The organism is Methylobacterium sp. ARG-1 (genome assembly GCF_001262595.1).
In the GTDB taxonomy this organism is placed as follows: Bacteria; Pseudomonadota; Alphaproteobacteria; order Rhizobiales; family Beijerinckiaceae; genus Methylobacterium; species Methylobacterium brachiatum.
This window is the reverse complement of the sequence record NZ_LHCD01000009.1, coordinates 1-57,320: the sequence shown is the minus strand read 5'-3', so window position 1 is coordinate 57,320 and position 57,320 is coordinate 1. Positions and strand designations below refer to the sequence as shown.

Below are 57,320 nucleotides of genomic sequence, written 5' to 3'. Positions count from 1 at the left end.
GCGTTCTTCATGATGTAGGCCGCGTCGTCGGCCGAGCCCTGCTTGACCGGACGCGTTTCGACCTGGCCCGGGCCGGCCGCGGCGGCATCGCCACCGAACCCGCCGAGGATGACCGAGACGAACGACCGGTTCATCGCGTGGCACATGATGTAGGACAGGATCGCGCCCGAGGAGCCGACCAGCGCGCCGGTGATGATCAGCGCGAGGTTGCCCAGGGTGAAGCCGATGCCGGCCGCGGCCCAACCCGAATACGAGTTCAGCATCGACACGACGACGGGCATGTCGGCGCCGCCGATCGGGATGATCAGCAGGCCGCCCAGCGCGAAGGACAGCAGCACGATCAGCCAGAAGATCGCCTTGCTCTCGTTGCCGATGAACAGGACGAGCAGCAGCACCAGGGCGACCGCGAGGCCGATATTGATGAGGTGCCGCTGCGGCAGCATGATCGGCTTGCCGGACATCCGCCCGTCGAGCTTGGCGAAGGCGATGACCGAACCGGTGAAGGTGATCGCGCCGATAGCCGCGCCGAGCGCCATCTCGAACAGCGACTGCTTGTGGATGTGGCCGTTCTCGAGGATGCCCACCGCCTGCGGGGCGTAGAGCGTCGCCGCGGCGCCGGCCACGGCCGCCAGGCCGACCAGCGAGTGGAAGGCGGCCACGAGCTGCGGCATCGCCGTCATCGGCACGCGCTTGGCGATGACGGCACCGGCGCCGCCGCCGATCCCGATCCCGAGGATCACCAGGATCCAGGCGCCGAACCCGGCGGGCGGATGGCCGACCAGGGTGGTGAGCACGGCCAAAGCCATGCCGATCATGCCGTAGAGGTTGCCCTGCCGCGATGTGGTCGGGTGCGACAGCCCCCGCAACGCCATGATGAACAGGACGCCGGCGACGATGTAGAGAAGGGCGGAGACGTTCTGGGACATCGTCTCAGGCCTTCTTCTTGTACATGCCGAGCATGCGCTGGGTGACGAGGAAGCCCCCGAAGATGTTCACGCTGGCAAGCACGATGCCGAGGAAGCCGAAGGCGCGGGCCCAGCCGGTGCCCTTCTCCAGCAGCGGCACGCCAGCCGCCAGGAGCGCGCCGACGATGATCACCGACGAGATCGCGTTGGTCACCGACATCAGCGGGGTGTGCAGCGCGGGGGTGACCGACCAGACCACATAGTAGCCGACGAAGATCGCCAGCACGAAGATCGCCAGCTGGAAGACGAACGGGTCGACGGCGCCGCCGGTGGCGGCGCTCAGCCCGTGGCCCATGCCGGCGGCGATCGCCTGGGCCTGGTCGGCGGCGTTGCGTGCGACCTCAGCCGCGGCACGCGCGGCATCGGCCAGCACGCGGGTCTGGTCAGCTGCCTGATCGGGAGGGACGACGACGTTTGCCATTCTGCTTCTCCTCTCGACCGATCTTCACTGCGCGCCCGACGGGGCCGGGGCGGCCTCGGCCTTGCCGGTCTCCGACTTCGCCAGGCCGACCGCTGCGGCCTCCGAGGCCGGGCCATCGGTCTTCGACTGGAAGGAGGCGTGCACCACGGAGCCGTCGCGGGTCAGGTTGGTCGCCCTCACCAGCTCGTCGTCCCAGTTGATCGCCAGCGCCTTGGTCTCCTTGTCGATCAGCGTCTCGACGAAGGCGTAGAGATTGCGCGCGTAAAGGCTCGACGCCGTGGCGGCGAGGCGCCCCGGGACGTTGGTGTGCCCGACGATCTTCACGCCGCGATCGGTCACGACGACCTCGCCCGGCTTGGCACCGGCGACGTTGCCGCCGCGCTCGACCGCGAGATCGACCAGGACCGAGCCCGGCTTCATTGAGGCGACCATCTCCTCGGAGACGAGCTTGGGCGCCGGGCGGCCGGGGATCAGGGCCGTCGTGATGACGATGTCCTGCTTGGCAATGTGGCCCTTCACCAGCTCGGCCTGCTTGGCCTGATAGCCGGCGGACATCTCCTTGGCGTAGCCGCCCGCGGTCTCGGCCTGCTTGAACTCGTCATCCTCGACGGCGACGAACTTGGCGCCGAGCGATTCGACCTGCTCCTTGGTGGCGGGGCGCACGTCCGTGGCAGTCACGACCGCGCCGAGGCGCCGGGCAGTGGCGATGGCCTGGAGGCCGGCGACGCCGACGCCCATGATGAACACGCGCGCGGCCGGCACGGTGCCGGCGGCAGTCATCATCATCGGCATGGCGCGGCCGTACTCGGCGGCACCGTCGACGACGGCCCGGTAGCCGGCCAGATTCGCCTGCGAGGACAGGACGTCCATCACCTGGGCGCGGGTGATGCGCGGCATCAGCTCCATGGCGAAGCCCGAAACCCCCGCATCGGCCATCGCCTTCAGTGCGGCCTCGTTGCCGTAGGGATCCATGATCGCGATCACGGTGGCGCCGCGCTTGAGCAGCGACAACTCCTCGCCCGCCGGGCGGCGGACCTTGAGGATGAGATCGGCATCGCGCGCCGCGTCGGCAACGCTGCCGGCGATCTCGGCCCCGGCCGCTTCGTACTCGCTATCGAGGATCCCGGCCTTCAGCCCGGCGCCCGCCTGCACGGTGATGTCGGCGCCGAGCGCCTTGAACTTCTTGACGGTCTCCGGAACGGCAGCGACCCGCGATTCCGCAGAGTCCGTCTCTGACAGCACAGCGATGCGCATGCGAGGCTTCCCCTGAATAAGCTTGGCCTCTCGAATGCGCGAACCGGCACGGCTTTTCGAGACGCGAATGAACGTTGCGCTGATGGAACCAGAGCGAATGTAACCCGTGGCCTGTCGCGCGGACTGCCACGCTTCAATGCGTCATGGGACCGTTCATCGGCCGAGCGCAGCGTGGCGCCCTGAAAGCCGGCAACCGCCTTTCAGGAGGATGGCCAGGGGCGAGCGATCGCTTCCGCGGTCTCAGGCGAAGGCGAGATAGAGGAAGAGCAGGATCCCGACGACGAGGGGGCCGCGCCAGCCGATGGCCGGGGCCAGGGCGCCGACGGCGCCGGCCGCACCCGATACGATCACGCTGAGAATCGCGAGCAGCCAAGCTTCGCGGATACCGCCCACGGCCAGCGCCAGGACCCAGCAAATAACGACGCCCGTACCGATCTCGACGAAGCGAACGAAGCCGCGGTAGGTCTGCTCGTGGGTGTTGGCGTCCATCGCCGGGCTGTAGGTGTGCCCGGCCACCGTCTCACTGTCGGCCATCGTGCGCTCGTTTCCCTTGGATGCGACTTCTTATGGTCACCCCGGGATGTAGCTCAAGCGTTTTCCTGCCGCAATCGGACGCACGCAAGTTGATCGCCCTCTCGATGGACTTCCGGGGGGCGATTACGCCGGTTTCGGCAGTCCGGCCTGGGCCAGGATCTGGCTTTGCCGCTCGCCGAGCGTCTCCAGCGAAAAGTGCTCGATCTCGGCTTCGAACAGGCGGTGGTAGTTCAGTTCCGAGCGCAGATGCAGGAACACGGCGCCGAGGCCGACGGCGGCGCGATCCATGAATACGAATTCCTGCGGCACCGTCACCGGGCCGCGTTCCTTGAGGGCTTGGTGCACCTGGAACGCCTGGCGCCGGCCATATTCGCCGGGCTTCACCCCGTCCGCCACGGTGCGGGTGCGATCCTCCAGGAGCGGCCCGTAGATGAAGCGCGCCCAGATGTTCAGGATCTCGATCTTCCCCTTGTCGAGATTCTTGAAGCCCCAGACCTCGTAGGCATGGACGATTCGGGCCGCGTCCTCCTCCAGCAGGCCGCGATACAGGTCGACCACGCCGCCGACGAAGCGGGGATGGAAGATCCGGACGCAGCCGTAATCCAGCAGGTTGATGCCGGCGGCCTCGCCACCCTCCGAGAAGACGGTGTAATTGCCGAGATGCGGGTCGCCGTGGATGACGGCGGCGCGGCTGAACGGGTGCCACCATGCCTTGAACATCGCCTGCGCGATGCGGTTGCGCACCTCAACCGGCTCCTCGGCGAAGCCCAAGATCTTGTCGCCGTCGAGCCAGCCCAGGGTCAGCAGGCGTTTGGTCGACAGATCGGGAAAGACCCGCGGCACGCGCACCGCGTCGATATCCTTGAGCACCTCTCCGTAGAGGCTCGCATGCTTGGCCTCGCGCTCGTAATCGAGTTCCTCGCGCACCCGCGCGCCGATCTCCTTGGCGATCTCACGGGTGTCGAGCCAGCTGTTCATCCGCCGATGAAGCGCGAAGGCGATCTCCAGCTGCTTGAGGTCGGCCTCCACGGCCGATTGCATGTCCGGGTACTGGAGTTTGCACGCCAGCCGCTCGCCCTCCTTGGTGGAAGCGCGATGCACCTGGCCGAGCGAGGCCGCGGCGGCGGGCTTCAGGTCGAAGCTGCCGAACCGCTCCTGCCAGCCCAGCCCCAGCTCGGATTGCATCCGCCGCTTGACGAAGGCCGCGCCCATGGGCGGCGCGTCGGCCTGCAGCTTCTGAAGCTCGGCGGCGTATTCGGGCGGCAGCAGGTCCGGGATCGTGGCGAGCAGCTGCGCCACCTTCATGATCGGCCCCTTCAGGCCGCCGAGCGCCTGCGCCAGGGCGGCGGCGCTGGTCGTCCCCTCTTTGCCGAACAGCCGGGACATGGCCATGCGGGCGGCGACGCCGCCGACATTGGCGCCCACGCTGGCGTAGCGCCCCGCGCGCGCGGAGAAGCGATTGGCTTCGCGATCGGTCTCGGCCATTGTCCAGGATCTTCCTCGATGCTGGTCCGGACATAAGCCTCTGCGGTCGGCGTACCAGACCGCCGGGTCGCTGCGCCGCGGCGGCTCAGCCGGCGGGCCAGTTGTCCCGGATCCACCGGGTCAGGCCGAATTCGTCGATCTCGCCGGCGGCGAGGCCCCGTATCATCACGACGGCTTCAGCCTCGTCGACCACGAAATCGATATCGTTGAGCCCAAGAAACGTCACGAGCGCCAAGAGGGCAGCCCGTTTGTTACTGTCGATGAACGGATGGTTTTTGGCGATGCCGAAGGCATAGGCAGCCGCGAGTTCGGCAAGGTCGATATCAGCACCGTCCTTGGCATAGGCTTCGCGATTGACGGGTCGGCCAAGCGCTGGTTCGAGGGCGCCTTCGTCGCGCAGGCCGGCCGGGCCGCCGAATTGCTTCGACTGCAGGGCATGAATCGCCGTCACGAGCTCGCTCGTGACCCAGACGATCTGACGATCGGCTGTCATTTGGCGAGTTCCGACAAGGCCTTTCGATAGGTCTTCATCGCCTTCTCGGCGACCTTCATCCCCTTCTCGAAGGTTGGGTCGTAGGGCGACAACCGCACGGACCCATCGGCTTTCTCGGTGACGTAGAGCCAATCGCCTTGCGCGAGATTGAGCTTCGCTAGGAAATCCTTCGGTAGGATCAGACCGGTCGAATTGCCGACGCGTTTGACCTCGAGCTTCATGATCGCCTCCGTGATGTTATACGTTGTACATAACATCACGGAGGCCAGCTCGGGCGTCGGTTAGCCCTGGCCTTCCATCCCCTCGAGTTCGACGATCATCCCCTCGATCATCCCCAGGCCAATCTGCCAGAAGCCCGGGTCCTTCGCGTCGAGCCCGAACGGGGCGAGCAATTCCCCGTAGGGCTTCGAGCCGCCTGCAGCGAGCAGGGCGAAGTAGCGATCGACGAAGCCCGGCTCCGCCTGCGCGTAGACTCCGTAGAGCGAGTTCACCAGGCAATCGCCGAACGCGTAGGCGTAGACGTAGAACGGCGAGTGGATGAAGTGCGGGATATAGGCCCAGAACGGCTCGTAACCCGCATCCAGCGTGATGGCCGGCCCGAGGGATTCGGCCTGGACCGAGAGCCATAGGGCGTTGATCTGATCGCTGGTCAATTCGCCTTTGGCGCGGGCCAGATGGACCTTCCGTTCGAATGAGTAGAACGCGATCTGGCGCACCACCGTGTTGATCATGTCCTCGACCTTGGCGGCGAGCATGGCCCGGCGCTGGGTGGTGTCCGTGGTCGCCGCGAGCAGCTTGCGGAAGGTCAGCATCTCGCCGAACACGCTGGCGGTCTCGGCCAGCGTCAGAGGCGTCGGCGCCATCAGGGCGCCGTTCGGACCGGCCAACACTTGGTGGACGCCGTGGCCCAGCTCGTGGGCGAGCGTCATCACGTCCCGCGGCTTGCCCTGGTAATTCACCAGCACGTAGGGATGGACCGACGGCACGGTCGGGTGCGCGAAGGCGCCCGGCGCCTTGCCGGGCCGAGTCGGCGCGTCGATCCAGCTCTCGTCGAAGAAGCGTTTCGCGATGCCGGCCATCTTTGGCGAGAAGGCATCGTAGGCCGACAGGACCGTATCGCGCGCCTCGGTCCAGGGAATGGTGCGCTGCTCGACCTTCGGCAGCGGCGCGTTCCGGTCCCAGTAGGGCAGCGCGTCCTGCCCGAACCATCTCGCCTTCAGCCGATAATAACGGTGCGAGAGCCGCGGATAGGCCTCCCGCACGGCATCGACCAGAGCCGCAACCACCTCCGGCTCGACGCGGTTGGCGAGATGGCGCGCGTCGGCGACATCCTTGAAGCCACGCCAGCGGTCCGAGATCTCCTTGTCCTTGGCCAGGGTGTTGGTGATCAGCGTGAACACGCGCAGATTGCTGCGCAGAACCTCGCTGATCGCCCCGGCCGCCTCCTTGCGGACCGCGCCGTCCGGGTCCTGCAGCTTGTTCAGAGTCGGTTCGAGGGGCATCTGCTCGCCCTGGACCGTGAAGCGCAGGGCCGCGATCGTCTCGTTGAACAGCCGGTCCCAGGCCGCATTCGCGGTAACGGATTTTTCGAGGAACAGCTTCTCGGTGCGGTCGTCGAGCTGATGGGGCTTCTCGCGGCGCAGGTCCTCGATCCAGGGCGCGTAATGGGCAAGCGGCCCCTGGGCCATCGCCACATCCATGACGGCGTCGTCGACCCGGTTCAGCTCGAGGGCGAAGAACAGCAGGTCGGCCGAGGCGTCGGTCAGCCGCTCGCGGGTGTCGCCGTAGAACTTGGCCCCGGCCTCGTCGGTGGTGTCTCCGGAATAGACCAGACCGGCAAACGACATCAGCTTGCCGAGCAGATCCTCGATCCCCTCATAGGCGCGGACCGCCTCGGCGAGACGCTCCGACGCGTCCGGCGCGGAGGCCAGCGCGGCGATGCGGCCGGCATAGGTCTCGGAGAAGCGCCGGCATTCCTCCTCGGCCCGGGTCATGTCGGCGGAAAATTCCGGCGCCTCGATGCCGGGATAGAGGTCGGACAGATCCCATTCCGGAAGATGCCCGAGGTCGACGGCCTTGGCGGCGGCGCGTGCGGCGCTCACGCCCTCCGGCAGACGGACGTTCACCGGCGAAGCGGTGGTGCTCGGCATCATGTCTCGCAATCCTTTTGGGGGGTGTCAGACCCGTACCCTGATATCGAGCGCGCGGCCACGCGTTCAACGTGGCCGGTCGCCCGGACGCATCCGGCACGGTGACGACACGGCGCAAACGTCGTTAAGCGCCACTTTACGTCTCTGGGTCACCCTACGGTTCGAAACGAAACACTCGCCGACTCAGGCGGTGCGGCGCGGGCCGGTCCCGCGCCGTATCCGGGCCTGACGCGCCGTGCAGGGAGCCGCCATGTCCACCACAATCCTCATCGTGGACGACGATCCGGTTCAGCGTCGCCTCGCCGAGGCGGCGGTGCGCCGGTTCGGCTTCAACGCGCGGGTTGTGGAGACCGGAGCGGACGCCCTGACGGTGCTGAAGACCGAGGGCGTGGACGTGGTGCTTCTCGATCTGGTGATGCCGGGCCTCGACGGGCTCGGGGTGCTGGCCGAGATGCGCAGCAGCGGCCTCGACACGCCGGTGATCGTCCAGACCTCGAACGGCTCGATCGACGCCGTGGTCACCGCCATGCGTGCGGGTGCCGTCGATTTCGTGGTCAAGCCGGCCGGCGCCGAGCGCCTGCAGGTCTCGATCAAGAATGCGCTGCGGGTCGACGTGCTGGAGGAGGAGGTGCGCCGCATGCGCCGCCGCGCCTCCGGGGCGCTGACCTTCAAGGACCTGACCTCCAAGAGCCCGGACATGGAGCGGGTCATCCGCCTCGCCGAGCGGGCGGCCAAATCCAACATCCCGGTGCTGATCGAGGGCGAATCCGGCGTCGGCAAGGAGGTGCTGGCGCGCGCGATCCAGGGCTCGGGCGACCGGCGCGGCAAGCCGTTCGTCACAGTCAATTGCGGGGCGATCCCCGAGAACCTCGTGGAGTCCACCCTGTTCGGCCACGAGAAGGGGGCGTTCACCGGCGCCACCGAGAAACACGCCGGCAAGTTCGTGGAGGCCTCGGGCGGCACCCTGTTTCTCGACGAGATCGGCGAGCTGCCCCTCGACGCCCAGGTGAAGCTGCTGCGTGCGCTCCAGGAGGGCGAGGTCGATCCCGTCGGCGGCAAGCGCTCGGTCCGGGTCGATATCCGGCTGATCTCGGCAACGAACCGCTCGCTCCTCGACCTCGTGAAGGAAGGCAAGTTCCGCGAGGACCTGTATTATCGCCTCAACGTCTTCCCCATGACCCTGCCGCCCCTGCGCGCCCGCCGGGAGGACATCCCGGATCTGGTGCGCTCCTTCTGCGCCCGGTTTTCCGCCGAGGAAGGCAAGCGGGTGCGGGCGATCGCCCCGGAGGCGATGGCCCTGCTGACGCGCTATCCCTGGCCCGGCAATGTCCGCCAGCTGGAGAACGCGCTGTTCCGCGCCGTCGTGCTCGCCGATTGCGACGAGCTGACCGTGGCCGAGTTTCCGCAGATTGCCGCCCAGGTCGAAGGCTTCGATGTCCGCATTCCGGCGGCGCCGACCCAACCGCAGATGCCGGCCTACGCGCCGGAGCCGGTGCGCGAGATCGTCCGCATCGAGGTTCGGGATCCCCATGCCATGTCGCTGGTCACCGAGGAGACCGGCGAGATGAAGACCATGGATGTGCTGGAAGCGGAGATCATCCGCTTCGCGCTTCAATTCTATCGGCAACGCATGTCGGAGGTGTCGCGCCGCCTCGGAATCGGCCGATCCACCCTCTACCGCAAGCTGAAGGACCTCGGTCTGGAGGGCGACGAGAAGACCGAGGACGCCGCCTGAGCGGCCGGGTGTGCTAGCGCACCGTGCCGTTCCGGACCCGACGGCGTTCGGAAGACCTCCGCGGACCTGTGGATCTCGCGGATCCGACCAATCCATTACGCTTCCTGTGACATTTCCATCAGATGTCACATCATCAGAACTAAATTTTACCTGACGAAGACTGCAGTTGCTCAACGCCACGCTTGAGCGGATAATCACAATCTGAGCGTGCGGCTCTGCCGCCGCGTCCCGGGAGATCACGATGCGCGTCCCGCGCTCCAGCCTCGTCGCGCTGGCCGCCCTTATGACCGGAACGCTGGCCTCGGCAGGCGCGCTCAGCGCCGAAACGGCGGCGCTCGATCCGGCGACCCTCGGCACCCCGGCGAGCCCGCCCGAGCCCGCGCCCGTACCGGCCCCGCAACCGGCTCCGCAGCCGGAGCCGGCCGGGGCCGATCCGGTCTCGACCGCGCTGCCCGACTACAAGCCCGAGGCGCCGAAGGCCGAGCCGGCCCCGGCCCCGGTGGCGACGACACCCGTCGTTCCCACCGACTCGCTCGCCGTGGCCGTCTTGGCGCGGTTCGGCGAGTCCGCGCCGCTGCTGCTGCGGCTCACCGGCAAGGACCGCGATGGGATCCGGGCCTTCTATGAGGCCCGCGCCTACAAGCCGCTCTGGATCGCCGACGGGGCCTGGACGGAAGCCGCCAAATCGGTTTCGGCCCGCCTGGCCGCCGCCGACGAGGATGGGCTCGATGCCCGGGCCTACGCGGTCCCGAACCTCACCGAGAAACCCGACGACAAGGCCGTGGCCGATGCCGATCTCCGCTTCTCGGCGGCGGCCCTGGTCTACGCCCGGGACGCCCGCGGCGGCCGGGTCAACCTCGCGTCGATCTCCCGTCTCATCACCCCGCAGCTCGACCTGCCGACCGCCGATGCGGTTCTGACCAAGCTCTCCGATGCCGGCGTGAAGGCGGGCGACGCCTTGCAGGGCTATAACCCGGCTACGGCCGGCTATCTGGCGCTCAAGGCGCGGCTCGCGAGCTTGCGCGGGCCGGCGCCTGCCGCCGCCGTGAAGCCCCTACGCCTGCCCCCTGGTCCCGCGCTGCGGGTGGGCATGCGCGATTCGCGTGTGCCGCTGCTGCGCGCGCATTTCGGCCTTGAGACGCGCCCGGCCGGCACCCTCGACCGCCCGCCAGGCGAGCCGGAGGAATACGATTCCGTCGTGTCCGACGCGGTCGCCAAGTTCCAGCGCGGCCGCGGGCTGCCTGGAAACGGCGTGCTCAACGTCCAGACCGTCCTGGCGCTCGCCGATGCCGGCCGCCCGGCGCGGGCGAGCGGCAGCGAGGCCGAGCTGATCGTCAACATGGAACGCTGGCGCTGGCTGCCGGGGGACCTCGGATCGGACTACATCCTGGTCAACGTCCCGGAATACCGCCTGCGCGCCTATCGCGGCGGCAGCCTGCGCGACGAGGCCCGGGTGATCGTCGGCAAGCCGGAATCGCGCACGCCGCTCTTCTCAGGGCTGATGGAATACGCGGTGGTCAACCCGTCCTGGTACGTGCCGCCCTCCATCCTCAAGACCATGGCGCCGAAGCTCGCGGGCTACGGCGGCAAAACCTGGGGCGGCTACGAGGTGGTGCGCCGCGGCGGCCACGTCTCGCTGCGCCAGCCGCCGGGGGAGCGCAACGCGCTCGGCTTCATCAAGTTCATGTTCCCGAACCAGCACGCGGTCTATCTGCACGATACGCCGAACCGCTCGCTGTTCTCGGCGGCCAAGCGCGACTTCAGCCATGGCTGCGTCCGCGTGGACGATCCGTTCCGCCTGGCCGACGCAGTCCTGCCGGACTGGTCCGAGGCGCGGCTGAAGAAGTTGATCGGCAAGGGCGAGCGCACGATCCGGCTGCCGGCTAAGCTGCCGGTCCACCTCGCTTATTTCACCGCCTACGTGGACGACGGCGGCACGTTCCGCACCCTGCCGGACCTCTACGGCTACGATGCCCCGATGCGCGCGGCACTCGGCCTGCCCGGCGGCGGCGGACCGGCGATCGCCAAGCTCCCGGAGGAGAAGGCGCGCCGGAAGCCCGACGCCGCACCGGTTGCCCAGGCTCGTCCGGCGCCCCGCCGCGAGGCTGCGCGTCCCCGCCGTTACGCCGAACCGGAGCCGAGCGCGCGCTACGACAATTACGACTCGCCGCGCCGTCACGTCCGCCGTGCCGCCCGCGCCGACAGCGCACCGGAATACGGCGAGCCCGGCCTGTGGACGCCCGCGCCGGCGCCGGTCTCGCGGGGCTGGTGGTAGGTTCACTCCAAGCCTGCGCCCTTAACTCTCGGGTGCGCAGGCGCACAGCCGGGCACGATTTCGCCACGGTCCAGCCTTAGCCGTTTCCCTCGCACACTCGGCGAAGGGACATGGCTTCGGCCCCGCGGGCCGACCGCCTCGACCGCATATCCGCCGAATGCCCTTCGCGGGTTCGGGAGAGGATCAGGACCATCGTGCCGAGCCTGCGCAGAACCGCCCGCCATCTCGTCCTCGCTTTGTGCGGCGCGACGCTCGGCCTGATCGCCGGCGCGGCCGAGACAGAGAACGCCGTCGCCAACGGCGATACACGCTCGCTCACGATCTTCCACACCCACACCAAGGAGAGCGCGACCATCACGTTCAAGCGCGATGGCCGCTACGACCGTACGGCGCTCGAGCAGCTGAACTGGCTGCTGCGCGATTGGCGGGTGAACGAGCCGATCAAGATGGATCCGCGCCTGTTCGACACGGTCTGGGAGGCCTACCGGCAGGTCGGCGCGACCCAGCCGATCCACGTGGTCTCGGCCTATCGCTCGCCCGGCACCAACGCGATGCTGCGGCGGCGGTCGCGGATGGTCGCCGAGTTCAGCCAGCACATGCTCGGCAAGGCGATGGACTTCTATCTGCCGGAGGTCTCGATCGATCGGATCCGCGAGGTCGGGCTCCAGATGCAGCGTGGCGGCGTGGGCTGGTACCCGTATGCCGGCACGCCCTTCGTCCATCTCGACGTCGGCTCGGTGCGGATGTGGCCGCGCATGACCCACGACCAGCTCGCCCGCCTGTTCCCGGACGGCAAGACGGTCCACCTGGCGAGCGACAACCGCCCCTTCCCCCGCTACGAGGAGGCGAAGGCCGAGATCCTGGCCCGGGGCGGCACCGTGGCGGGCCTGACCACCCAGATGGCGAGCGGCGAGGAAGAGGACGGGCCCGGCCTGTTCGGGTTCCTGGCGAGCCTGTTCGGCGGCAGCTCCTCAGCACCCGAGCCGGCAGCAGCACCGCCGCCCGCACCCGTGGCGAAGCGCGGCCGGCAGGCCCCGGTGGTCGCCGTGGCGAGCGCCGATCCGCAGGATCCGGTCGGCACCCGCGCCGCCCTGGCCTACGCGGCGCCGACGGCCGACGACGCGCTGCGCAACACCCTCGCCCGCCCCGATCAGGCCAATGCCGGTGCGAGCCAGCCGGTCGACGCGCGCGCCCTGCTCACCGTCGAGAAGCCAGCCTCGGACGAGGTCGCATCCGCCGTCCTGGCGCCCCTGCCGCCTCGCCGGCCATACGATTTCGGCGCGGTCGCAGCCGCCGCCATCACCATGCCGCTGCCTCCACCGCGTCCGGTCCATTTCGCCGCGCTTGATGGTGGTATGGCCAACCTGGCCGCGCCGAGCGCAGGCCGCGCCCTTATCCGCGACGTGCCTGCCGAGCCCGCGCCGCGGCGTCCGCTGGTGGCCGCCGATGCCGACGCGAAAGCACAATTGCGCTCACTGTTCGAGGCCGCGTCCGCCGGTCCTGTGGCGGCTCCGGCCGGCCGGGGCGTGCCGGTTCGGGTCGCGGCCACCCGCATCCGCGAAGCGGCACCGGACGCGGTCGTGGCGGCGAAGCCCGGACCGGTCGCGACCAGGTTCAGCGCGAAGAGCCCCGGCGACGAGCTCACCGCCGCACGTTTCACCGGCTCGGCGACGCGCGGGACGCGCTGATGCGTCAGACGTTGGAGAAGGCCGCGCTTACCGAAGCGGCTTGGACAGGTTGATCGCCAGGGCGGAGACCAGAGTCGCGGCGTAGCCGTCATCCTGCGTGTCGGCGATGCGCTCGGCCTCGCCACCGCTATTGGCCGCCACCGACATCATCAGCATCACGGCGGTCACGATCGCGCCGAGGCCCGCGACCGTTGCGAGATAGGCCCGCACGGCGGCGCGTGGAACGGGGGCCGCGTTGGCGGTGCCGGCATAGAGCGGAGCGGAGCTGCGTGGAATCATGGGCGGTGATTCTGGCGCCTGACGCGGGGTCCGGGACAGAGCGATGGGCACCGCACGCCGCCTGTCGGCTCAATCATTAAACGTGCAGCTGTGGACTGAGTTCAACCGTCGACAGCGATTATCAACGGTCATTCGTCTGTGCTTGGTTGATTGTCGGTATCGGGAGCGGAAGACCGCCCCCGATACCTGTGCATTCGGTCGGCTCAGCCTTCCTTGCCGAGCACCTTTCCGAGGGCGGCCTGGGCCGCGGCGAGGCGGGCGATCGGCACCCGGTAGGGCGAGCAAGACACGTAATCGAGCCCGACCTCCTGACAGAACCCGATCGAGGCCGGGTCGCCGCCATGCTCGCCGCAGATGCCGAGCTTGATGTCCGGACGGGTGGCCCGGCCGCGCTCGACACCGATGCGGACCAGCTCACCCACGCCCTCCTGGTCGATGGTGATGAACGGGTCGGCCGCCAGGATGCCCTTCTGGGTGTAGGGACCCAGGAAGGTCGCCGCGTCGTCGCGGGAGATGCCGAGCGCCGTCTGCGTCAGGTCGTTGGTGCCGAACGAAAAGAACTCGGCGGTCTGCGCGATCTCGCCGGCCTTCAGCGCCGCCCGCGGCAGCTCGATCATGGTGCCGACCTGGTAATTCAGGGTGGCGCCCTTCTCCTCGGACACCGCCTTGGCCATGGCGTCGATCCGCGCCTTCACGATGTCGAACTCGGTGCGGGTGAAGACCAGCGGCACCATCACCTCGGGGGTGACCGGGCTCCCGGTATCGGCGGCTGCCTGGACCGCGGCCTCGAAGATCGCCCGGGCCTGCATCTCGGCGATTTCCGGGAAGGCGATCGCCAGGCGGCAGCCGCGGAAGCCGAGCATCGGGTTGTGCTCGGACAATTCCCGCATCCGGTGGCGGATCTTGTCCTCCGAGACGCCAGTCGCCTTCACGACTTCGGCCACTTCGGCATCCGTGTGCGGCAGGAACTCGTGCAACGGCGGATCGAGCAGGCGGATCGTCACCGGCAGGCCGGACATGATCGTGAACAGCTCGACGAAATCCTGCCGCTGATAGGGCAGGATCTTCGCCAGCGCCGCGCGCCGGCCCTCGGTATCGTCGGCCAGGATCATCTCGCGGACCGCGATGATGCGGTCACCCTCGAAGAACATGTGCTCGGTGCGGCACAGGCCGATGCCCTCGGCGCCGAAATTCCGCGCGGTGCGGGCATCGGTCGGGGTGTCGGCGTTGGCCCGCACCTTCATGCCGCGGAACTGGTCGGCCCATTCCATCAGGGTCGCGAAGTCGCCCGACAGCTCGGGCTCGAGCATCTTCACCTCGCCCTGGATCACCTGCCCGGTCGAACCGTCGATGGTGATCCGGTCGCCCGCCTTCAGGGTGGCGTCGCCGACCTTCAGGGTCTGCGCCTTGTAGTCGATCCGGATCGAGCCGACGCCTGAGACGCAGGGCTTGCCCATGCCGCGGGCAACCACGGCCGCGTGGCTGGTCATGCCGCCGCGGGTGGTGAGGATGCCCTCGGCGGCGTGCATGCCGTGGATGTCCTCGGGCGAGGTCTCGATCCGCACCAGGATGCACTTGCGCTCGGCCTTGCGCAGCGCCTCGGCGTCCTCAGAATTGAACACGATCTCACCGGTCGCCGCCCCAGGGGAAGCCGGGAGGCCGGAGGCGATGACCTTGCGGTCCGCCTTCGGGTCGATCGTCGGGTGCAGGAGCTGGTCGAGGGCCGAGGGCTCGACCCGGCCGATCGCCTCCTCGCGGGAAATCAGCCCCTCGCCGGCCAGATCCACGGCGATGCGCAGGGCCGCCTTGGCGGTGCGCTTGCCGTTGCGGGTCTGGAGCATCCAGAGCTTACCCTTCTCAATGGTGAATTCCATGTCCTGCATGTCGCGGTAATGCGCTTCCAGGATCTCGTAGATCCGGGTCAGCTCCGCGTAGCTCTCGGGCATGGCCTTCTCCATGGAAGGCTTGTCGCTCTCGGCCTCGATCCGGGCCTTCTCGGTGATGTTTTGCGGCGTGCGGATGCCCGCCACCACGTCCTCGCCCTGAGCGTTGATCAGGAACTCGCCGTAGAGCGCCTTCTCGCCGGTGGAGGGGTTGCGGGTGAAGGCGACGCCGGTCGCCGACGTATCGCCCATGTTGCCGAACACCATGGCCTGGACGTTGACGGCCGTGCCCCAGCTCTCCGGGATGCTATTCAGCTCGCGGTACTTCTTCGCCCGCGGGATCATCCAGGAATTGAACACCGCGCTGATCGCGCCCCAGAGCTGGTCCTCGGCGACCTGTGGGAAATCGGAGCCGTGCTCGTCGCGGACGATCTTCTTGTAGGTCTGGATCAGGGTCTTCCAATCCTCAGCACCGAGCTCGGTATCGAGATCGTAGCCCTTGCCTTCCTTGTAGTGCTCCAGCGCCTCCTCGAAGGCGTGGTGCTCAACGCCCAGCACCACGTTCGAGTACATTGTGATGAAGCGGCGGTAGGAATCGTAGGCGAAGCGCTCGTCGTCGGCCTCCTTGGCCAGCGCCAGAACGGTGTGGTCGTTGAGGCCAAGATTCAGAACCGTATCCATCATGCCCGGCATCGACGCCCGGGCGCCCGAGCGGACCGAGACCAGCAGCGGGTTCGACGCATCGCCGAACTTGCGGCCGGTGAGGGTGCCGATCTGGGTCAGCGCGGCGGCGACCTGGTCCTTCAGCTCCGGCGGGTAGGCCTTCCCGTGATCGTAATAGTAGGTGCAGACCTCGGTGGTGATGGTGAAGCCGGGCGGTACCGGAAGGCCGAGGTTGCACATCTCGGCCAGGTTGGCCCCCTTGCCGCCGAGGAGGTCGCGCATCTGCGACTTGCCCTCCGCTTTGCCGTCGCCGAAGGCATAGACCCACTTCGCGCTGCCGGTCGCCATATCGAACCCGTCCGTATCTGATGCTCGGCACAGGCCGAGCTGATGGGCGCGGGTTGGACCATCCCGCAACGCAACGCAAGATGAACGCATTGCGGGCTTGTGCGCACGCACCTGACGCGCAGCGGAGTCTGTCAGGATTCGCGCCGGCGAATCGACTTTAGGTAAGGCCGCGCAGCAGCCCAAGACCAATCACGCCAACCACGATCAGGTAGATCGCCACGATGTAGTTGAGCAGACGAGGCGCGATCAGGATCAGGATCCCGGCCAGGATCGCGATGAGCGGCTGCAGGTTCGAGATGGTAATGGTCACGGGCGCCTCCAGGGCCGAGCTCGGCCGTTGATGGTCGACGTCCGTAGCGTATCGCGGTTCCCTGTAGCTGCCGCATGACGAAGCGCCGGATCGCTCCGGCGCTTCGCAGAATCACCTTACGGCTTCGACGGTTTGACGGCCGGCATGTTGGTACCGGGTATCGGATCCTTCGCCTCGCCGGTGGGCAGGCTCGCTTCGATGGTCGGGTGGGCGAGCTCCGGATAGGGGCCGATCACGCTGGCGCCGTTGAGCGGCTTGTTCGCGCCGTTGTGGCAGGTGGCGCAGTTGATCTTCGGCACGTCGCCCATCGTTCCGAGCCGGTTGCGCGGGAAGGTCGAGGTGAGCGGCTCCATGAAGTCCTGGTTCAGGTCGCGCACCAGGCGGATGCCGTACCAGGCATGGACCCGGTTGGGCGTGCTGGTGTCCCATTGCGCCACCGACCGGGTGTTGTGGCAGAAGGTGCAGTTCACCCCGAGCGATTGCGACATGCTGATCATGATCGCGAAGGTCTTCTCCGCATCCTGGATCGGCTTGCCCTTGGTCTCGGGCAGCACCGTGGTCGCGTTGACCCGCACCGCATCCTCCGGCGTGTCCTTGTGCTGGTAGAAGGCCTGGTAGACATCGTAGGGCAGCGAGGTGTTGCCGACCTCCGCGGACGCCACGTTCTGGCTGTTGTTGCGCGGGATGAACCGGCCCTCGCCCTGGATGGGCCGGTCGAACCAAATGTTGGCCGGCACCGGATTGCCCCGGTGGCAGGTGTAGCAGGTCACGCCCGCCTCGTGGACGTGGTTCTCCTTCCAGGACGCGTTGATCGTCTGAGTCATCTGCAGCATCCGCCGGGCGACCCGCTTCTGGTACAGCTCGTCGGAGGCCATGTTCTCGGTGCTGTGGCAGTAGGTGCAGCCCTGCTGGGGCGCCACCCATTCGGTGATCGACACCATCAGCCGGTTGAACTGCTCGGCCGAGAGGTCTCCCACAACCTGCACGTTCTCGTAGACCGCCGAGGCCTTCTCGCCGCCGGCCTCGGCCGGGTCGGCGGGGGCTGGGGCGACGTTGGCCGCCGCCAGCGCCGCGTTGCCGGACCGGGTCCGGATCAGGTCCATGCCGGTGCCGCGGAAGCCGGTCTGCTTGGCCGCCATGGGGGGATGGGTCCAGCCCGCGCCCCCGACCATCGCGATGGTGAGGAACAGGGCGAGCGCCCCGCCGACCACCGCCAGAATCGTCTTCATGACGGCCTCCTCACGGCTTCATGCCGGGTGCGAGATGGGCGGGGTCGACGATCGGGCCGTAGACCTGCGGATACGACGGGGCGACGCCGTGCTTGACCGCCCAGAGGTACCAGTTGTCGACCACGGTGCCGGTGAGCAGGATGCCGATGCCGCCGGTCAGCGTCGTGAGCACCGCGAACCACCAGGCCCAGCGGTGGATGGATTCCATCGTGGCGTTGAAGCCCATGGTCCAGCGCCAGAACAGGGCGGCGCGCTCGGTGGCCGTGCCGCGGTCGACGATCTGGTCGATCTCGCGGTCGGCGCCGTAGCGGGAGCAGGCCAGGATGGTGCCCCCGTGCATCGCGAAGAGCAGCGTCGATCCGTACAGGAACGTGATCGAGAGCATGTGGAACGGGTTGTAGAACAGGTTGCCGTAGCGGAGCGAGAACGCCGCGGTCCAATCGAGATGCGGGAAGATGCCGAACGGCACCGCCTCCGACCACGAACCCATCATCAGCGGCCGGATGAAGCCGAGGACGAGGTAGAGCCAGATCGCCGACGCGAAGGCCCACGGCACGTGGGTGCCCAGCCCGAGCGCCCGGGCCCGGCGGTAGAGGTGAACCCACCAGAGCAGGATCGACGCGGTCAGGAAGAAGCCGGCGATCAGCCACCAGCCGCCCTCATTGAGCGGCGGCAGGACCTTCAGCCCGTATCTCGGCAGGGGCGGCTCCAGGGCGAGCCAGGGCAATTGCCGGGCGAACTGAACCGGATCCCAGTTCACCGAGGCCCACATGTTGAGCCCGATGATCTCGAAGGCGATTAGGCCGCAGACCATCGACAGGGCGGCGACGTAGCCGATGTAGATCGGGCCGACCTGGCTGTTGCCCAGCAGGCCGAACAGGTAGCTGTTGAACGGCCGGCCGACCCGGTCGTCCGCGCTCACCGGGATGCCGTGCTCCGGCTCCAGCGGGCGGACCTGAACCTGGGTGAAGATGTTCTGGTAATAGGCCATCGCCCGCCCTCCCCGCGGCGTGCCGCACGCGTCGTGCAGCGCCGGCTTGGATCATTGGTGTCGCTTCGCCCGATTCTCGGCGGGCGACGGGTGTCTCAGCGCCAGACCGGCAGGTTCAGCCACCAGCCCCACCATTGCGGCCAGCCCTGCGTCCAGAACGGCCCGCTGATCACGATGCAGACGGCGCTCCAGAAGCCCGCCGACAGGGCCAGGAACAGGCCGAGCCGGTGGATGCCGAGCGTGCCGATCGAGTAGCCGATCGTATCGCGGAAGAAGGTGTCCTCGTGCTCGGGGGTCTTCACCGTCTCGCCCGGCTTCGGGTTGGTCGCCGAGAGGATCAGGCCGCCGTGCATCGCCAGCGCCAGGGTCGTCGTGAAGAAGAACGTCACGGCCAGCATGTGCGCCGGGTTGTAGTGGAAGTGGAGGTATTGGTATCCAGTGTTCGACACCCAATCGAGGTGGCTGAGGATGCCGTACGGGAACCCGTAACCCCAGGCGCCCATCAGGAACGGCCGGATCACCACCAGGGTGAAATAGGCGAAGATCGCCACCCCGAAGGCGAAGGGCACGTGGTAGCCGATGCCGAGCTTCCGGCAGATCTCGACCTCGCGCATCATCCACGACAGGAACGAGCCGAGCGCGCACATCGTGATGATCTGCCAGAGCCCGCCCTCCTTGAGCGGCGCGAGCTTCAGCCCGTAGGTGATGTCGGGGGGCGCGATGTTGATCTGCCAGATGTTCCAGGTCGGCCCGATCGCGGCCCCGTAGATCACCAGCGCGGTGCCGAGCACGGTGAAGAACAGTCCGGTGACGCCGAAGAATCCGACGAAGAACGGTCCGACCCAGAAGTCGAACAGGTCGCCGCCGAGCAGCGTGCCGCCGCGGATCCTGTACTTTCGCTCGAAGCTCAGCATCGCCATGGCGGACACTCCTCAGCCCGGCCGGAACGGTTTGTGATCTTGGGACCGCGGCCGTCGCGTGCCGCGGTCCCGGCCGGCCTGGATCAGGCGGGCATGCTCGGCAGCGCGAGCGTGATGTTGCTTGCGGCCTTGTTCTGCCGCGGACCTTCCAGCCAGTTGAACCGGTCGGTCGAGAGCAGGATGAAGTGGATCAGCAGCGCCAGGATGAAGAGGAAGGTGAACAGAGTCACCAGGGTGCGCCGCGGATCGAACAGTAACCAGACCTTGTGCATCCGATCCTCCTCAGCCGATCAGCGTGACGACGGCGCGGGCCGCATCGCTGACGCCCTCGAGGGAGGCGTAGCCCTGCGGTCCGGGGAGCCACGGACGCCACAGCCAGACGAGGATGTGGGCGACCACGGCAATCGCCGTGAAGATCAGAAAGCTCGTCAGGAAGATCGCGTGGAACTCCTTGGCTTCCGGTTCCGTCAGCCCGGACAGGCTGCTCGGTCTTTCTGTTGCAACGGGTCCACCGGCCATCGTTCAGACCTCCGTGTGTTGGCCGCGCCCCCGGAGGAAGCGCGACGGGTACTGCCGTGGCGCGCGCGGCGGTCACGGCTTGACTTCCCCCGCGTCACCGGACGGAAGCGTCTCGATCAGGGCGTTCAGCCCATGAAGGCGAAAGGGATCGCCTGGACCGCCATGGCCCGAGCCTCGCCGAACACCGAGCGGCGCGCCGGCGCCAGGCCGGAGCGGGACGCATCCCGGGCCGGCTTGAACCGGGCGAAGGCGGCGGCCGCCAGGAAGCACGGGTAGGTCGCAGCCAGGATCAGACGGAACTGAAGGGCTTCCTGGTGCAGGCGGGCGGTCGGGACCATCGTGCGCATCGGCAGGTCTCCTCTGGGGGGAACGGAAAGACGGCTCATGCGGGGATCCCCCCGGCGAGACCGGCGCGGGCGCGGGCTACATGGGCGGGGGCGACGGAGGCGGATTCGGCTGAGCGAGCAGCGCGCTCGGCGGCGTCGCGCAGGCGCTTGGCGGCGGAGATCCGGGCCAGCACCGGCTGCGCCTCGACCAGCTTGTCGAGGGCCGCGCGCGCGGCCTCAGTCCCAGGGCAGCTCGCGGTGGTGGCGTGCCGGGGTCGCCTCGACCGCGTCCATGTCGCGGGCGAGCGGCAGGATGTGGAAGAGCGTGTCGAACAGGGCGTTGCAGACTTCCTGGACCAGGTAGGTCGCGCCCGCGAACCCCATGAACGGCGTGCCGGTGTGGCGCCGGATGATCGCACCGGGGAACGAGGCCGGGATGTAGGTCGCCCGAGCCCCGCACTCGGCGAGGTACATCCGCTCGTTGAACGAGCCGAACAGGACCAGCGGCGGCTTCTCGGCCACGGCGTTGCGGACGGCGTCGTTATCCGGCTTCAGCCCGGCGGAGCGACTGAACGCGAAGGTGCAGGGCAGGCCCATCTCGTCTTCGAGGAAGTGCCGGACGCCGCGGGCGTAGGTCTCGGTCGCGACGATCCCGAAGCTGGCAGTCCCGAAGAAATCCTGCGTGACCGAGCGCCAGAGATCCCAGACCGGCTTGATCGTCGTGTGGCGCTCGCGCTCGATGAACGGCTCCGGATCGAGGCCCAGGATCTCGCTGAGGGAGCGCAGGAACTTCGTGGTCGAGAGCACGCCGATCGGCGCCTGCAGGTAGGGCCGCTCCAGGGCCTCGCAGAGCAGGCGCCCGAACTCCCGATATAGGCAGATATTAGCGTCGGCGTTGACGAGCTTGGGCACGTCCGCGAGGTGCGAGGCTAGCGGGAAGGTCAGGTTCACCTCGGCGCCGATCCCCTCGACCAGCCGCCGGATCTCGGCGAGGTCGGAGGGCATGTTGAAGGTGCCGTAGGCCGGCCCGATGATGTTGACCCGCGGCTTCTCGCCGGGTTTCTTCTCGGGCCGGGCCGGGATGCCTGTCTTGGCGAACTTTCGCGCCCCGTATTCCTGCCAGAGCCAGCGCATCGCGCGGTCGGCCGCCTGCCACTGGTCCTCGTCGATGGTGCGCGGCAGGAAGCGCTGGAGACCGGTGCCCTCGGGCGTGACGCCGCCGCCGATCATCTCGGCGATCGAGCCGGTCACCACCACGCTGGGCAGGCCCGGATCGAGGGTGGCATGGGCGCGCTTCATCGCGCCCTCGGTGCCGTGGCGGCCGAGTTCCTCCTCGGCCAGCCCAGTGACGACGATCGGCAGCTCGTGCGGCGGCAGGGCGTCGGTGTAGTGCAGCACCGAGGTGACGGGCAGGTTCTCGCAGCCGACCGGACCGTCGATGACGACCTGCAGGCCCTTGATCGCCGTGAAGACGTAGACGGCGCCCCAGTAGCCCCCGGCCCTGTCGTGATCGAGGATCAGCATCACGCCATCTCTCCGATCGGCTTCTTCGGTCCCTCGATCTTCGGGCCCTGCCGCCGTTGCGGCGTGTCCTGCCAGACGCCGGCAGAGAAGTCGGAGCCGACACCCTCGAAGAAGTCGCGCATCGCGTCGAAGCGGGGCTTGTTGGCCAGCGCGCCATTGATCACCCGCGCCAGGGAGCCTGCGCCGGCCGCGCCCATGAGCGGGCGCGCCGAGATCAGGTTGGTGAAGTAGAGGGCGGGCGTGCCGCGCTCCTTGGCCCGCTGCACCACCGGCGTCGTGCCGATAGTGAGGTCGGGCTTAAGAGAATCCAGCGCGTAGAGGTCGTCCTCCAGCGAGGCGCGGTACTGCACCTGCGTACCGCGGGCCTCGAGCCAGTCGCGGTCCGCCTCGGACCACGGCGTGCGCGGGCAGGCGGTGCCGACATAGGGCACCTCGGCGCCGCTCTCGACGAGGAGGCGCGCCACCAGCAATTCCGAGCCCTCGTAGCCCGAGAGCGTGATCCGCCCCTTGATCGGCATGGCGGCGAGCGCCCCGCAGATACCGGGCAGGAGCCGGTTCTTGGCCGCCTCGACGGTGGCTCGCGCGACGCCGCAGGCCTCGCCGATCCGGTCGAGCCAATCCGCTGTGCCGTCAACGCCCACGGGAGCGGAGCCCACCACGGGACGGCCCGCCGCCTCGAACTCGCGGATCGAGGCCGTGTAGAACGGGTGGATCGCCGCCACCGCGACGCAATCCAGGGCGGCGTAGAGCTCGCGCCATTCGCGGGTCGGCACCACCGGCCCGGCAGCGAGGCCTAACGGCTCCAGCAGTGCGCCGATCACCACCGGGTCGGCCGGGAAGATCTCGCCGAGCAGCGCCACGCTCGGGCGTTGCGAGCGGCCACCGCGCGGGGTCGCGACCGGGCCCTGCTCGGCCTCGGTGCGGGCGACCTTGAGCATCGCGCCGGCCAGGACGTCCTTGGCCTCGGCATGGGTTGGCACGCCGAAGCCGGGAACATCGATGCCGATCACCCGGACCCCGTCGATCTCCTTGGGGAGAAGGCGAAGCGGGACGCCCGAAGCGGTCGGCACACAGAGGTTTATGACGACGACGGCGTCGTAATCCTCCGGCTTCGCGGTGTCGTGGACCGCCTCGCGGATGTCCTCGAACAGCTTGCCGGTGACCAGGGTCTCGGAATTGAACGGCACGTATCCGACGCTGCGTCTTGCGCCGTAGAAGTGCGAGGTGAAGGTCAGGCCGTAGACGCAGCAGGCCGAGCCCGAGAGGATTGTGGCAGTCCGGCGCATGCGCAGGCCGACCCGGAGCGAGCCGAAGGCCGGGCACATGCTTTGCGGCTGGTCGTGGGGCCCCTGCGGGTAGTCGCTGCGCAGCTGCGCCAGGGTCTGCGACATCCCGGCCGCCTCGGCGGCTGCCCGCATCGCGTCCTTGCCGGCGTGGCAGCCAAGGCCGTCGCCCTTGGTGGCGGCGAGGTCGACGGGCGTGGCCGCCTGACGGGCGCGCAGATCGGCGATGTCGAGGGAGACGGCCATGCCCTAGACCTCGTCGTAGACGACTTCGAGGGACGGCTTAGCCACCTGGACGACACCGCACATGTCCTCGTGGGTCGCCGGGACCAGGACCACGTCGCGGCCGGTCACGTCGCTGGAGAACAGGCCGAGCAGCCCGTCCTGCGTCAGCGGCGTCGGCCGGTGCGGGGCCGCCTCGGCGACGTTGGCCGCCAGGTCCGAGAACAGGCTGCCCCAGCGGCTCTCCGGCCGGCCGATGATCTCGTAATTCGCGCTCTTGCGGCGGATGTCGTCGTCGGCCGGGATCGAGGCCAGGACTGGGATGCCGGCGGCGTCCGCGAAGGCCTGCGCCTCGCCGGTGCCGTCATCCTTGTTGATCACCAGGCCGCCGACGCCGACATTGCCGCCGAGCTTGCGGAAATACTCCACCGCCGAGCAGACGTTGTTGGCGACGTAGAGCGATTGGAGGTCGTTCGAGCCGACGACGATGACCTTCTGGCACATGTCCCGGGCGATCGGCAGGCCGAAGCCGCCGCAGACCACGTCGCCCAGGAAATCGAGCAGGACGAAGTCGAAGCCCCATTCGTGGAAGCCGAGTTTTTCCAGCAACTCGAAGCCGTGGATGATGCCCCGCCCGCCGCAGCCGCGCCCGACCTCGGGCCCGCCGAGCTCCATGGCGTAGACGCCGTCGCGCTTGAAGCAGATATCGCCGATCGCCACCGGCTCGCCGGCGAGCTTCTTGCGAGTCGAGGTCTCGATGATGGTCGGACAGGCCTTGCCGCCGAAGAGCAGCGAGGTGGTGTCGCTCTTCGGGTCGCAGCCGATCAGCAGGACCTTCTTGCCCTGCTGGGCCATCATGTAGCTGAGATTGGCGAGCGTGAAGGACTTGCCGATGCCGCCCTTGCCGTAGATCGCGATGATCTGCGTCTCTTTCTTCACCGGGGCGGTCGGGACCGCATCCGGCTCGATCGCCGCCTCGGCGCGGAGCTGGGTGGCCTGGTCGAGTGCGGCCTTGCTGAGCTGAACGTTCACGCGGCGTCCCTCCAATCGAGAATCATCTTCAGGCAGGCGGGATCGGCGAAGGCGGTGCGGTAGGCGTCCTGGGCTTGCGCCGCCGGGGCGCGGTGGGTGATCAGCCCATCGAGGGAGAGCCGGTTGCCCTCGATCAGAGCCGTGACGGCGGCGAGATCTTCGGGGCGGAACTCGGCCGAGATCCGGATTCGCGCCTCGCGCATGAAGGCGGGCGGGAAGGCGAAGGACAGGGGCGCCTCGTAGAAGCCGGCGAGCACGATCTCGCCGCCGGGCGCCAGGCGGGCGATCAGCCCGTCGAGGCCCGAGGCGTCGCCGCTGACGTCGGTGATCACCGCGTAGTCGCGCCGGGTATCCTCCTCCGGCGCCAGGACCCTGTAGCCGGCGGCACCTTCACGACGGGTCGGGTCCCGCTCCCAGACGGTGGGCTCGGCGCCGGCCGCCAGGGTGAGGCGAGCCAGGAGCCGCCCGAGCACCCCGTGCCCGACGATGAGCGGCGTCGCCCGAGGGCAAAGGCCGCCCAGCGCCCGGTAGGCGGTCGCGGCGAGGGCGATCAGGCAGGCGCGGTCGCCGAGCGCGGCATTCACGGGCACGAGGCGGGCCGCCGGAGCAACGAGGTGCGAGGCGGCGCCGCCGAACAGGCCGCGGACGGCGCCGAAGCAGCGCGCGCCGGGGACGAAGACAGTCTGGCCGATCCGAATCGGGGCCTCGGCGCCGGCCTCGACCACCGTGCCGACGGACTCGTAACCGGGGACCAACGGGTAGCCCATCCCGGGGAAGGGCGGCATGCGGCCGGACCAGAGGAGACGCTCGGTCCCGGTGCTGATCCCGCTCCAGGAAATCGCTACGACCACGTCGCTGGCGGCGGGCGGCGTCAAGGGCAGGCGGTTGAGCGCCAAGCTTTCCGGACGTTCGAGGATGACGGCAAGAGCGTCCATGACTGGAATGTTCCGCCCTGTGTCTCGCGACTCTCGCCGCTCTGGGGCCGCATGTGTCATCCTAGATAGACACAAGCTTAGGTCAAGTTATTCTTACACCCACGGGCGTCTTTCTGCGCGACGATCAGGCGGGTCAGGAGCGGTCTGCGCGTCGGCTGCTCCTTGGACGCCGTGAAACCGGCCTGACGCAGCATCCCGTGCAGCTCCTCGGCGCGACGCGGCCGGCCCGATCCCATGGCCAGGAGGTAGAAGCCGAAATACGCGTCGCCGACCGGTTCGGCGCCGGGCGTGCCGGCCATCGGCTCGGCGAGGATCAGCGTGCCGCCGGGGGCAGAGCCGCGTGCGCAACCGCGAGGAGGGCCTGGGCCGGGGCGTCGTCGTGATCGTGGAGGATGCGGATCAGGGTGATCGTGTCGGCGCCTGTGGGCAGGCCATCGTGGAAGCTTCCGCCGCGGAAGGCGATCCGCTCGGCCAACTCTATCCGCGCGAGGCGCTCGGCGGCGCGGTCGGCGACCGCCGGGAGATCGAAGAGCGTGAGGCCCAACGCGGCGTGGCGGGCCGCAACGGCCTGCAGGAAGGCGCCTTCGCCGCCGCCGACATCCATGAGGTGCCGGCTGCGGGACAGGTCGCAGGCATCGAGAACGTCGTCCGCGATCAGCGCCTGCGAGGCGCCCATCAGGCCGCCATAGGGGGCGACCGACGCGGCATCGCCGATCGCGCCGGAGGCGTAGGGCCAGTAGCCCGCGAGCCGGGTCGGTCCCGCCGCTCCGCGCAGGAGCGCGACCGGATCGGCGAGATCGGCATAGAGCAGCGCGTGGTGCTCGACCATCGCGGCGATTCCGGGATTGCCAATGAGCGCGGCGCCGAGATCGGCGAGGCCGAAGCGGTCGTTGGGCAGCGCCCGGACGAGATCCAGCGAAGCCGCGGCGCGCAGCAGGCAGCGCGCGTTCTCGAGCGGGAGATCGAGCCGGCGCGCCAGCACCTCGAGGGGTAGCGGCCCCTCGGTGAGGATCCGGAACAGGTCGAGCCGGACGCAGGCTGTCAGCACCTGGGCATAGACGAAGCCGGCGCAGAGATCGAACAAAGCCCGCGTATTCTTACGGGCGATGCCCCGGGTCAGCGGGAAGCCCGCCGCCCAGCGCTGGAAGCGCGGGCTCGCTACGAGGCGGTTGCGGCAGCCCAGCCAGCGGTCGCGCAGCGAGGCCGGCGCGGCCGAGTTCGCGCCGGGGCGGGGAACCGAGCCGGCGCTCAGGCCGCCACCGCGCGCAGGCTCGCCGGCAGGAACAGCCGCGCCTGCGCCTCGATCTCGGCTTTGAGCTGCGCCAGGCCCGGGCAGGCTGGGATTGCCGCCACCGCGTCGCGGGTGAGCCGCGCCAGGCGGTCGAGGGCGCCGTCGGTGCCGAGCAGGGCGGCGGCGTTGGGGCGCCCGAGGGTGGCGTCGCGGCCGGCGGGCTTGCCGATCTCCTCCTGGCGGCAGGCGACGTCGCGCAGGTCGTCGGCGACCTGATAGGCCTCGCCCAGGCATTCGCCGAGGCGGCGCCAGGGCTCCGGATCGGATCCGGCGGCGGCGGCGCCCAGCACGGTCGCGGCGGCGAACAGGGCGCCGGTCTTGGCCTGCTGGTAGTCGCTGAGGCTGATATGGGCCTCCGATTCCCAGGCCTGCCCGGCCGCGATGCCGCTGGGCGAGCCGGCGGCGCGCCCCAGGAGTCCGACGAGCCGGCCGAGCCTAACCGGATAGGGTCCGGCGGCGCGGGCCAGCGTCTCGAAGGCCAGGACGATCAGGGCATCGCCGGCGAGCACCGCGATCGGCTCGCCGTAAGCGACGTGGACCGTCGGCTTCTGGCGGCGCAGGGGGGCGTCGTCGAAACAGGGCAGGTCGTCGTGAACTAGGGACGCGCAGTGCAGCAGCTCGATCGCGGCGGCGGCGGCCTCGGAGGAGGCCGGGTCGTCGTCGCCGCAGGCCCGGGCGACCGATAGGCAGAGACGGGGCCGGATGCGGTGCCCGCCGGGAAAGACGGCGTAGCGCAGGGCCTCGGCCAGCAGGGGCGGCGCGCCCGGCGCCTCGGCATAGGCCACGGCGCGGTCCAGCGCCTGTTCGATCCGCCGGCCCGACTCCATGACGCGCCTCCCGTGTTATCATCGGTTGTCATCGACGAGTGTAATTTTTTATTGACACTTGTCCGGCCGCAGATCAATCCCGATGGGGCGGTTGGAGGCGGGGTTCAGCGTGGCGCAGGAACGCGTCGTCGTGATCGGGGCCGGGATCGGGGGTCTGGCCGCCGCCTTACGGTTGGCCCATGCCGGGCTGGACGTAACGGTGGTTGAGCGGGCCGCGCAGCCGGGCGGCAAGATGGCGAGCGTCCGGGTGGGCGATTCCCGCGTCGAAACCGGTCCGACCGTGTTCACGATGCGCTGGGTCTTTGAGGAATTGTTCGCCGAATCCGGCGCTGCCCTCGACGAGCACGCGACGCTAGCGCCCGCCGGACTCCTGGCCCGCCACGCCTGGACGCGCGACGAGCGCCTGGACCTGTCCGCCGATCTCGATACCTCGGCGGCCGCGATCGAGGCGTTTGCCGGGCCCCGGGAGGCCGAGGGATACCGCCGGTTCTGCGCACGCTCCGCTGAGGTCTACCGGACCCTGGAGGGGCCGTTCATCCGCGAGGGTCGCACCGGTCCCGCCGGGCTGGCCCAGCGAGTCGGGATCTCGGGGCTCGGCGACCTGTGGCGGATCCAGCCCTTCGCCACCCTGTGGTCGACGCTTGGCACGTTCTTCCGCGATCCCCGGTTGCTGCAGCTGTTCGGGCGCTACGCCACCTATTGCGGCGCCTCGCCGTTCACCGCGCCGGCGACCCTGATGCTGGTGGCCCATGTCGAGCAGGCTGGAATCTGGACGGTGGCGGGCGGCATGAGCGCCCTCGCCAAGGCGGTGGCCGACCTGGCGTCGCAGCGCGGGGCGACGTTCCGTTACGGCGCGCATGTGGACCGGATCGTCACCGCGGGCGGTCGGGTCTCGGGCGTGATCCTGGCGGATGGCGAGACGATCCCCGCCGACCGCGTCGTCTGCAACGCCGACGCGTCGGCTTTGGGCGCCGGTCTGTTCGGCCAGGCAGCGGCGCCGGTGGGCGAGCGCCTGACGCCTTCCGAGCGCTCGCTCTCCGCGCTGACCCTCGCGGCCGTCGCGGTACCAGACGGATTCCCACTCGCTCATCACAACGTGTTCTTCTCGGGCGATTACCGAGCCGAGTTCGACACGATCCTGCGCCGGCGACGCCTGCCCGATGACCCCACGGTCTACATCTGCGCTCAGGACCGGACCGAGTCCGGCGCCGCGCCCACCGGGCCGGAGCGCCTGCTCCTGCTCGTCAACGCTCCGGCCGACGGCCGGGAGCGCCCGCCGACGCCCTCGGAGATCGAGACATGCGCGACGAATCTGAGCCGCCGCCTGGAAGCCTGCGGTCTGACCTTGGCGATGGCCTCGCCCCCGGTCCTGACCGATCCGGCCGGGTTCGAGGGCCGGTTTCCCGGGAGCGCGGGAGCGCTCTACGGGAGGGCGCCGCAGGGCTGGGCCTCGACCTTCAAGCGCGCGGGGGCCCGGACCGCCCTGCCGGGCCTGTACCTGGCGGGGGGCTCGATCCATCCCGGCCCGGGCGTGCCGATGGCGGCGCAATCGGGCCGGCTGGCGGCGGCGGCGATCCTGCAGGACCGCGATTCGACGGCCCGGTCGCCCAGAACGGCTATGCGTGGTGGTATGTCGATGCGGTGAGTGATGACGGCCGCCAGGGGCTGACGATCATCGCCTTCATCGGCAGCGTGTTCTCGCCCTATTACGGCTGGAGCGCCGACAAGGACCCGTTCGCGCATTGCGCGATGAACGTCGTGCTCTACGGCGACCGGACACGCTTCGCCATGACCGAGCGCGGCGCCGCCAGCCTGTCCCGAAGCCGGCATTCCGTCGCCATTGGTCGGAGTGCCATGGCGTGGGACGGCACGACGCTGACGATCCGGACCGACGAGCGCGGCGCCCCCCTCCCCCGGCGGGTGCGCGGCACGGTGCGACTCACCCCGCGCGGCTTTACTTCCGGGCCGTTCCAGCTCGACCCGAACGGCCGCCACCGCTGGTGGCCAATGGCGCCGTCCTCCCGCGTCGAAGTCGAACTCGACCAGCCGAATCTCCGCTGGACCGGCAGCGGCTATTTCGACACCAACGACGGCGACGAGCCCCTGGGCTCGGCCTTCACCCGCTGGACCTGGTGCCGGGCCGACCTGCCGGACGGCGCCGCGATCCTGTACGACGTGCGCCACCGCAACGGCGGCGGCCAGAACCTGTCGCTGCGCTTCTCTCACGACGGCAGCCGCCGGGAGATCCGCCCGCCGCTGGCCGCCCCCCTGCCGTCCACATCGTTCTGGCGCATGCCCCGAGAGACCCGCAGCGACGACGGCCGCGCCCGGGTGCTCACCACCTTCGAGGACACGCCGTTCTATTCCCGCTCCCTGCTTGCCTCGACGCTCGCCGGCGAGCCGGTGCGGGCGGTGCATGAGAGCCTGTCGCTCGATCGCTTCCGCAACCCGCTGGTGCAGCTGATGCTGCCGTTCCGCATGCCGCGGCCCTATGCGGGGTGAGGTTTTGGGTTTGGAACAGCGTGTCGCCGTCCCTGCGTTGTCCGGGTTCGTCGTCGATCAGACGCAGCCCACCGGCTTCGAACCTCCGACCCTCCACCTCATCCCCAGGTGCCACAGCGACGCGAAGGCCTCAGGATGAGGGCGTGGGTTGGACTCTGCGTTGAATTTCCGAGCAAGTTCGTAAACACAACGTCTTACGATAATAATATCAGACGCATCGAAACTTCATCATAGTATCGGCCCGCGGCTTTCAGCGCTCGGCCTTCCATATTCTTCAAAGCCGGCACGTCTGTAGAGACTAAGCGCCTGATCGTTAGACGCTTCGACCGCCAAGGTCAGTTCCTCCACCACACCGCCGGCGTGCTCGATCACCCGGGCCACAAGCGCCGACTCGAGGCCCAAGCCGCGAGCCTCGGGCCGGACATACATGCCCCAGAGCACACCCTTGTGCCGGGTTTTGATCCCCTCTGGAATGAACAGCCCGGCGATGCCGTCGAAAGCGGGCAAGCCCTTTCGGTGCGCGCCGAAGACGATGCCGCTCTCCAAGCGGCGCCGCGAATCGTCGAGCGTTTGACGCACCTCCTCCTCGTAAGACGCCCCGAAGGCTTCGGGATGCCTGCGCAGACCGTCCAGCCGAAGCTCACGGAAATCGGTCGCGTCTGCACCGCTCAGGCGCATTACGGCGAAAGGCGCGCCGGTCATGCCGCCAACGTGCGCCCCCGCGCCGCCGCCAGCACGGTGTCGGCCGGGACGTTCACCCAGATGTTCCCATCGGGCCCTGGATCCGCCGCGAGCCAATCCCCGACGATCCGGTATCCGAGCGTGTAGCCGAGCCAGCGCGGGTAGCGCCCGCCTGTCCCGTAGGACCACGCGGCATGATCGTAATCCGTCGCCGCCAGCGCAGCGGCATCGGGACGGTTGGCCGCCAGCACGGCGTCGGAGACGGCGCATTCCCAGGGCTCGGGCGGCGTGCCGAACAGGTGGCTGGCGAACCGGCCGGCCAGGGCCTCGCTGATCAGGGTTTCGCCGAGCGTCGTGCCGTAACCCGGCCCGGTCATGCGCAGGCAGTGATGCACCTCGTGCACCATCGTCCGGCGAATGTCTCCCGTACGCAGGGACGTCACGAAGTTGGCGTTGTCGGGATCCAGGGTCAGCCAGACGACGGTCGGACGATGGGCCTGGGCCGCCGTGCCGATCTCCGGGATGACCGCATCGGAATTGCGATCCACCACGATGTCCAGGGCCGGCGGGGGCAGGACGCGGGCGATCGCGTCGCGGGCGATGGCGATCTCCGCCGCAATCGTCTCGCGCCAGGGGCGCAGATCGCCCGAGGCCTCAAGCCAATGCACCTGCCAGGACATCACCACACACCGTTCGGCTGCGTCGTCGCCTCATCCCAATCCCGTCACAGGTGACCCAGAACCTTCGCCTGCGGCTCGTTGAGGCTCTTCCACAGGGAGACGCCCTTCGACCAGGACGGCATATCCTCGACGCGGATCGATGCGCCGTCCTGGGCGTAGCGTTTCGCCTTCTCGGCCTCGCCGTAGGCTTTGACGAAGTGGTTGACGACGGGATTGTCGGTCTCGACGCTTAGGGCCGCCCGCCCCTGGTGCCGCTCCTTGGCGAGGCCTTAAGACTGGACCTGCGCGGCGGCGCGTTTCTGTGCCCAATCCAGGGAGGCTTTCTCCTCCGGGCCGGCGCCGTCCAGCACGGTGATCGTCGTCCTGGCCGCCCCCGCCGCATCGGTACCGCGCGGGTTGACGGCCCGGGACGCGCGCGCCTCGATCGACGCCACCTCGCCCTTGGCCGCCCTGACCTCGGTCGCCGAGAACAGGCCCCCGTGATTGGTGGTGATGGCGTAGAGCGCCCGGCGGTCCAGCGTCTGGATCCGGATGGCGCCGTGCCACTCCTGATCGGAGGTGCCGGCATCGGCGACCTTTCCGAGCTTCTGGTTGCCGGCGTCCAGGAATTTCCGGGTGTCGACCGCCACCTGAGAGAACGACTTCTTGTCCGCATCTGCTGTGGCGGCCGACCCCGTGGATGTCACCCGGCTGGACCGATCCGAGATCGACGAGGCCGCCGATTTCGTCGCTTCCGCGTGGGAATGATAGGAGCTGCCGACGTATTTAACGAATGCCGAGAACATGCCGATTATCCGCTGATGATTTTCGGACTAAAAATATGTCGGCGCCGAGATTCTTTTGCGCACGTATCGAACGAGTAATCGATAATATAATTCGCCATTGAAACGGATATACGTCGATCCGTTCCCGTAAACTCGCTGACATCCGGCCATGACGTGACGTCGGCGTCAAGCAAGTCGATCCTCACCGTTTTATCGTCCTTGCTACGAGCAAAACGGGTCGGACTCTTCATCGCTCCCGGTCGCGGGAGGCCAACGCTTTATCTGCAAGCGAAGGCAAGACCGATGCGGGCACGCCCCGTCATCCCCGGGGCCGTGCAGCGGCGCCCGGGATTCGGGGTCGCCGACACGAAAGGCTCGTTCACCGCCGCCGCGTCCGGACTGCCGCCTCTGGCAGCCCCTTTCGGGTCCGGGCTCAGTTGCGGCGCTCCGGAATGGCGCGGGGGTTCTCTCGAACACAGCCTCAAGCCCGGGTTGATGGCCGCCGGCGAGAAAAACCCAGGGGCTGGATTCGGTCGGCGATGCAGGCCAGGGTGGCGAGGCCCAGCATCAGCCCGAGCGGGAAACCCGTGAGGCCGGCGCCCTCGCGCAGAAGCGCGAACAGGGGTGTGGCCAGCAGCAGCGCGCGCTCGTGGCGGCGCAGGCCGCCGGCGCTTTGGGCCGTAAGCACCAGCAGCAGCGTCGCCGGGACGAGCGGGACGAGATCGTAGACCGGCAGGTAGGGCGAGAGCAGCGGCGCGGCGGCCAGCAAAGCTGCGGCGCGCAGGGCGGGCGCGGCGGGCCGCGTCCAGGCGCGGATGGCGACGGCGAGGGCCAGGGCGGCGACGAGGGCCTGCAGCGCCCAGGCCGCGGCGATCGGGCCGCCGAGCAGGCGCACGGCCCCGAAGGCGCTGGCATTGAGCTCGAGCCCGGCCGCGGCGTTCTCCAGGATGATCCGGTTGGTCTCGCCCAATGTGCCGAGGAAGCCGAGCCAGGGCGCGGTGCCGAACAGCGCCAGCGAGGCCCCGCACAGGCCGAGAACGGCCGCGAGGCAGGAGGCCAGGCAGGCTTTCCGGCCGGTGATCAGCAGGAGCAGCGGCGCCAGGGCGGCGAAATGCGGCTTGTAGGCGAGCAGGCCGAAGCACAGGCCGGCGAGCCAGGGCCGGCGGTCGACCAGGAGCGCCCCGAACGTCAGAAGCGCGGCGGTAAAGAGGCCGTTCTGGCCGTAGGTCAGGTTGCAGAACACCAGCGGATGGGCGAGCGCGATCCAGGCCGCGTCGCCCCGGCCGGCGGCGAACCGCATCGCCCCGGCGAAGACCGCGAGCGACAGCGCGGTCCAGAGCCAGAAGGCCGGCTGCGGCTCCAGGCTCGCGAAGGCGGCAGCCGGCATCAGGAAGACCGGCGGGTAGTGCCAAGCGAAGCGGCACTCCGGCCCGAAGGCGGCCTTGAGGTTCGCAAGATGGACCGGCAGGTCGTAGGGCTCGCCGCCGCGCCCTTCGAGCGCCGCCCGGCCGGCCACCCAGATCTGGCTGAAGTCGTTGCCGAGCATGTCGCCGTACCAGTTCCGGCGCGGCTCCGGGCCGGTGCCGAACACCAGTGCGACGATAGCGAGGGTCAGCGGCACCAGCACCCAGGCGGCCAGCTTGGCGAAGGCGAATAGGCGGGCATCGCTGCCGGCGAGATCCTTCAGGTCTACCCAGAGCGCGGCCGGGCGGGAGCCCGGCGCTTCGATCGTGATGGGCGCGGACATGGCGGCTTTCGGCGATGCGGTGCCGTTTCAGCCTAGGCGAGGCCGGTTCCGGCGCCGTTAACGTGGGGTTTGCCCAACGGCGCGGCTTGTGCGAGAGGGGCGCGGCTGCGACATTCGCGCCGTCAATGGGGGCGGCGATGACGATGCGAGCGGACGAGCCCCCCCCCGCGCCCCGTATCCTGATCTACAGCCACGACACGTTCGGGCTAGGCCATCTGCGCCGCTCGCGGGCGATCGCCAACGCGATCGTGGCCTGCAACCGCGGCGCGCGGGCGATGATCATCTCTGGCTCGCCGGTGATCGACCGCTACGCCTTCGCGCCCGGGGTCTACACCGTGCGGCTGCCGCCCGTGACCAAGTTCGCCGACGGCAATTATGCCAGCTTCGACGGCACCACGCCGCTGGCCCGCACGGTGGAGCGCCGGGCCGCGATCATCGCCCGAACCGATGCGAGCTTCGCCCCCGACCTGATCCTGGTCGACAAGGAGCCGGCGGGCTTCCACGGCGAGCTGATGCCGGTGCTGGAATCCGCCTCGGCCCGGGGCACGCGCCTGGTGCTCGGCCTGCGCGACGTGCTCGACGATGCCGACCGGCTCGTGCCCGAATGGGAGCGCAAGGGCGCGGCCGAGACCATGGCGCGGTTCTACGACGAGATCTGGGTCTACGGCCTCAGCCGCATCCACGAGCCCCTCGCGGCCCTGCCGATGGAGCCCGAGATGGCGGCGCGGATCGCCGGGCGGCTGATCTATACCGGCTATCTTCGTCGGGAGGTGCCGGAGATGTGCGCCGGCCGCGAGGAGCCGGCCATCGCCCGGGGGCCGTTCGTGCTGGTCACGCCCGGCGGCGGCGGCGACGGCGCCGCCCTGATCGACTGGGTGATCGCCGCCTACGAGACCGATCCGGGCATTCCCCTGCCCTCCCTGATCGCCTTCGGGCCGTTCCTCGACGGCCCGACCCGGGACGGCTTCGCCGCGCGGATCGGCCGGCTCGGGGGCAGGATCGCGGCGATCACCTTCGACAGCCAGATCGAATTCCTGATGCGCAAGGCGGCCGGGGTCGTGGCGATGGGCGGCTACAACACCTTCTGCGAGATCCTGTCCTTCGACCTGCGGGCGATCCTGGTGCCGCGCACCGAGCCGCGCCGGGAGCAGGCGATCCGGGCGCTGGCGGCCGAGCAGCTCGGCCTCGCCCGGGTCCTGCTGGAGGCCGACGGCCGCGCCCCCGAGCGCATGGCGGCGGCGCTCCGCGCCCTCCCGGACCAGAGCGAGCCGTCCCGGGTCCTGGTGCCGGGCCTGCTCGACGGGCTCGACGCGGTCGGCCGCCGGGTGCGGGCGCTGTCCGCCGCGGGGACGATGGGCGCCCGCGCCCGGGCCTTCTCGTGACGGACATCCCCGTGACGGAACCGCGGATCGCGGTGGTGCTGAAGGGCTACCCGCGCCTGTCCGAGACCTTCATCGCCCAGGAGCTGCTAGCGCTCGAGCGGTGCGGCTTGCCCCTGGAGATCTGGTCTCTGCGCCGGCCCACCGACCGCGCCCGCCACCCGATGCACGCGGCAATCCGGGCGCCGGCCGCCTATCTGCCCGAATACCTGCACGAGGCGCCGCTGCGGGTGCTGCGCGGTCTCGCCGCCGCCCTGACGCGGCCGCGCCTGCCGACGCTGCTCGCTCTGTTCGCCCGCGACCTCTGGCGAGATCCCACGGCCTCGCGCCTGCGCCGGCTGGGTCAGGCGCTGGTCCTCGCGCGCGAGCTGCCGGCCGAGGTCGCCCATATCCACGTGCATTTCCTGCACACGCCGGCGAGCGTGGCCCGCTACGCCGCGCTGCTAACCGGGCGGCGCTGGAGTTTCTCCGCCCACGCCAAGGACATCTGGACCACGCCCGCTTGGGAGCTCACCGAAAAGCTGCGCGACGCGGCCTGGGGGGTGACCTGCACCCGCGACGGTCTCGCCCGGCTCGAATCCCTGGCGCCGGGCCGGACGCAACTTGCCTATCACGGTCTAGACCTCGCCCGTTTCCCGGCCCCGCCCCCGCCGCGCGAACCCCGGGACGGGACCGATCCGAATGCGCCGCTGCGGCTCGTCTGCGTCGGCCGGCTGGTCGCCAAGAAGGGCCATGACGACCTGATCGACGCCCTCGCCGCCCTGCCTTCGGACCTGCACTGGCGCCTCGAGCTGATCGGCGGCGGCGAGCTGCGCGGCGCCCTCGAAGCCCGGATCCGCGAGCGGGGCCTCTCCGAGCGCGTGGCGTTCCGGGGCGCCCTGGCGCAGCCGGCCGTGATCGCGGCGATGCGCGCGGCCGACCTGTTCGTGCTGCCGACCAAGCCCGCCCCGGGGGGCGACCGCGACGGCCTGCCCAACGTGCTGATGGAGGCCGCGAGCCAGGCCCTGCCGATCCTGGCCACCGCCTTCGCGGGCACGCCGGAATTCATCACCGACGGCACCCACGGCATCCTGGTCGCCCCGGGCGACCCGGCCGCGCTCGCGGCTGCGCTGGCCCGCCTCGCCGCCGATCCGGCCCTGCGCCTGCGCCTCGGCGCGGCGGCGCGGGTGCGGCTGGTCGCGGATTTCTCCGAAGCCGCCGCCGTCGCGCTGATCGCGGAGGCCTTGCGCGCCGCGGCCGGCCTCCCCCCGCCGGCCCTGGCCACGGAACCGGAGCTGGCCGCGTGCGCGTCCTGATCGCGGTCACGCATCTCCTCGGAGCCGGCCATCTCACCCGGGCAGCAGCCCTGGCGCGGGCTTTCGCGGCCGCGGGTTACGAGGCCCTGCTGGTCTCGGGCGGAAGGCCGGCCCCGATGGTGCGGGCGGAAGGCCTGCGCTGGGTGCAGCTGCCGCCGCTCCACGTCGCCGGCACCGATTTCGCGCGGCCGCTGGGACCGGATGGCGGCCCGGCCGATGCGGCTTTGTTCGCACAGCGCCGCGCCCTGCTGCTGGACGCCCTGGCGGATTTCGCCCCCGATGCGGTGATCACCGAGCTGTTCCCCTTCGGCCGCCGGGCGCTGGCGGCCGAGTTCCTGGCCCTCGTCGAGGCGGCGCGGGCGCGAGGCCCTCGCCCGCTCGTCCTGGCCTCCGTGCGCGACATCCTGGTCGCGTCCGCCAAGCCGGAGCGGATCGCGCAGGCGCATGCGCGGCTGGCGCAGTTCTACGATGCCGTGCTGGTCCACGGCGACCCGGCCCTGGTGCCGCTGGACGCCTCCTGGCCGTTAGACGCCGGAACCGCGCAAAAGCTCCGCTACACCGGCTATGTCGACGAGGGCTTGGCAACCGTTCCGGAGATGGCGCGAAGCGGCGTGCTGGTCGCGGCCGGATCCGGGCCGGCGGGGCTCGGCCTGCTGCAGGCCGCAGCGGCGGCGGCCCGGATCCGGCCGGCGCTCGGCTGGCGGATCCTGGCGGGGCACGGCGTGTCCGAGGCTGACCTGGCCGCCATCGGCCACGATCTGCCGGACGGCGTCATCGAGCGGGCCCGCCCCGACTACCGCGCCCTGCTCGCCGGCGCGGCCCTGTCGGTGAGCCAATGCGGCTACAACACCGCCATCGACCTCCTGGCGAGCGCGACCCCGGCCGTTCTCGTGCCGTTCGAGGCCGGCGGCGAGACCGAACAGCGGCTGCGCGCCGAATGCCTCGCCGGACGCGGCCTCGCCCAGGTACTCCCTGAGGCGGAGCTGACCGCGGCATCACTCCTGCAAGCGGTGGACGCCCAGCTCGAGGCCGCGCCGCCGGCGCCGCACGGGATCGATCTGGGCGGGGCAGAGCGGACGGTCGAGATCGTCGAGGATCTTTTCTTGCAGAGCCGCACGCCGCCGGATCGGGCGCGGGTCCCATCTCCCGTGCGGGAGAGTGCGCATCCCGCTTTTGCCCTCCTTCACAACGCGCTCGATGAAGCCGACACCCGCTTCCAGCGCGTGCAGTTCTGGTGGCGGGACGACGATGCCGTCGCGGCGTCCCCTGCCCTCGACCGGCTGATCGGTCTCGCCGAGGCCCATCGCGTCCCGATCCTGCTCGCGGCGATCCCGGCCGGGATCGAGCCGTCCCTCGGCGCCCGTCTGGCGTCCGCGAAGACCGTGCGCGTCGCCGTCCACGGCCTGGCCCACTACAACCACGCCCCGCCGGCCGAGAAACAGGCGGAGTTCGGCCCGCATCGCCCCTTGGATGCGCTGCGTGACGATGCCGCCGCAGGCCTGCGGATCGCCCGCGAGCGCCTGCCCGGATCAGCGCTGCTGCCGGTCTTCGTGCCGCCGTGGAACCGGCTCGCCCCGGATCTCGCCGCGGCCTTGCCGGGCCTCGGCTATCGCGGCCTGTCGTCGGTGCCCGGGCCGGCGATCCCCGGCCTCGCACGCGCCGACGCGATTCTCGATCCGATCGACTGGCGCGGAACCCGGTCGCTCCGCGATCCCGAGGTGCTACTCCGGGACCTCGCCGCCTTCCTCGCGTCCGACCCCGCGCACCCGATCGGGCTGCTGACCCACCACCGCGTCCACGATGAATCGATCTGGTCCTTCGTCGGCGATCTGCTGTCGATCCTCGCCGCCCATCCGGCCGTGACGCTTGTCGATCCGCAAATTCTATTTTCCGCTGCCGCAGTGGACTCCGGCGCGGCGGCATCTACTCTTCTCGACTCATCCGCTGTGAGGAATGGTTGAGTTCTCTCCTGTCCATCCGCGACCTCGCCGTCGCGTTCCGCACGGAGACCGGACCGTTCGAGGCGTTGCACGGGTTGTCGCTCGACGTGATGCGCGGCCGGACCCTGGCGCTGGTCGGCGAATCCGGCTCGGGCAAGTCGGTCACCGCCCAGGCGATCATGGGCATCCTGCCGAAATCCGCTGCGATCACCCGCGGGCAGATCCTGTTCCGAGACGGCCCTGCCGAGACCGACATCGCCCGGTTGGACACCGAGGGCGCGGCCATGCGGGCGATCCGCGGCCAGCGGATCGCGATGATCTTCCAGGAACCGATGACCTGCCTGTCGCCGCTCCACACGGTCGGCGACCAGATCGGCGAGGCCCTGCGGATCCATACCGGCGCCGACCGAAGGGAGGCCGATGCCCGCACCCAGGAGGCCCTGGCCCGGGTCGGGTTCCCCGATCCGAAGCGCGCCCTCAAGACCTACCCGTTCGAGCTCTCCGGCGGCCTGCGCCAGCGTGCCATGATCGCCATGGCGCTGATCCTCAAGCCGGCCCTGCTGGTCGCCGACGAGCCGACCACAGCGCTCGACGTGACCACCCAGGCGCAGATCCTCGCCCTGCTGGCCCGGCTCCAGGACGAGACCGGCATGGCGATCCTGTTGATCACCCACGATCTCGGCGTGGTCGCCAATATCGCCCACGACATCGCGGTGCTCTACCGGGGCCGGCTGGTCGAGGCCGGGCCCCGCGATACGGTGATGCGCGCGCCGGGCCACGCCTATCTCCGGGCGCTGCTCCACGCGGTGCCGCGCTTCGACATGGCGCCGGGCGAGCGCCTGACGCCGATCCGCCCGGCCCTGGCCGAGATCCCGCCGGTCCAGCCGCAGGCGAAGCCCGCCGGGCCGCTATTGCGGGTCGAGGGCGTCAGCAAGAGCTACACGCTCCGGTCCGGCCGCTTCTGGCAGAAGCCCCGGATCGTCCAGGCCGTCTCCGACGTGTCCCTCAGCCTCTCGGCCGGGGAGACACTCGGCCTCGTCGGGGAATCCGGCTCGGGCAAGACCACCGTGTCGAAGATGGTGATGCGGGCGCTGGAGCCCGATTCCGGCCGGATCCTGTTCGACGGCGGCAGCGGCCCGCGGGACGTCCACGGGCTCTCGGGCGACGCCCTGTTCGCCTACCGGCGCACCGTGCAGTTCGTGTTCCAGGACCCTTACGCGTCGCTCGATCCGCGCATGACCGTGCGCCAGATCTTATCCGAGCCCATGGAGATCCACGGCGTGCCGGCATCCGAGCGGCGCGCCCGCTGCCGGGAGCTGATGGCGATGGTCGGGCTCGAGTCCAGCGGGCTGGGGCGCTACCCGCACGCCTTCTCGGGTGGCCAGCGCCAGCGCATCGGCATCGCCCGGGCCCTGGCGCCGCGGCCGCGCCTGCTGGTGCTCGACGAGCCGGTCTCGGCTCTGGACGTCTCGGTGCAGGCGCAGATCCTGAACCTGCTCAAGGATTTGCAAGCGGCCCTCGGCCTGTCCTACCTGATCGTTTCCCACAACCTGGCAGTGATCGACTACATGGCGGATACGATCAGCGTGATGTGCCGGGGCCGGATCGTCGAGGAGGCGCCCCGCGCCGCCCTGTTCCGCCGCCCGGTCCATCCCTACACGCGCGCCCTGCTCGCCGCCGTGCCGGATCCGAGCCTCGACCACCCGTTGGATTTCGCCGCGATCACCGGCGACCAGAACGACCCGACCCGCTGGGCGGCGCCCTACCGGCTCGGCCCCGACGAGGCCGGCGCCATGCGGGCGATCGAGCCTGGCCACCGGGTCCGGTTTTCCACCGCCCAGGATGCGGAGGCCGCCTGATGCAGCCGCGCCCGCCCGTGATGCTGGAACGCCTGCGCCGCAAGGTGCTCTCGCCCCTGTTCGACCGCCTCGGCTACGACCTCGTGCCGGCTGCCCCCGATTGGAGCCACCGTCCGACCTCGTCGCGCGAGGTGAATTACCTGCTCGAATCCGCAGCCGCGATCCTCCAGCGTGACTTCGCCGCGGCCGGCATTGTGCCGAACGGCGATCTTCTGGACAGCGTGCAAGCCTTCTGGGACCTGATCCCCACCGCCCCGGTCCGGCAGCGACGGGGCGGCAGCGGCTTCAACGGCGCGCTGCAGCTCTACGTGGCAATGCGGGCGTTGAAGCCGGATTTCGTGATCGAATCCGGGGTATTCCGCGGGCTCACCACCTGGGTCATCCGCATGGCGCGGCCCTCGGCTAAGATCTTCTGCCACGATCCGGACCTGTCCGGCTTGCACTACCGTGACCCCCAGGCCCGCTACAGCACCGCAGACTGGTCCACGACCGACTGGTCCGGGATCGATCCGACCAGGACGGTGGCCTTCTTCGACGACCATGTTGCGCAGGGGCGCCGGGTCGTGGAGGCCCATGCCCGCGGTCTCACCCGCCTGCTGTTCGACGACGACGCCGACGGCCATCGGATCCACGCCCATGGCGGCCCGGCGCATCCGACCATCGCAATGATCACCGGCCCCGCGCACGGCCCGGAGCCGATCCGCTGGACCCGCAACGGCCGCCAGTTCGAGCAGCCGGCCGACGATGCGCTGGTGCGTCGGGCCGCCGGGCTGATCGCCCGCGCCCACGCCTTCGATGATCTCCACCGGGCTACGGGCTATTCGCCGGCGCGGCTGACCTATGTGGCGCTGCATCCGGCGGGGGGCGGGTCGTGAGCGATTTCGAGACCCACGACAGCCACCCCGCTTCGCTCGGCCAACGCTTGGACGTTCACGCGTCCGAACGAGGCGCGGGTCCTCTCTCTCGTGCGGGAGAGGGACAGGGTGAGGGTTGCGACCTTTCTGGAAAGTCTTGGTCCCTCACCCCAACCCTCTCCCGCACGGAAGAGGGGGTACGTGGCGACCGGCACGAAACGAGGTTCGCCCATGGTGAGGAAGAAGGCCAAAGCGGCATCTCCCGCCGCGCCCTGATCGCCGGCCTCGGCGCTGCCGCGCTGCTCTCCCGCCCGCGCCATGCCCTCGCCGACACGCAGCCCGCGGACGCCCCCGCCCCGCCCGAAAAACCGTTCGTGATCGACCTCGCCGCCCGGGGCCGCCGGACCGGCACCGCCGGCGGGACGATCCGCACGCTGATCGCGAAGGCCCGGGATGTCCGCTACCTCTCGGTCTACGGCTATACGCGGCTGGTCGGCTACGATGCCGATCTGCAGCTGCGGCCCGACCTGCTCGAGCGGGTCGATGTCGAGGGCGGGCGCTTCACCTTCACGCTGCGCCAGGGCCACCGCTGGTCGGACGGGCACCCGTTCACGAGCGAGGATTTCCGCTACTACTGGGAGGACGTCGCCAACGAGAAGGCGCTGAGCCCCGAGGGGCCGCCGGCCTTCTTCCTGGTGGACGGCAAGCCCCCCCAGGTCGAGTTCCTCGACCCGGTGACGATCCGCTACAGCTGGGACCGGCCGAACCCGATGTTCCTGCCGGCGCTGGCCGCGCCGCGCGATCCGCTGATCTACCGGCCGGCGCATTACCTGAAGACCGTCCACGCGCGCTATCTCGGCAAGGAGGCGGCGGACGCCAAGGCCAAGGCGCTGAAGCTGCGCGGCTGGGCGGCCCTGCACAACCGGCTCGACGACAATTACGAGTTGAACAACCCGGATTGCCCGACCCTCCAGGGCTGGGTGCCGCGCACCCGCTCGCCGGCGACGCGGTTCCGGTTCGAGCGCAACCGCAGCTACCACCGGGTCGACACCGCCGGCACGCAGCTGCCCTATGTCGACACGATCGTGATGGATGTCGCCTCGCAGGGCCTGCTGGTCGCCAAGACCAATGCCGGCGAGGCCGACCTGATGTTCCGCGGCCTGTCGATGCCCGACATCCCGAGCCTCAAGGAGGGCGAGAAGGCCCACCCTTACCGCACCAACCTGTGGCCCGTGGCCAGGGGCTCCGAGATCGCGCTCTACCCGAACCTGACCACGCAGGATTCCGGCTGGCGGGCGCTGAACCGTGACGTGCGCTACCGCCACGCCCTGTCGCTCGCCATCGACCGGCGCACGCTCAACAACACGCTGCTCTTCGGCCTGGGCACCGAGGGCAACGACACGATCGTGTCCGACAGCCCGCTCTACGCGCCGGAGCTGCGCACGCTCAATGCCGGCTACGATCCCGCCAAGGCCTCGCATCTGCTGGACGAGATCGGCCTGACCGGCCGCGACGGCTCCGGCATCCGCCTGATGCGGGACGGTCGCGCGATGGAACTGGTGGTCGACAGCGACGGCGAGGCCGAGATGGTGCTCGACGCCCTGCTCCTCATCACCGAGTTCTGGCGCGAGATCGGCATTCGCCTCGTGACCAAGCCGCAGGAGCGGACCAACCTGCACCGCCGCTCGGTGGGTGGCATGACCGTGATGGTGGCCGCGCAAGGCCTCGACCTCGCGGTGCCGACCGCGATCATGCCGCCGACCGAGCTGAGCCCGGCTCAGCCCGAGCACTACGCCTGGCCGCTCTGGAGCGCGAACATCGAGAGCCGGGGCAAGTCGGGCGAGGCCTGCGACATCCCGGAGGTCCAGCGCCTGCTCGACCTCGACCGTCAATGGCGCGACACCGACGATGCGGGGAAACAGGCTGCGATCTGGCGCGAGATGCTGATGAACCATGCGCAGAACACCTGGGTGATCGGCACGGTGGCGGGCGCGCTCCAGCCGGTGGTCGGAGCCGATCGCCTCGTCAACCTGCCCAAGCGCGCCCTGTATTCCTGGGATCCCACGGCGTTGATCGGCGTGCAGCGCCTCGATGAGGTGTTCTGGGACAAGGCCGCCGACACGCGCGCGGAGGTCCGGTGATCGTCCAGATCCTCCGGCGCGTCGTCACCATGGCGCTGACGCTGCTCGTCATCTCAGCCTTGGTGTTCTTCATCATCAAGCTGCCGCCGGGCGACTACCTGACCAACCGGATCATGGAGCTGCGCGCCACCGGCGAGGCGGGCTCGGTGGCGAAAGCCGAGCTGCTCATCCGCCAATACGGCCTCGACCGGCCGATCTGGCAGCAATACCTGATGTGGATCGGCCTGATGCCCGGCCCGGTCGGGTTCTCGGGGCTGCTTCAGGGCGATTGGGGCTGGTCCTTCGAGTACGACAAGCCGGTGGCCGACGTGGTCGGCGACGCCCTGTGGCTGACCCTCCTGATCAACCTCACGGCCGTCGTCTTCGTCCATGTGGTGGCGATCCCGGCGGCGATCTACTCGGCGACCCACCGGCACACGTTCGGGGACGCGGTGGTGACCCTGCTGGGCTATGTCGGCCTTGCCGTGCCCGGCTTTCTGCTGGCGCTGATCCTGCTGTTCTACGCCAATCGCTGGTTCGGCCTGTCGATCGGGGGCCTCTACGATTCGGCGCTGACCAACCAGCCCTGGGACTGGACCAAGATCCGCTCGCTGCTGGCGCATCTCGTGGTGCCGACCCTGGTGATCGGGCTCGGCGGCACCGCCGCGATGATCCGGCGGATGCGGGCCAACCTCCTCGACGAGCTCGCCAAGCCCTACACGGTCACCGCCCGGGCCAAGGGCCTGCCGCCGATGCGGGCACTGCTGAAATACCCGTTCCGGATGTCGTTGAACCCGTTCGTGGCCGATATCGGCAACCTGCTGCCGCACCTTGTCTCGGGTTCGGTGCTGGTCTCGCTCGTGCTCAGCCTGCCGACGGTCGGCCCGCTGCTGCTCGAGGCCCTGCGCAGCCAGGATCAGTTCATGGCCGGGTTCATCCTGATGTTCGTCGCGGGCCTCACGCTGGTCGGCATGCTGATCTCCGACCTGATCCTGGTCTGGCTCGATCCGCGCATCCGCATGGGTGCGCGGTGACGGGACCGACGATGCCAGAGACGACCCGCGGACACTTCGTCGATCCGGCGCCGTTCGAGCCGCAGGCGCTCGGCGAGAACCCCGCTGGCAGCGCCTCGGCGTGGCGGCTCATCGTTCGGAAATTCCTGCGCCACCGGATCGCCGTAGCCTCGGCCCTGATCCTGCTCGCGCTCTACGCCACGGTACCATTCGTCGAGATGCTTGCACCCTACGGGCAGGCGCGGCGCAACGGCGACTTCCTGCACGCACCGCCCCAGGGCGTCCACCTGTTCCACGACGGGCGCTTCATCGGGCCGTTCGTCTACCCCTACCGGGCGCAGCTCGATCTCGACACGTTCCGGCGCGATTACGTGGTCGATGCAGGCAAGCCGCAGCCCCTGCGCTTCCTCTGCCGCGGCGACGGCTATGTCTGGCTCGGCCTGATCCACACCGATCTGCACCTCGTCTGCCCGCCGAAAGACGGCACGCTGTTCCTGCTCGGCACCGACCGGCTCGGGCGCGACCTGTTCTCCCGGATGATCTACGGGGCGCGGGTCTCGCTCACCATCGGCCTGGTCGGCGTGGCGATCTCCTTCGCGCTGGGCATGCTGTTCGGCGGCATCGCCGGCTATTTCGGCGGGATCGTCGATGCCGGCGTCCAGCGCCTGATCGAGGTGGTGCGCTCCCTGCCGGAGTTGCCGCTCTGGCTCGCACTGTCGGCGGCCCTGCCGCCGAACTGGAGCCCGCTACTGGTCTTTCTGGGGATCACCGTGATTCTCGGCCTGCTCGACTGGCCGGGCCTCGCCCGGGCGGTGCGCGGCAAGCTGCTGGCGCTGCGGGAGGAGGATTTCGTGCAGGCGGCCGAGCTGATGGGCGCCTCGCCGGCCCGGGTGATCGGCCGCCACCTGATCCCGAACTTCATGAGCCACCTGATCGCCTCGGCGACGCTGTCGATCCCGACCATGATCCTGGGCGAGACCGCCCTCTCCTTCCTGGGCCTGGGCCTACGCCCGCCGGTGACGAGCTGGGGCGTGCTGCTCAACGAGGCGCAGAACCTGGCGGCGGTGCAGCTCTACCCGTGGCTGCTGGTGCCGGTCCTGCCGGTCCTGGTGACGGTGCTTGCCTTCAACTTCATGGGCGACGGCCTGCGGGACGCGGCGGATCCGTATAACTGAGGGTGTGTCGGTTCGGGGAGGGCACCCCGATCCTGCCCGCAACCTGAGACTCGCTTCACCCAGACCTTAAAGGTTGTGCGTTTTCCCATTCGTCGAGGACGAAGCGCGACCCGCCTTCCCTCCCCTGCGGGAGACGGAACCCGTGCCTCGTTCCGACACGCAAGCCCGTCTGTCGATCGATAGACTGACAGCCTGTCAGGATGAGGTCGAGAACAGGACAGCCGGTCGAACAGATTTGAAACCCGGCAATGTATGGATGTGGCTCGGCCTATGGGTGCGGGCCCACATCCATACGCTGATGCGGGATGCGCATGATCTCGATCACACCGGCCCTGCCGTGCCGGTAGAAGACGCGATGGGAGCCGACTGCGAGCGCGAAATAGCCCGGCTGAACATGTTCGACGCTGCGTCCCTTCAGTGCACCGCGCTCCAGACTATCGAAGCTTTCGGCCAACGAACGCACATATCGATCAGCTTGGTCCTCGTCCCAGCGTTTGGCGGAATAGGCCCAGATGCTGGAGAGATCACGACGCGCGGCGGCTGAAGGGCGGATGGGCACTACGGCTCGGTAGGCCGGCGCATTATGGCAAGGAACGAATCCCTATCGAACTCTTCCAAATCACCGTTGGCTTCGCGTTCGGCCAGGGCAGACCGCAGGGCTTCGAGCTTGGCTTCGCGCTCTTCCAGCAGGTGAAGGCCCGCCCGCACCACGTCGCTCGCCGAGCCGTAAATAGCGACCGAGCCCGGCAAAAGTGAATCGCGACGTCAACGAGCAGCGGGACTCGCGGAGCGCCCGCCGATTTGATCGGCACTGATCGCTGGCACGTCGATCCCTGAATGCCTCTCGGGCTGCAGCGAGGCGCCTCCTACCCGGCCAGCGGCAGCGGCGCGATCCGGGCCGGTGCCGCGGCGCTCTTGCGCTCCAGCAGGCCCGGCGGCGGGACGGGCGCGTCGATCGTGCAGATCACGCCGGTCTCCTCGTAGGTCAGCGTCACCTCGCCGGCCAGCTCGCGGGCCAGGCTGCGCTCGATCAGGCGTGAGCCGAAGCCGGTGCGGGTCGGCTTCTTGACCGGCGGGCCGCCGCGCTCGGCCCAGCGCAGGTACAGGCGGATCTCGGCTTCGCGCCGCACCGTCCAGGAGATCTCCACAGTCCCGCCCTCGATCGACAGGGCGCCGTACTTCACCGCGTTGGTGCCGAGCTCGTGCAGCGCCATGGCGATCGACAAAGCGAGCCGCGGCGGCAGCCGCAAGGCCGGGCCGACGACCGAGAAGCGCGACTCGTGGCCGTCGCCGGATTCGAGCGGCCGGATCGCGTCCGCCACCACGGCCGACAGCTCCGCACCCTCCCAGCTCTCGCGGGTGAGCACGTCGTGGACCCGGGCGAGCGCCAGGAGCCGCGCCTCGAACGCCGCCCGGGCGGCGTCGGCCTCCGGGCCTTCGAGGTTGCGCAGGGACTGGCCGGCGATCGACTGGACCGTGGCGAGGGTGTTCTTCACCCGGTGGTTCAGCTCGTGGATCAGGAGCAGCAGGTGCTCCTCGGCGAACTTCGCGTCGGTGATGTCGATATTGCAGCCGGTATAGCCGAGGAAGTTCTGGTCGTCGTCGAGGCGCGGCACGCCCTCGCAACGGAGCCAGCGCACGGCCCCGCCCCGGTCGATCACTCGAACCTCGGTGCGGAACGGCGCCCGCGCCTCGAACGCCTCGGCGAAGGCCGCGCGGAAGCTCTCGAGGTCGTCCGCATGGACGATCCGCTCCCAGCCCTCGTTGGTGAGATCGGCCGCCGGGATCCCGAACATGTGCTCGAAATGGAGGTTGGCGAAGCTGACGCCGCCGCTCTCGTCGGTCATCCAGATCAGTGCCGGCGCGGAATCGGCCATGTGCCGGAACCGGGCCTCGCTCTCGCTGAGCGCCGTGAGGCCGCGGCGGGTGTCGGCGAGTGCCCGGTCGCGCTCCGCCTCGCGGGTGCGCAGCCGCAGCGACGCGTCCGACAGAACCGCCCCGAGCCGCTGGATCTCGTGGACCGGCGACGGCACCCGGGGGATCGCCTCGCCCCGCGAGAGGGCCGGCCCGGAGGCCGCCAGCAGCCGCAGCGGGCGCGAAACCCGGGACCAGAGGTTCACTGCCAGCACCGACGAGGTGGCGAGCACCAGCAGGCCGAAACCCGCGAAGGCCCAGACCCACCGGCGCACCCGGGCATCCACCAGAGCCTGCGGGATGCTGGTGGCGACCATCCAGCCGGTCAGCCGCGAGCGCGCCTCGATCACCACGACGGGCTTGTGCTGGCGGTCCTGCCCCTCCCAGACCCCCGGCGTCGCCGTCTGGACCTGGCGCAGGCTCGCGAGGCGGGGTTTTCCGACTACGGAATCCGGGTCCGGCAGGCGGGCGAGGACGATCCCGGTCCGGTCCGAGATGCCGGTGGTCCAGCCGGGCACCACCTCCCGGGACAGGATGCCCTGGAGCCGCGATAGCGGCACGGTGAAGCTCAGGATGTAGGCGACCTCGCCCTCGACCATCACGGGCACGCCGACCGCATAGGTCGCCTCGGCCGGGGTCGGGCCCGGGATGTAGCCGCTGACCATGGCGCGCTGGGCGCCCTTGGACAGGTCGGTGTCGAACGGCAGCGGCATCATCGGCATCGGCGCGCCGCGGGGCACGCCGGTATTGACCACCTCCTGCCCGTTCGGCCGCCGCAGCAGCACGTCGAGGTCGATCGACTCGCGCACCAGGCGGGCCTGCGCGTCGAACGCCTCGAAATCGCCCTGGCGGATCCGCGGCGAGGTTGCCAGCGTCTGCAGCACCGAGACCAGGCCGGCAGTATCGCGGTCCAGCGACAGGCCGATGCCACGGACATTCTCGCGGGCATCCTGCTCGAAGCGGGCGCGCTCGGCCGAGGCGTAACGCATCAGCAGGATGCCGGTGAACAGCAGGCCCGGCCCGATCAGGGCGATCACCAGGGCGATCAGGTAGACCTGGGTCGAGAAGCCGTTGCGGCCGAACCGGTAGAGCCGGCGTGCCAGCCATGATCGGCGCGCGGGTTGGATCGCCGGGACGTTCACACCCTCGGCCTCCTGCTCCGGGCTCAAGCGGCGCCCGTCCCCGGCACGCGGTGCCCCGCGGGCTCCTCGCCGTTCCCTCGCTTCATAACCGGTCGATATGGCCGAGATCGCGCTCCGGGTCGAGGTGGTCGCGCACCCGCTGCTTGAGGGCCTTCACATCCGGAAACCCGCCGTCGCGGACCCGCTCCCACAGCAGCACGCCCGCGATCTCGATGCGGAAGGCGCCGCCGGTGGCGGGCACGAGAGCGACTTCGCCGAGGTCGTCGCGGAAGGTCGAGAGCAGCTCCTGCGCCATCCAGGCGGAGCGCAGCAGCCAGTTGCACTGGGTGCAGTAGGTGATCGCAACGCGCGGCCGTGCCGTGCGCGCCGCGCCCTCCCCCGTCACGTCGCTGTCGGGCCGCACGGCCGCGTGCTCCTCGTGCATGAGGCCACAGCGCATTGCGGCGCGGTTCTTGTCAACCTCGCAAGCAGTGCTTGACGTTTCGGGTCGGCACGCCCTAGAAGGCCCGGCATCCGGTCGCCGCCTGCTCCAGGCGTCGCCGACCGCGTTGGTTCCGCCCCCGGGTCTCGACCCTTGGCGGCACGGACGGTTAGCACAGCGGTAGTGCGTTCCCTTCACACGGGAAAGGTCGCAGGTTCGATCCCTGCACCGTCCACCATTCTCCTCGCTCCCCCCGAAGGTCCGACGCGCGAGACATTTGCGTCGGTTTGCCACCTGAAACGCCCGTGCTAAGGCCGGGTGATCGGTGAACGCACAAGCTTCGACCCGGCATCAACCGGGCTAGGGCGGCACGAGCAGGGTAAGGGTGGGAACAGCCATGAAGGACATCCTCGACAAGCTCGCGGAGCGACGGGCCCAGGCGCGCCTGGGCGGCGGCGAGAAGCGCGTCGAGGCCCAGCACAAGCGCGGCAAGCTCACGGCGCGCGAGCGGATCGAACTCCTCCTCGACCACGGGTCGTTCGAGGAATTCGACATGTTCGTGCAGCACCGCTCCACCGATTTCGGCATGGAGAAGCAGAAGATCCCCGGCGACGGGGTGGTCACCGGTTGGGGCACGATCAACGGCCGCACGGTCTTCCTGTTCTCGAAGGACTTCACGGTGTTCGGCGGCTCCCTGTCGGAGGCCCACGCCCAGAAGATCGTGAAGGTCCAGGACATGGCGCTGAAGATGCGCGCCCCGATCATCGGCATCTTCGATGCCGGCGGCGCGCGCATCCAGGAGGGCGTCGCGGCGCTGGGCGGCTACGGCGAGGTCTTTCGCCGGAACGTGATGGCCTCGGGCGTGATCCCGCAGATCTCGGTGATCATGGGCCCCTGCGCGGGCGGCGACGTCTACTCGCCGGCCATGACCGACTTCATCTTCATGGTCCGCGACACGAGCTACATGTTCGTGACCGGGCCGGACGTAGTGAAGACCGTGACCAACGAGGTCGTGACCGCGGAGGAGCTCGGCGGCGCCAAGGTCCACACCACCAAGTCCTCCATCGCCGACGGCTCGTTCGAGAACGACGTCGAGGCGATCCTGCAGATCCGTCGCCTGCTCGACTTCCTGCCGGCCAACAACATCGAGGGCGTGCCCGAGATCGAGAGCTTCGACGATGTCGACCGGCTCGACATGTCGCTCGACACCCTGATTCCCGACAATCCGAACAAGCCCTACGACATGGGCGAGCTGATCCGCCGGGTGGTCGACGAGGGCGATTTCTTCGAGATTCAGGCGGCCTATGCCCGCAACATCATGACCGGGTTCGGCCGGATCGAGGGCCGCACCGTCGGGTTCGTCGCCAACCAGCCGATGGTGCTGGCCGGCGTCCTTGATTCGGACGCCTCCCGGAAGGCCGCCCGGTTCGTGCGCTTCTGCGACGCCTTCGCGATCCCGATCGTCACCTTCGTCGACGTGCCGGGCTTCCTGCCGGGCACCGCACAGGAGTATGGCGGCCTCATCAAGCACGGCGCGAAGCTGCTCTTCGCCTATTCGCAGGCGACGGTGCCGCTGGTGACGATCATCACCCGCAAGGCCTTCGGCGGCGCCTACGACGTGATGGCGTCGAAGCATGTCGGCGCCGACCTCAACTACGCCTGGCCCACCGCGCAAATCGCCGTGATGGGCGCCAAGGGCGCGGTGGAGATCATCTTCCGCAGCGAGCTCGGCGACCCGGAGAAGATCGCGGCGCGGACCGGCGAGTACGAGGACCGGTTCCTGTCCCCCTTCGTGGCGGCCGAGCGTGGCTACATCGACGAGGTGATCATGCCGCATTCGACCCGCCGCCGGATCGCCCGAGCGCTCGGCATGCTCCGCACCAAGGAGATGGAGCAGCCCTGGAAGAAGCACGACAACATCCCGCTCTGAGGCGGAGATACGGGCGGACCTCAACGGGTCCGCGCATCTCCAGACCAAGCGCGCGCCCCCTCCCGTGCCGGACAGGGCGCGCATCGCGTCTGATCCAGCCTTGTGGACGACCTGTCGCGCCCCTCAGCTCCGGTCGCTGCGCTCGATGACGGCGCAGAGGGTCAGCGGCCCCTTGTCGGGCGAGACCATCGCCGAGCAGGTGATCCGGGCGCCGCCGAGATCGACGTTGCTGTGCCGCAGCCGGACTGCCGCGGCCTGGGCCTTGCGCGCCGCCTCCGTAATGGTCGCCGCATCGATGCCGGTCACGGCGTGCCCGGCCCGGCCGAAGGTCTCGTAGTAGACGTCCGGCGGGCTGACGCCGCGATACTGGGCCCCCACCGAGGACAGGTCCGGCGCGCCGCAGGCCAGGCTCAGGGTCATGTCGGGACCGGCGGTGAAGTTCGCGTAATCGCTGCGCCGCTCGGTCGCCTTGGCGGCCGTCTCCGCGGTGACCTTGTCGATCAACGTGTCGCAGGATTGCGCCCAGGCGGAATGTGATCCGGCGCTGAGGACGGCCAGGGTGACGATGGGGAGGAGTGCACGCATCCCGGCGAGGTAGCGCCGGGCGGCACGAAAACGAGCGGCGCGGCGATCAGGCGCGGGGCGGCTCGGAGGCAGTGCCAAGTTCCAGAAGAACGATTTCCGGCGGCACTCCGAAGCGAACCGGGATCCGGCTCATGCCGAAGCCGCCGGACACGATCAGGTGGCGCCCGTCCTGGATGACGTGGCCGTAGGCGTAATCGTGGCCACGCACCCGCCGGATCGCGGGCGAGTGCCCGAACAGCCGGACCTGCCCGCCATGGGTATGGCCGGCAAGCGTCAGGGAGACCCGGTCGGGAACGTCGGCGAAGATGTCGGGCTCGTGGGCCATGAGGATCACCGGCGCCTCGTCGGTGATGGTGCCGAGGGTCGCGGGCAGGTCGTCGAGCCCCTGATCCCAACTGTTGAAGTAGGGCTGCTGGTCGGCGAGGCCGGCGAGCCAGAACGGGCGCCCGTCCTTCACGAGCCGCACGGCCTCGTTCTCCATCACCGGGATGCCCCGGCCCTCAAGCAGGTGCTTGACCGCCGGCGAGCCGCGCCGGGAGCGCTGGACGACGTGGTCGTCCCACCAATCGTGGTTGCCCAGGATCGCGTGGGTGCCGAGCGGCGCCTTCAGCCCCTCGACCATCCGGGCGAATTGCTCGAGGGGCAGCTTGCGCCAGGCGATCTTGCCGGCCGGGTAATCGCCGAGCATCAGAACGAGGTCGGGCTTCAAGGCGTTGGTGGCATCGATGATCTCGGCCACCCGGTCGAACGGCATGTACGGCTCGCAGATGTGGAAATCGGCGAGCACGGCCACGCGCAGCCGGAGCGCCGGGTCCCAGCGCGGCAGGGCCGGCGCGTAATTCGTGACCACCAGCCGGTGCAGCGGCTCGACATCGACGGCATAGACCCCCGTCGCCGCCACGAGGCCGGCGCCGGCCCCGAGTCCGGTGAGGAACTGCCGTCGGCTCGGCACGATCAGCATGGGGCGTCCAGAAGCTCTCGAAGTGACCTGTACGCCGCTAAGCGCGCAGTCCGGCGAAACCGGGGCGGCACCAGCCTGACACGCGGACGCTTCAGCGAGTCTGAATCCCGCACCCGGCGATGGCCTGCGGCCGCGGGCGGGCTATAACGCGCGGACAACGTCGCAAGAAACGTCCGGACTCCCATGTTGAACCGCCCCCTGCGCATCGGCACCCGCGGCAGCCCGATGGCGCTCGCACAGACAGGGATGGTGCGCGACAAAATCGTGGCGGCCAATCCGGGGCTCGAGACCGAGCTGGTGGTGGTGACCACGGTGGCCGACAAGATCCTCGACCGCCCGCTCTCGGAGATCGGCGGCAAGGGCCTGTTCACCAAGGAACTCGAGCAGGCGCTGTTTTCCGACGAGGTCGATGTCGCGGTCCATTCCATGAAGGATGTGGAGACCTGGCTGCCGGAGGGCTTGGCCATCGCCTGCATCCTGGAGCGCGACGACCCGCGCGACGCCTTCCTGTCGCCGCACGCGGACGGGCTCGCGGGCCTGCCGGAGGGCGCCAGGGTCGGGACTTCGTCGCTCCGGCGCGGGGCGCAGGTCCTGATGCACCGGCCGGACCTGAAGGTCGTGCCCCTGCGCGGCAACGCCAACACGCGGATGCGCAAGCTCGAATCTGGCGAATGCGACGCCACCCTGCTGGCGCTCGCCGGGCTGCAGCGCCTCGGCCTGCAGGACATGGCCCGCAGCATCCTGTCGGTTGACGAGATGCTGCCCGCTGTGGCGCAGGGCGCGCTCGGGATCGAGTGCCGGGCCGACGACGGGGCGATCCGCGACCTGCTGGCGCCGATCGCCTGCGCCCGCACCACCCTTGCGATCGCGGCGGAACGCGCGCTGCTCGCCGAACTCGACGGCTCCTGTCGGACGCCGATTGCCGCCCTGGCGCAGATCGACGGCGACCAGCTCAAGCTCGACGGGCTGCTGTTCCTGCCCGACGGCAGCCGGCACTGGGCCGTCTCCCGGCAGGGCCCGGCCGCGGAGGCCGAGCGCATCGGCCGCGAGGCCGGCGCCGTGCTGAAGGAGGCGGCCGGAGAGACCTACACGCGTCATCTGCAGTGAGGAGCGGCTGATGCCGGCGGTGACCCTGGTCGACGTGTTCACGCATGACGGACGGGGCGGGAATCCCTGCCCGGTGGTCGCGGATGCGCGGGATCTCGATGCCGACGCCATGCGGGCGATGGCCGGGCGCTACGGCCACGAATCCGGCTTCGCGCTCCCGGCGGAGGATGCCGCGCACGATCTGCGCTTGCGCTTCTTCGTACCGAACCACGAAATGGAGATGTGTGCGCACGCGACGATCGGCGCGCTCTGGGTACTGGCCCGGGAGGGCCGGTTATCGGGCGAGACCGTGCGGATCGCCACCGGCAGCGGCTCGGTTACCGGCTTCGTCGCGCCGCGCGCGGACGGCCAATGGACGGTGGAGATTACCCAGCCGGCGGGGCGGGTGACCCCGCTCGCGCCCGAGCCGGAAGCGGCGGTGCTGGCGGCGTTTGGCCTGAACCGGAACGCCCTCGCCGACCGGCAGATCCACAACGCCGTGACATCCCGGGTGAAGACCCTGGTGCCGATGCGCGATCAAACCGCGCTGAACGCCCTGGCACCGGACCAAGCCGCGGTGGAGGCCGCGTGCACGCGGATCGGATCCACCGGCCTCTACCCCTACGCAGTGCTCGACCGCGATGCCCGAACGTTCGAGGCGCGACAATTCCCTCGTTCCTCCGGCTACCCCGAGGATGCCGCAACCGGCATCGCGGCGGCCGCCCTGGCTTTCGGGCTACTGCAGGATGGGTTGATTGCACCGGACGACCGGCCGATCCGGATCTTTCAGGGCCGGGCCATGGGCCGCCTGTCCGAGATCCGGGTACGCCTGGGCTTCGCGGACGGCCGCGCTATCGGGTGCCTGCTCGCCGGCGACGTGGCGCTTGCTGAGGTGCACCAGGCCCAGGCCTGAATGCGTGGGCCAATCGCGACTGTCCCGTTATCGCGACGAGAAGCAAGATCACTCCCGATCGGCACCCCGCGCGCGATCCCGGCGGGTACTGCAGCGGACGGCGATGAGCTGCCAGAAGCCGATCCCGAAGGCCAGGGCGAAGACCAGCCCGATATCGAAGGCGGCGAACAGGCCGTCGCTTACGCACCAACCTCACGACGGCGCCGAGCGGCCGTAGGCCTCGCGCTCGCGCATGCGCTCGATCAAGTCGAGCACGTGCACCACCCGGCCGCCCACGTCCCACCAGGGCCGGAGCGCCGCCCGCCTGCGATCAGGAACCGGCGGATGCGCCATCACCGCGTCGATCAGGAACGCGACTTCCGGCAGGGGCGGTGCCGCGAGGCCCGGCGTCGCAGCACCGGAGCGCAGAGCGCGAGCAATCAGGGCGAGCTTGCGGGTGGTCCGGACCCGGGCGCGGGTCGAGACGGAATCGTGGTCCTGCCGGGCCACGAGCCGGCCGATCTCGGCATAGATCAGCGCCGCCGCGCGGATCGCCGGACGGCAGGGCGCCGGCAGCGCCGCGATGCCCGCTTCCGCTTGCCGGTAGAGCTCATCCGCCTCGGCGAGCAGCCGGGCGATGACGCCGGCCAGCGCCGGGCTCGGCCGTGGATGGGCGAGGAACGCGTCGGGGTCGAGCCCGGCCGCGACCATCCAGTCGAGGGGCAGGTAGAGCCGGCCCATCCTTGCATCCTCGCCGACATCGCGGGCGATGTTGGTGAGCTGCATGGCGGCGCCGAGATCGCAGGCACGAGCGAGCGCATCCGGCGCGCGCGCGCCCATGATCAGCGCCATCATGGCTCCGACCGAGCCCGCGACCCGGGCGGCGTAGCCGTGCAGCGCGGCCAGGTCCGGGTAGCGCCGTCCCTCCGCGTCCCACGCGAACCCCTCGATCAGGGCGTAGGGCAGCGCTTCGGGGATCGCGTATTCACCGACGATCTCCGAGAAGGCCCGGTCGGCCGGCGTATCCGCGGGTGCGCCCGCATAGGCCAGCGCGACCCGGCGGCCGAGACGCGCGACCGCGTCGCGTCGGTCGGACGCGTTGGGCGCCTCGTCGACGAGATCGTCGGAGAGGCGGCAGAAGGCGTAGAGCCCGTAGGCCGCCTCGCGCACCTCGCCGGGCAGCAGCCTCCCGGCGGCGAAGAAGCTCTTCGAGCCGGCGCGGATCGCAATCCGACAGGCGGTGCGATCTGCGGCTCTGGCGAATTCAGGCGGAAACGCGGGCATCCGGAACCACCAGATCGAGGATTCGGGCGGAGGAGAGCACGCCGGGCAGACCGGCCCCGGGATGCGTGCCGGCCCCGACGAGGTACAGGTTGCGCACGTCGCTCGACCGGTTGTGCGGCCGGAACCACGCTGATTGGGTCAGCACCGGTTCAAGGCCGAAGCCCGACCCGCGATAGCTCTGAAAATCGTCCTGGAATTCCTGGGGCGTCGTCACCTTCGAGGTGACGATGGCGTCCGACAGACCGGGTAGGACGCTCGATTCGAGCATCTCGGCGATCCGGCGCCGGTACGGCTCGGCGAGCGTCCGCCAATCCTGGCCACCGGCCAAGTTCGGCACCGGTGCCAACACATAGAAGGCGTCGCAGCCGGGCGGCGCCAAGCTCGGATCCGTGGCGGTCGGCCGGTGCAGGTAGAGGCTCGCATCCTCGGCCAGGACCTTGCGGTCGAAGATGTCGGCGAGCAGCCCACGATAGCGCGGCCCGAGCAGGATCATGTGGTGGGCGACATCCGGGTAGCGCCGCTTGGTGCCGAAATACCAGACGAACAGGCCCATCGAGGACCGCGCCCGCCGCAGTCGCCCGGGGCTCCAGCGCCGGGGTTCCGGCACCAGCCGCGCATGGGTCACCGCCGAATCGGCGTTCGAGACCACGAGGTCGGCCGCGATCGTCTCGCCGCCCGCGAGTTCGACCCCGGTCGCGGTCCCGTCCTCGACCCGGATGCGGGCGACGTCGACGCCGAGCCGGACCCGCCCGTTCTGGCTGCGGATCAGCCGGACCAGCCCGTCGACCAGTTTCCCGGTCCCGCCCATGGCGAAATGGACACCCCAGCGCCGCTCGAGGTCCGCGATCAGGCAGTAGATCGCGCTCGCTCGGAACGGGTTGCCGCCGATTAAGAGCGGGTGGAAGCTGAACACGGTGCGCAGCCGCTCGTCACGGATGAAGCGCGCCACCACGGCATGGACCGAGCGGTGGCCTGACAGGCGCAGCAGGTCCGGGGCGATCCTCAGCATTGAGCCGACGCTGCCGAACGGGACGTGGCCGAGCTGCTCGAAGCCGATCCGGCAGACCGCGCGGCTATGCGCCATAAACCGGTCGTAGCCGGCGACGTCGTCGGGGGCGAAGCGCGCCACCTCGGCCCGCATCCGCTCGGGATCGCCGCTGTACTCGAAGGACTCACCGTTGGCGAAGCGGATCCGGTAGAATGGATCGATCGGCACCAGCGTGACGTCGTCGGACATACGGCGGCTGGCGAGCTGCCACAGCTCCTCGAAGAGCTGCGGCGCCGTGACGATGGTCGGCCCGGCGTCAAAGGTGAAGCCGTCCTGCCGGTGTACCCGGGCCCGGCCGCCGGGCTGCTCGAGGCGTTCCAGCACGGTGACCCGGTAGCCCCGGGCCCCGAGCCGCACAGCGGCGGCGAGCCCGCCGAAGCCGGAGCCGACGACCACCGCGTGCGGCCGCCGATCCATCTCCTGCCGTTCCGGCTGTTTGACCGCCAGTGTCAACATAAGTTGACAC

48 protein-coding genes, 1 tRNA gene and 3 pseudogenes (1 of these 52 running past the window's edge) are annotated in these 57,320 nt (G+C 69.6%); 17 read left to right on the top strand and 35 right to left on the bottom strand.

Annotated elements, in window-relative coordinates; genetic code table 11:
* From AKJ13_RS11210 to AKJ13_RS11175, 8 genes are all read right to left on the bottom strand, one after another.
* A protein-coding gene (locus AKJ13_RS11210) for an NAD(P)(+) transhydrogenase (Re/Si-specific) subunit beta (protein ID WP_007563699.1) crosses the window boundary here: on the bottom strand, positions 1–926 show its 5' portion. It extends 472 nt beyond the left edge of the window; 926 of the gene's 1,398 nt are visible here — the first part of the coding sequence; the start codon lies at positions 924–926; its stop codon lies beyond the left edge, outside the window.
* Between the two features lie 4 nt (positions 927–930).
* Positions 931–1,386, bottom strand: coding sequence for an NAD(P) transhydrogenase subunit alpha (locus AKJ13_RS11205; protein WP_007563697.1), 456 nt, complete (start codon positions 1,384–1,386; stop codon positions 931–933).
* 24 nt (positions 1,387–1,410) lie between these two features.
* Complete coding sequence (locus tag AKJ13_RS11200) at positions 1,411–2,640, bottom strand: Re/Si-specific NAD(P)(+) transhydrogenase subunit alpha (RefSeq protein WP_050733412.1); 1,230 nt, start codon at positions 2,638–2,640, stop codon at positions 1,411–1,413.
* A gap of 240 nt (positions 2,641–2,880) precedes the next feature.
* Positions 2,881–3,174, bottom strand: coding sequence for an aa3-type cytochrome c oxidase subunit IV (locus AKJ13_RS11195; protein WP_007563693.1), 294 nt, complete (start codon positions 3,172–3,174; stop codon positions 2,881–2,883).
* Between the two features lie 123 nt (positions 3,175–3,297).
* Positions 3,298–4,659: an AarF/ABC1/UbiB kinase family protein gene (locus AKJ13_RS11190; RefSeq protein WP_050733411.1), complete on the bottom strand. Its 1,362-nt coding sequence runs from the start codon at positions 4,657–4,659 to the stop codon at positions 3,298–3,300.
* Positions 4,660–4,744: 85 nt separating this feature from the next.
* Positions 4,745–5,152, bottom strand: a complete 408-nt coding sequence (locus AKJ13_RS11185) for a type II toxin-antitoxin system death-on-curing family toxin (RefSeq protein WP_050733410.1) — start codon at positions 5,150–5,152, stop codon at positions 4,745–4,747.
* A complete protein-coding gene (locus AKJ13_RS11180; protein WP_050733409.1) occupies positions 5,149–5,373 on the bottom strand; it encodes an AbrB/MazE/SpoVT family DNA-binding domain-containing protein in 225 nt (74 codons plus the stop codon). Before AKJ13_RS11180 ends, AKJ13_RS11185 begins: the two co-directional genes overlap by 4 nt.
* A gap of 60 nt (positions 5,374–5,433) precedes the next feature.
* Positions 5,434–7,305, bottom strand: coding sequence for a M3 family oligoendopeptidase (locus tag AKJ13_RS11175; RefSeq protein ID WP_050733408.1), 1,872 nt, complete (start codon positions 7,303–7,305; stop codon positions 5,434–5,436).
* Between the two features lie 247 nt (positions 7,306–7,552).
* Between AKJ13_RS11175 and AKJ13_RS11170 the strand changes: the two genes are divergently transcribed.
* The 3 genes from AKJ13_RS11170 (at position 7,553) to AKJ13_RS11160 (ending at position 13,000) form a co-directional block, all read left to right on the top strand.
* On the top strand, positions 7,553–9,037 hold the full coding sequence (locus tag AKJ13_RS11170; RefSeq protein WP_050733407.1) for a sigma-54 dependent transcriptional regulator: 1,485 nt from the start codon (positions 7,553–7,555) through the stop codon (positions 9,035–9,037).
* Positions 9,038–9,278: 241 nt separating this feature from the next.
* Complete coding sequence (locus AKJ13_RS11165; protein WP_050733406.1) at positions 9,279–11,312, top strand: L,D-transpeptidase family protein; 2,034 nt, start codon at positions 9,279–9,281, stop codon at positions 11,310–11,312.
* Between the two features lie 194 nt (positions 11,313–11,506).
* A complete protein-coding gene (locus AKJ13_RS11160) occupies positions 11,507–13,000 on the top strand; it encodes a DUF882 domain-containing protein (protein ID WP_050733405.1) in 1,494 nt (497 codons plus the stop codon).
* Between the two features lie 27 nt (positions 13,001–13,027).
* On the opposite strand, the gene AKJ13_RS11155 is transcribed toward AKJ13_RS11160, so the two are convergent.
* The 15 genes and pseudogenes from AKJ13_RS11155 to AKJ13_RS11090 all read right to left on the bottom strand — a co-directional run bounded on the left by AKJ13_RS11155 (position 13,028) and on the right by AKJ13_RS11090 (position 27,582).
* Positions 13,028–13,279, bottom strand: coding sequence for a hypothetical protein (locus tag AKJ13_RS11155; RefSeq protein WP_050733404.1), 252 nt, complete (start codon positions 13,277–13,279; stop codon positions 13,028–13,030).
* Between the two features lie 203 nt (positions 13,280–13,482).
* A complete protein-coding gene (gene ppdK, locus AKJ13_RS11150) occupies positions 13,483–16,173 on the bottom strand; it encodes a pyruvate, phosphate dikinase (RefSeq protein WP_050733403.1) in 2,691 nt (896 codons plus the stop codon).
* Between the two features lie 157 nt (positions 16,174–16,330).
* Positions 16,331–16,483, bottom strand: a complete 153-nt coding sequence (locus AKJ13_RS30355; protein WP_007563670.1) for a DUF3096 domain-containing protein — start codon at positions 16,481–16,483, stop codon at positions 16,331–16,333.
* Between the two features lie 116 nt (positions 16,484–16,599).
* On the bottom strand, positions 16,600–17,712 hold the full coding sequence (pufC, locus tag AKJ13_RS11145; protein WP_050733402.1) for a photosynthetic reaction center cytochrome PufC: 1,113 nt from the start codon (positions 17,710–17,712) through the stop codon (positions 16,600–16,602).
* A gap of 10 nt (positions 17,713–17,722) precedes the next feature.
* Positions 17,723–18,703: a photosynthetic reaction center subunit M gene (gene pufM / locus AKJ13_RS11140; protein ID WP_050733401.1), complete on the bottom strand. Its 981-nt coding sequence runs from the start codon at positions 18,701–18,703 to the stop codon at positions 17,723–17,725.
* A 95-nt stretch (positions 18,704–18,798) separates the two neighbouring features.
* Positions 18,799–19,623, bottom strand: coding sequence for a photosynthetic reaction center subunit L (gene pufL, locus AKJ13_RS11135; RefSeq protein WP_007563664.1), 825 nt, complete (start codon positions 19,621–19,623; stop codon positions 18,799–18,801).
* 83 nt (positions 19,624–19,706) lie between these two features.
* Complete coding sequence (gene pufA / locus AKJ13_RS11130) at positions 19,707–19,895, bottom strand: light-harvesting antenna LH1, alpha subunit (protein ID WP_050733400.1); 189 nt, start codon at positions 19,893–19,895, stop codon at positions 19,707–19,709.
* Positions 19,896–19,905: 10 nt separating this feature from the next.
* On the bottom strand, positions 19,906–20,142 hold the full coding sequence (gene pufB / locus AKJ13_RS11125) for a light-harvesting antenna LH1, beta subunit (RefSeq protein WP_050733399.1): 237 nt from the start codon (positions 20,140–20,142) through the stop codon (positions 19,906–19,908).
* Between the two features lie 125 nt (positions 20,143–20,267).
* Entirely contained in the window at positions 20,268–20,489 is a 222-nt protein-coding gene (locus tag AKJ13_RS11120) for a hypothetical protein (protein ID WP_200905612.1), read from the bottom strand.
* 35 nt (positions 20,490–20,524) lie between these two features.
* A pseudogene (gene bchZ / locus AKJ13_RS11115) lies at positions 20,525–21,992 on the bottom strand (chlorophyllide a reductase subunit Z).
* Complete coding sequence (gene bchY / locus AKJ13_RS11110) at positions 21,992–23,521, bottom strand: chlorophyllide a reductase subunit Y (RefSeq protein WP_050733398.1); 1,530 nt, start codon at positions 23,519–23,521, stop codon at positions 21,992–21,994. The pseudogene bchZ and the gene bchY overlap by 1 nt, the downstream one beginning before the upstream one ends.
* Before the next feature lie 3 nt (positions 23,522–23,524).
* On the bottom strand, positions 23,525–24,529 hold the full coding sequence (locus AKJ13_RS11105) for a chlorophyllide a reductase iron protein subunit X (protein ID WP_050733512.1): 1,005 nt from the start codon (positions 24,527–24,529) through the stop codon (positions 23,525–23,527).
* Complete coding sequence (gene bchC, locus AKJ13_RS11100) at positions 24,526–25,464, bottom strand: chlorophyll synthesis pathway protein BchC (RefSeq protein WP_050733397.1); 939 nt, start codon at positions 25,462–25,464, stop codon at positions 24,526–24,528. Before bchC ends, AKJ13_RS11105 begins: the two co-directional genes overlap by 4 nt.
* A gap of 77 nt (positions 25,465–25,541) precedes the next feature.
* Positions 25,542–26,716 (bottom strand): annotated as a pseudogene (locus tag AKJ13_RS11095) (methyltransferase).
* Positions 26,713–27,582 (bottom strand): polyprenyl synthetase family protein, encoded by an 870-nt coding sequence (locus tag AKJ13_RS11090; protein WP_050733396.1) that lies wholly within the window; start codon positions 27,580–27,582, stop codon positions 26,713–26,715. The pseudogene AKJ13_RS11095 and the gene AKJ13_RS11090 overlap by 4 nt, the downstream one beginning before the upstream one ends.
* A gap of 82 nt (positions 27,583–27,664) precedes the next feature.
* On the opposite strand from AKJ13_RS11090, the gene crtD reads away from it, so the two are divergent.
* A complete protein-coding gene (gene crtD, locus AKJ13_RS11085) occupies positions 27,665–29,227 on the top strand; it encodes a 1-hydroxycarotenoid 3,4-desaturase CrtD (protein WP_200905611.1) in 1,563 nt (520 codons plus the stop codon).
* Positions 29,224–30,084 (top strand): carotenoid 1,2-hydratase, encoded by an 861-nt coding sequence (locus AKJ13_RS11080; protein WP_050733395.1) that lies wholly within the window; start codon positions 29,224–29,226, stop codon positions 30,082–30,084. Before crtD ends, AKJ13_RS11080 begins: the two co-directional genes overlap by 4 nt.
* A gap of 228 nt (positions 30,085–30,312) precedes the next feature.
* On the opposite strand, the gene AKJ13_RS11075 is transcribed toward AKJ13_RS11080, so the two are convergent.
* From AKJ13_RS11075 to AKJ13_RS11060, 4 genes are all read right to left on the bottom strand, one after another.
* A complete protein-coding gene (locus tag AKJ13_RS11075; RefSeq protein WP_200905610.1) occupies positions 30,313–30,786 on the bottom strand; it encodes an N-acetyltransferase in 474 nt (157 codons plus the stop codon).
* Positions 30,783–31,445: a DUF2268 domain-containing putative Zn-dependent protease gene (locus AKJ13_RS11070; protein ID WP_050733394.1), complete on the bottom strand. Its 663-nt coding sequence runs from the start codon at positions 31,443–31,445 to the stop codon at positions 30,783–30,785. The genes AKJ13_RS11075 and AKJ13_RS11070 overlap by 4 nt, the downstream gene beginning before the upstream one ends.
* A gap of 269 nt (positions 31,446–31,714) precedes the next feature.
* Complete coding sequence (locus tag AKJ13_RS11065) at positions 31,715–32,230, bottom strand: hypothetical protein (RefSeq protein ID WP_050733393.1); 516 nt, start codon at positions 32,228–32,230, stop codon at positions 31,715–31,717.
* 460 nt (positions 32,231–32,690) lie between these two features.
* Positions 32,691–33,956: a glycosyltransferase family 87 protein gene (locus AKJ13_RS11060; RefSeq protein ID WP_050733392.1), complete on the bottom strand. Its 1,266-nt coding sequence runs from the start codon at positions 33,954–33,956 to the stop codon at positions 32,691–32,693.
* A 143-nt stretch (positions 33,957–34,099) separates the two neighbouring features.
* Between AKJ13_RS11060 and AKJ13_RS11055 the strand changes: the two genes are divergently transcribed.
* The 8 genes from AKJ13_RS11055 to AKJ13_RS11020 all read left to right on the top strand — a co-directional run bounded on the left by AKJ13_RS11055 (position 34,100) and on the right by AKJ13_RS11020 (position 45,591).
* The gene (locus AKJ13_RS11055; protein ID WP_082316927.1) at positions 34,100–35,338 is read left to right on the top strand and encodes a glycosyltransferase; all 1,239 of its coding nucleotides are present in this window, start codon (positions 34,100–34,102) and stop codon (positions 35,336–35,338) included.
* Positions 35,339–35,349: 11 nt separating this feature from the next.
* Complete coding sequence (locus AKJ13_RS11050) at positions 35,350–36,630, top strand: glycosyltransferase (protein ID WP_050733510.1); 1,281 nt, start codon at positions 35,350–35,352, stop codon at positions 36,628–36,630.
* Positions 36,618–38,591, top strand: coding sequence for a glycosyltransferase (locus AKJ13_RS11045; protein ID WP_050733390.1), 1,974 nt, complete (start codon positions 36,618–36,620; stop codon positions 38,589–38,591). Before AKJ13_RS11050 ends, AKJ13_RS11045 begins: the two co-directional genes overlap by 13 nt.
* Positions 38,588–40,429 (top strand): ABC transporter ATP-binding protein, encoded by a 1,842-nt coding sequence (locus tag AKJ13_RS11040; RefSeq protein ID WP_050733389.1) that lies wholly within the window; start codon positions 38,588–38,590, stop codon positions 40,427–40,429. Before AKJ13_RS11045 ends, AKJ13_RS11040 begins: the two co-directional genes overlap by 4 nt.
* Entirely contained in the window at positions 40,429–41,304 is an 876-nt protein-coding gene (locus AKJ13_RS11035; protein WP_050733388.1) for a hypothetical protein, read from the top strand. The genes AKJ13_RS11040 and AKJ13_RS11035 overlap by 1 nt, the downstream gene beginning before the upstream one ends.
* Before the next feature lie 236 nt (positions 41,305–41,540).
* Positions 41,541–43,424, top strand: coding sequence for an ABC transporter substrate-binding protein (locus AKJ13_RS11030; protein WP_050733509.1), 1,884 nt, complete (start codon positions 41,541–41,543; stop codon positions 43,422–43,424).
* Positions 43,421–44,437 (top strand): ABC transporter permease, encoded by a 1,017-nt coding sequence (locus tag AKJ13_RS11025; protein WP_050733387.1) that lies wholly within the window; start codon positions 43,421–43,423, stop codon positions 44,435–44,437. The genes AKJ13_RS11030 and AKJ13_RS11025 overlap by 4 nt, the downstream gene beginning before the upstream one ends.
* 11 nt (positions 44,438–44,448) lie before the next feature.
* Entirely contained in the window at positions 44,449–45,591 is a 1,143-nt protein-coding gene (locus tag AKJ13_RS11020) for an ABC transporter permease (protein WP_050733508.1), read from the top strand.
* Between the two features lie 268 nt (positions 45,592–45,859).
* Here the strand turns inward: AKJ13_RS11020 and AKJ13_RS30350 are convergent, their stop codons facing one another.
* The 4 genes and pseudogenes from AKJ13_RS30350 to AKJ13_RS11000 form a co-directional block, all read right to left on the bottom strand.
* Complete coding sequence (locus tag AKJ13_RS30350; RefSeq protein ID WP_082316920.1) at positions 45,860–46,150, bottom strand: type II toxin-antitoxin system RelE/ParE family toxin; 291 nt, start codon at positions 46,148–46,150, stop codon at positions 45,860–45,862.
* Positions 46,150–46,320, bottom strand: a pseudogene (locus AKJ13_RS11010) (type II toxin-antitoxin system ParD family antitoxin); the annotation flags it as partial. The pseudogene AKJ13_RS11010 and the gene AKJ13_RS30350, both read right to left, overlap by 1 nt.
* Positions 46,321–46,457: 137 nt before the next feature.
* Complete coding sequence (locus AKJ13_RS11005; RefSeq protein WP_082316919.1) at positions 46,458–48,674, bottom strand: HWE histidine kinase domain-containing protein; 2,217 nt, start codon at positions 48,672–48,674, stop codon at positions 46,458–46,460.
* A 55-nt stretch (positions 48,675–48,729) separates the two neighbouring features.
* Positions 48,730–49,071 (bottom strand): SelT/SelW/SelH family protein, encoded by a 342-nt coding sequence (locus AKJ13_RS11000; RefSeq protein ID WP_064774615.1) that lies wholly within the window; start codon positions 49,069–49,071, stop codon positions 48,730–48,732.
* Positions 49,072–49,231: 160 nt separating this feature from the next.
* Here AKJ13_RS11000 and AKJ13_RS10995 point away from each other — a divergent pair.
* Both AKJ13_RS10995 and AKJ13_RS10990 read left to right on the top strand, forming a co-directional pair.
* Positions 49,232–49,306, top strand: a tRNA-Val gene (locus AKJ13_RS10995).
* A 159-nt stretch (positions 49,307–49,465) separates the two neighbouring features.
* Entirely contained in the window at positions 49,466–50,998 is a 1,533-nt protein-coding gene (locus AKJ13_RS10990) for an acyl-CoA carboxylase subunit beta (RefSeq protein WP_007563612.1), read from the top strand.
* A gap of 123 nt (positions 50,999–51,121) precedes the next feature.
* On the opposite strand, the gene AKJ13_RS10985 is transcribed toward AKJ13_RS10990, so the two are convergent.
* Positions 51,122–51,583, bottom strand: coding sequence for a hypothetical protein (locus AKJ13_RS10985; protein WP_050733505.1), 462 nt, complete (start codon positions 51,581–51,583; stop codon positions 51,122–51,124).
* 46 nt (positions 51,584–51,629) lie between these two features.
* Positions 51,630–52,544 (bottom strand): metallophosphoesterase, encoded by a 915-nt coding sequence (locus tag AKJ13_RS10980; RefSeq protein ID WP_050733384.1) that lies wholly within the window; start codon positions 52,542–52,544, stop codon positions 51,630–51,632.
* 183 nt (positions 52,545–52,727) lie between these two features.
* Between AKJ13_RS10980 and hemC the strand changes: the two genes are divergently transcribed.
* Both hemC and AKJ13_RS10970 read left to right on the top strand, forming a co-directional pair.
* A complete protein-coding gene (gene hemC / locus AKJ13_RS10975) occupies positions 52,728–53,651 on the top strand; it encodes a hydroxymethylbilane synthase (RefSeq protein ID WP_050733383.1) in 924 nt (307 codons plus the stop codon).
* Between the two features lie 10 nt (positions 53,652–53,661).
* Complete coding sequence (locus tag AKJ13_RS10970) at positions 53,662–54,543, top strand: PhzF family phenazine biosynthesis isomerase (RefSeq protein ID WP_050733382.1); 882 nt, start codon at positions 53,662–53,664, stop codon at positions 54,541–54,543.
* A 192-nt stretch (positions 54,544–54,735) separates the two neighbouring features.
* Here AKJ13_RS10970 and AKJ13_RS10965 read toward each other — a convergent pair whose 3' ends face one another.
* Together AKJ13_RS10965 and AKJ13_RS10960 are read right to left on the bottom strand one after the other, a co-directional pair.
* Positions 54,736–55,806, bottom strand: a complete 1,071-nt coding sequence (locus AKJ13_RS10965; protein WP_050733381.1) for a phytoene/squalene synthase family protein — start codon at positions 55,804–55,806, stop codon at positions 54,736–54,738.
* Entirely contained in the window at positions 55,787–57,310 is a 1,524-nt protein-coding gene (locus AKJ13_RS10960) for a phytoene desaturase (RefSeq protein ID WP_050733380.1), read from the bottom strand. The genes AKJ13_RS10965 and AKJ13_RS10960 overlap by 20 nt, the downstream gene beginning before the upstream one ends.
* Positions 57,311–57,320: the final 10 nt, after the last annotated feature.

Excerpts from the sequence above, each read along its gene's own strand:
- AKJ13_RS10965 (WP_050733381.1), bottom strand. The coding sequence starts at position 55,806 with ATGCCCGCGTTTCCGCCTGAATTCGCCAGAGCCGCAGATCGCACCGCC.
- AKJ13_RS11060 (WP_050733392.1), bottom strand. The coding sequence starts at position 33,956 with ATGTCCGCGCCCATCACGATCGAAGCGCCGGGCTCCCGCCCGGCCGCG.
- AKJ13_RS11155 (WP_050733404.1), bottom strand. The coding sequence starts at position 13,279 with ATGATTCCACGCAGCTCCGCTCCGCTCTATGCCGGCACCGCCAACGCG.
- AKJ13_RS10985 (WP_050733505.1), bottom strand. The coding sequence starts at position 51,583 with ATGCGTGCACTCCTCCCCATCGTCACCCTGGCCGTCCTCAGCGCCGGA.
- AKJ13_RS11070 (WP_050733394.1), bottom strand. The coding sequence starts at position 31,445 with ATGTCCTGGCAGGTGCATTGGCTTGAGGCCTCGGGCGATCTGCGCCCC.
- AKJ13_RS11065 (WP_050733393.1), bottom strand. The coding sequence starts at position 32,230 with ATGTTCTCGGCATTCGTTAAATACGTCGGCAGCTCCTATCATTCCCAC.
- AKJ13_RS11090 (WP_050733396.1), bottom strand. The coding sequence starts at position 27,582 with ATGGAGTCGGGCCGGCGGATCGAACAGGCGCTGGACCGCGCCGTGGCC.
- AKJ13_RS11165 (WP_050733406.1), top strand. The coding sequence starts at position 9,279 with ATGCGCGTCCCGCGCTCCAGCCTCGTCGCGCTGGCCGCCCTTATGACC.
- AKJ13_RS11180 (WP_050733409.1), bottom strand. The coding sequence starts at position 5,373 with ATGAAGCTCGAGGTCAAACGCGTCGGCAATTCGACCGGTCTGATCCTA.
- crtD (WP_200905611.1), top strand. The coding sequence starts at position 27,665 with ATGGGGCGGTTGGAGGCGGGGTTCAGCGTGGCGCAGGAACGCGTCGTC.
- AKJ13_RS11195 (WP_007563693.1), bottom strand. The coding sequence starts at position 3,174 with ATGGCCGACAGTGAGACGGTGGCCGGGCACACCTACAGCCCGGCGATG.
- pufC (WP_050733402.1), bottom strand. The coding sequence starts at position 17,712 with ATGAAGACGATTCTGGCGGTGGTCGGCGGGGCGCTCGCCCTGTTCCTC.
- bchY (WP_050733398.1), bottom strand. The coding sequence starts at position 23,521 with ATGGCCGTCTCCCTCGACATCGCCGATCTGCGCGCCCGTCAGGCGGCC.
- pufA (WP_050733400.1), bottom strand. The coding sequence starts at position 19,895 with ATGCACAAGGTCTGGTTACTGTTCGATCCGCGGCGCACCCTGGTGACT.
- AKJ13_RS11075 (WP_200905610.1), bottom strand. The coding sequence starts at position 30,786 with ATGACCGGCGCGCCTTTCGCCGTAATGCGCCTGAGCGGTGCAGACGCG.
- AKJ13_RS11205 (WP_007563697.1), bottom strand. The coding sequence starts at position 1,386 with ATGGCAAACGTCGTCGTCCCTCCCGATCAGGCAGCTGACCAGACCCGC.
- AKJ13_RS10990 (WP_007563612.1), top strand. The coding sequence starts at position 49,466 with ATGAAGGACATCCTCGACAAGCTCGCGGAGCGACGGGCCCAGGCGCGC.
- AKJ13_RS11000 (WP_064774615.1), bottom strand. The coding sequence starts at position 49,071 with ATGCACGAGGAGCACGCGGCCGTGCGGCCCGACAGCGACGTGACGGGG.
- AKJ13_RS11120 (WP_200905612.1), bottom strand. The coding sequence starts at position 20,489 with ATGCGCACGATGGTCCCGACCGCCCGCCTGCACCAGGAAGCCCTTCAG.
- ppdK (WP_050733403.1), bottom strand. The coding sequence starts at position 16,173 with ATGGCGACCGGCAGCGCGAAGTGGGTCTATGCCTTCGGCGACGGCAAA.
- AKJ13_RS10970 (WP_050733382.1), top strand. The coding sequence starts at position 53,662 with ATGCCGGCGGTGACCCTGGTCGACGTGTTCACGCATGACGGACGGGGC.
- AKJ13_RS11020 (WP_050733508.1), top strand. The coding sequence starts at position 44,449 with ATGCCAGAGACGACCCGCGGACACTTCGTCGATCCGGCGCCGTTCGAG.
- hemC (WP_050733383.1), top strand. The coding sequence starts at position 52,728 with ATGTTGAACCGCCCCCTGCGCATCGGCACCCGCGGCAGCCCGATGGCG.
- pufB (WP_050733399.1), bottom strand. The coding sequence starts at position 20,142 with ATGGCCGGTGGACCCGTTGCAACAGAAAGACCGAGCAGCCTGTCCGGG.
- AKJ13_RS10980 (WP_050733384.1), bottom strand. The coding sequence starts at position 52,544 with ATGCTGATCGTGCCGAGCCGACGGCAGTTCCTCACCGGACTCGGGGCC.
- bchC (WP_050733397.1), bottom strand. The coding sequence starts at position 25,464 with ATGGACGCTCTTGCCGTCATCCTCGAACGTCCGGAAAGCTTGGCGCTC.
- AKJ13_RS11185 (WP_050733410.1), bottom strand. The coding sequence starts at position 5,152 with ATGACAGCCGATCGTCAGATCGTCTGGGTCACGAGCGAGCTCGTGACG.
- AKJ13_RS11200 (WP_050733412.1), bottom strand. The coding sequence starts at position 2,640 with ATGCGCATCGCTGTGCTGTCAGAGACGGACTCTGCGGAATCGCGGGTC.
- AKJ13_RS11170 (WP_050733407.1), top strand. The coding sequence starts at position 7,553 with ATGTCCACCACAATCCTCATCGTGGACGACGATCCGGTTCAGCGTCGC.
- AKJ13_RS10960 (WP_050733380.1), bottom strand. The coding sequence starts at position 57,310 with ATGTTGACACTGGCGGTCAAACAGCCGGAACGGCAGGAGATGGATCGG.
- pufL (WP_007563664.1), bottom strand. The coding sequence starts at position 19,623 with ATGGCGATGCTGAGCTTCGAGCGAAAGTACAGGATCCGCGGCGGCACG.
- AKJ13_RS11035 (WP_050733388.1), top strand. The coding sequence starts at position 40,429 with ATGCAGCCGCGCCCGCCCGTGATGCTGGAACGCCTGCGCCGCAAGGTG.
- AKJ13_RS11055 (WP_082316927.1), top strand. The coding sequence starts at position 34,100 with ATGCGAGCGGACGAGCCCCCCCCCGCGCCCCGTATCCTGATCTACAGC.
- pufM (WP_050733401.1), bottom strand. The coding sequence starts at position 18,703 with ATGGCCTATTACCAGAACATCTTCACCCAGGTTCAGGTCCGCCCGCTG.
- AKJ13_RS11175 (WP_050733408.1), bottom strand. The coding sequence starts at position 7,305 with ATGATGCCGAGCACCACCGCTTCGCCGGTGAACGTCCGTCTGCCGGAG.
- AKJ13_RS11190 (WP_050733411.1), bottom strand. The coding sequence starts at position 4,659 with ATGGCCGAGACCGATCGCGAAGCCAATCGCTTCTCCGCGCGCGCGGGG.